The sequence below is a fragment of the Cupriavidus gilardii genome, assembly GCF_013314895.1.
GTDB lineage: Bacteria > Pseudomonadota > Gammaproteobacteria > Burkholderiales > Burkholderiaceae > Cupriavidus > Cupriavidus gilardii_C.
In genome coordinates this window covers 1-50,610 of record NZ_JABTYE010000014.1, presented here as the reverse complement: position 1 = coordinate 50,610, position 50,610 = coordinate 1, and the positions used below count along the sequence as shown (strand labels likewise).

General features: G+C 64.6%; 72 protein-coding genes and 1 pseudogene (1 of these 73 only partly in view). 18 read left to right on the top strand and 55 right to left on the bottom strand.

Annotation, left to right across the window (positions count from 1 at the left end):
- Positions 1–129, bottom strand: partial view of a DNA topoisomerase IV subunit B gene (locus tag HTY53_RS15070; protein WP_174107417.1) — the 5' end (the start) only. Its footprint begins 1,875 nt before the window's first position; the window shows 129 of its 2,004 coding nt (coding positions 1–129); it begins with the start codon at positions 127–129; its stop codon lies beyond the left edge, outside the window.
- A 358-nt stretch (positions 130–487) separates the two neighbouring features.
- On the opposite strand from HTY53_RS15070, the gene HTY53_RS15065 reads away from it, so the two are divergent.
- The gene (locus HTY53_RS15065) at positions 488–1,699 is read left to right on the top strand and encodes an MFS transporter (RefSeq protein WP_174107416.1); all 1,212 of its coding nucleotides are present in this window, start codon (positions 488–490) and stop codon (positions 1,697–1,699) included.
- Positions 1,700–1,701: 2 nt separating this feature from the next.
- The gene (locus HTY53_RS24935) at positions 1,702–1,833 is read left to right on the top strand and encodes a hypothetical protein (RefSeq protein WP_302480484.1); all 132 of its coding nucleotides are present in this window, start codon (positions 1,702–1,704) and stop codon (positions 1,831–1,833) included.
- 157 nt (positions 1,834–1,990) lie between these two features.
- Here HTY53_RS24935 and HTY53_RS15060 read toward each other — a convergent pair whose 3' ends face one another.
- The 4 genes and pseudogenes from HTY53_RS15060 to HTY53_RS15045 all read right to left on the bottom strand — a co-directional run bounded on the left by HTY53_RS15060 (position 1,991) and on the right by HTY53_RS15045 (position 7,609).
- Positions 1,991–3,958 (bottom strand): ATP-binding cassette domain-containing protein, encoded by a 1,968-nt coding sequence (locus HTY53_RS15060; protein ID WP_174107415.1) that lies wholly within the window; start codon positions 3,956–3,958, stop codon positions 1,991–1,993.
- 171 nt (positions 3,959–4,129) lie between these two features.
- Positions 4,130–5,583: pseudogene (gene creC / locus HTY53_RS15055) on the bottom strand (two-component system sensor histidine kinase CreC).
- A gap of 15 nt (positions 5,584–5,598) precedes the next feature.
- Entirely contained in the window at positions 5,599–6,318 is a 720-nt protein-coding gene (gene creB / locus HTY53_RS15050) for a two-component system response regulator CreB (protein WP_174107414.1), read from the bottom strand.
- A gap of 58 nt (positions 6,319–6,376) precedes the next feature.
- The gene (locus HTY53_RS15045) at positions 6,377–7,609 is read right to left on the bottom strand and encodes an NAD(P)/FAD-dependent oxidoreductase (protein ID WP_254599967.1); all 1,233 of its coding nucleotides are present in this window, start codon (positions 7,607–7,609) and stop codon (positions 6,377–6,379) included.
- Positions 7,610–8,064: 455 nt separating this feature from the next.
- Here HTY53_RS15045 and HTY53_RS15040 point away from each other — a divergent pair, with 455 nt between their 5' ends.
- Together HTY53_RS15040 and HTY53_RS15030 are read left to right on the top strand one after the other, a co-directional pair.
- A complete protein-coding gene (locus tag HTY53_RS15040; RefSeq protein WP_174107413.1) occupies positions 8,065–9,246 on the top strand; it encodes a benzoate/H(+) symporter BenE family transporter in 1,182 nt (393 codons plus the stop codon).
- 381 nt (positions 9,247–9,627) lie between these two features.
- Positions 9,628–10,488 (top strand): aminoglycoside 6-adenylyltransferase, encoded by an 861-nt coding sequence (locus HTY53_RS15030; RefSeq protein ID WP_174107412.1) that lies wholly within the window; start codon positions 9,628–9,630, stop codon positions 10,486–10,488.
- A 48-nt stretch (positions 10,489–10,536) separates the two neighbouring features.
- Here the strand turns inward: HTY53_RS15030 and HTY53_RS15025 are convergent, their stop codons facing one another.
- Genes HTY53_RS15025 through HTY53_RS15015 form a run of 3 tightly spaced genes read right to left on the bottom strand, consistent with a single transcriptional unit; the run spans position 10,537 to position 13,184 of the window.
- Positions 10,537–11,148: an NUDIX hydrolase gene (locus tag HTY53_RS15025; protein ID WP_174107411.1), complete on the bottom strand. Its 612-nt coding sequence runs from the start codon at positions 11,146–11,148 to the stop codon at positions 10,537–10,539.
- Positions 11,149–11,167: 19 nt separating this feature from the next.
- Positions 11,168–11,863 carry a potassium channel family protein gene (locus HTY53_RS15020; protein ID WP_217435630.1) on the bottom strand — a complete coding sequence of 232 codons (696 nt, stop codon included), beginning with the start codon at positions 11,861–11,863 and terminating at the stop codon, positions 11,168–11,170.
- The gene (locus HTY53_RS15015) at positions 11,856–13,184 is read right to left on the bottom strand and encodes a TrkH family potassium uptake protein (RefSeq protein ID WP_174107409.1); all 1,329 of its coding nucleotides are present in this window, start codon (positions 13,182–13,184) and stop codon (positions 11,856–11,858) included. The genes HTY53_RS15020 and HTY53_RS15015 overlap by 8 nt, the downstream gene beginning before the upstream one ends.
- A 193-nt stretch (positions 13,185–13,377) precedes the next feature.
- On the opposite strand from HTY53_RS15015, the gene HTY53_RS24930 reads away from it, so the two are divergent.
- Both HTY53_RS24930 and HTY53_RS15010 read left to right on the top strand, forming a co-directional pair.
- Positions 13,378–13,506, top strand: a complete 129-nt coding sequence (locus tag HTY53_RS24930; RefSeq protein WP_302480482.1) for a hypothetical protein — start codon at positions 13,378–13,380, stop codon at positions 13,504–13,506.
- An 89-nt stretch (positions 13,507–13,595) separates the two neighbouring features.
- Entirely contained in the window at positions 13,596–14,018 is a 423-nt protein-coding gene (locus HTY53_RS15010; protein WP_174107408.1) for a hypothetical protein, read from the top strand.
- A gap of 604 nt (positions 14,019–14,622) precedes the next feature.
- On the opposite strand, the gene HTY53_RS15005 is transcribed toward HTY53_RS15010, so the two are convergent.
- Genes HTY53_RS15005 through HTY53_RS14995 form a run of 3 tightly spaced genes read right to left on the bottom strand, consistent with a single transcriptional unit; the run spans position 14,623 to position 15,636 of the window.
- The gene (locus HTY53_RS15005; protein ID WP_174107407.1) at positions 14,623–14,985 is read right to left on the bottom strand and encodes a hypothetical protein; all 363 of its coding nucleotides are present in this window, start codon (positions 14,983–14,985) and stop codon (positions 14,623–14,625) included.
- On the bottom strand, positions 14,973–15,428 hold the full coding sequence (locus HTY53_RS15000; RefSeq protein ID WP_174107406.1) for a lysozyme: 456 nt from the start codon (positions 15,426–15,428) through the stop codon (positions 14,973–14,975). Before HTY53_RS15000 ends, HTY53_RS15005 begins: the two co-directional genes overlap by 13 nt.
- A complete protein-coding gene (locus tag HTY53_RS14995; RefSeq protein WP_174107405.1) occupies positions 15,418–15,636 on the bottom strand; it encodes an HP1 family phage holin in 219 nt (72 codons plus the stop codon). Before HTY53_RS14995 ends, HTY53_RS15000 begins: the two co-directional genes overlap by 11 nt.
- Before the next feature lie 209 nt (positions 15,637–15,845).
- Between HTY53_RS14995 and HTY53_RS14990 the strand changes: the two genes are divergently transcribed.
- Positions 15,846–16,049 (top strand): XRE family transcriptional regulator, encoded by a 204-nt coding sequence (locus HTY53_RS14990; RefSeq protein WP_368041003.1) that lies wholly within the window; start codon positions 15,846–15,848, stop codon positions 16,047–16,049.
- Positions 16,046–16,846 (top strand): sialate O-acetylesterase, encoded by an 801-nt coding sequence (locus HTY53_RS14985; RefSeq protein ID WP_174107404.1) that lies wholly within the window; start codon positions 16,046–16,048, stop codon positions 16,844–16,846. The genes HTY53_RS14990 and HTY53_RS14985 overlap by 4 nt, the downstream gene beginning before the upstream one ends.
- On the opposite strand, the gene HTY53_RS14980 is transcribed toward HTY53_RS14985, so the two are convergent.
- From HTY53_RS14980 to HTY53_RS14955, 6 genes are read right to left on the bottom strand one after another with little or no spacing between them, the layout of a single operon-like run.
- Positions 16,843–17,034, bottom strand: coding sequence for a hypothetical protein (locus HTY53_RS14980; protein ID WP_174107403.1), 192 nt, complete (start codon positions 17,032–17,034; stop codon positions 16,843–16,845). The two genes, HTY53_RS14985 and HTY53_RS14980, sit on opposite strands and share 4 nt — an antisense overlap.
- A complete protein-coding gene (locus tag HTY53_RS14975) occupies positions 17,034–17,939 on the bottom strand; it encodes a hypothetical protein (RefSeq protein WP_174107402.1) in 906 nt (301 codons plus the stop codon). The genes HTY53_RS14980 and HTY53_RS14975 overlap by 1 nt, the downstream gene beginning before the upstream one ends.
- Before the next feature lie 9 nt (positions 17,940–17,948).
- Complete coding sequence (locus tag HTY53_RS14970) at positions 17,949–18,608, bottom strand: DUF2612 domain-containing protein (protein WP_174107401.1); 660 nt, start codon at positions 18,606–18,608, stop codon at positions 17,949–17,951.
- Between the two features lies 1 nt (position 18,609).
- Positions 18,610–19,791, bottom strand: a complete 1,182-nt coding sequence (locus tag HTY53_RS14965; RefSeq protein ID WP_174107400.1) for a baseplate J/gp47 family protein — start codon at positions 19,789–19,791, stop codon at positions 18,610–18,612.
- On the bottom strand, positions 19,791–20,144 hold the full coding sequence (locus HTY53_RS14960; protein WP_174107399.1) for a hypothetical protein: 354 nt from the start codon (positions 20,142–20,144) through the stop codon (positions 19,791–19,793). Before HTY53_RS14960 ends, HTY53_RS14965 begins: the two co-directional genes overlap by 1 nt.
- Position 20,145: 1 nt before the next feature.
- Positions 20,146–20,871: a Gp138 family membrane-puncturing spike protein gene (locus HTY53_RS14955; protein WP_174107398.1), complete on the bottom strand. Its 726-nt coding sequence runs from the start codon at positions 20,869–20,871 to the stop codon at positions 20,146–20,148.
- 10 nt (positions 20,872–20,881) lie between these two features.
- Here HTY53_RS14955 and HTY53_RS14950 point away from each other — a divergent pair, with 10 nt between their 5' ends.
- Positions 20,882–21,247: a hypothetical protein gene (locus HTY53_RS14950; RefSeq protein WP_174107397.1), complete on the top strand. Its 366-nt coding sequence runs from the start codon at positions 20,882–20,884 to the stop codon at positions 21,245–21,247.
- On the opposite strand, the gene HTY53_RS14945 is transcribed toward HTY53_RS14950, so the two are convergent.
- The 36 genes from HTY53_RS14945 to HTY53_RS14775 form a co-directional block, all read right to left on the bottom strand.
- Positions 21,244–22,218 (bottom strand): phage protein, encoded by a 975-nt coding sequence (locus tag HTY53_RS14945; RefSeq protein WP_174107396.1) that lies wholly within the window; start codon positions 22,216–22,218, stop codon positions 21,244–21,246. The genes HTY53_RS14950 and HTY53_RS14945 overlap by 4 nt on opposite strands.
- Positions 22,215–22,529, bottom strand: coding sequence for a phage baseplate plug family protein (locus HTY53_RS14940; protein WP_053824288.1), 315 nt, complete (start codon positions 22,527–22,529; stop codon positions 22,215–22,217). The genes HTY53_RS14945 and HTY53_RS14940 overlap by 4 nt, the downstream gene beginning before the upstream one ends.
- Positions 22,526–23,110 carry a phage baseplate protein gene (locus tag HTY53_RS14935; protein WP_174107395.1) on the bottom strand — a complete coding sequence of 195 codons (585 nt, stop codon included), beginning with the start codon at positions 23,108–23,110 and terminating at the stop codon, positions 22,526–22,528. Before HTY53_RS14935 ends, HTY53_RS14940 begins: the two co-directional genes overlap by 4 nt.
- Entirely contained in the window at positions 23,110–25,026 is a 1,917-nt protein-coding gene (locus HTY53_RS14930) for a mannosyl-glycoprotein endo-beta-N-acetylglucosamidase (protein WP_174107394.1), read from the bottom strand. Before HTY53_RS14930 ends, HTY53_RS14935 begins: the two co-directional genes overlap by 1 nt.
- Positions 25,016–25,171 (bottom strand): DUF6889 family protein, encoded by a 156-nt coding sequence (locus HTY53_RS25135; protein WP_438820966.1) that lies wholly within the window; start codon positions 25,169–25,171, stop codon positions 25,016–25,018. The genes HTY53_RS14930 and HTY53_RS25135 overlap by 11 nt, the downstream gene beginning before the upstream one ends.
- A 29-nt stretch (positions 25,172–25,200) precedes the next feature.
- Complete coding sequence (locus HTY53_RS14925; protein WP_174107393.1) at positions 25,201–25,641, bottom strand: phage tail assembly chaperone; 441 nt, start codon at positions 25,639–25,641, stop codon at positions 25,201–25,203.
- Positions 25,642–25,643: 2 nt separating this feature from the next.
- Positions 25,644–26,087, bottom strand: a complete 444-nt coding sequence (locus HTY53_RS14920; protein ID WP_174107392.1) for a phage structural protein — start codon at positions 26,085–26,087, stop codon at positions 25,644–25,646.
- A gap of 11 nt (positions 26,088–26,098) precedes the next feature.
- A complete protein-coding gene (locus HTY53_RS14915) occupies positions 26,099–27,574 on the bottom strand; it encodes a DUF3383 domain-containing protein (RefSeq protein ID WP_174107493.1) in 1,476 nt (491 codons plus the stop codon).
- Positions 27,575–27,583: 9 nt separating this feature from the next.
- Positions 27,584–28,174 (bottom strand): phage neck terminator protein, encoded by a 591-nt coding sequence (locus HTY53_RS14910; protein WP_174107391.1) that lies wholly within the window; start codon positions 28,172–28,174, stop codon positions 27,584–27,586.
- Between the two features lie 3 nt (positions 28,175–28,177).
- Entirely contained in the window at positions 28,178–28,549 is a 372-nt protein-coding gene (locus tag HTY53_RS14905; RefSeq protein WP_174107390.1) for a hypothetical protein, read from the bottom strand.
- 3 nt (positions 28,550–28,552) lie between these two features.
- The gene (locus HTY53_RS14900) at positions 28,553–29,032 is read right to left on the bottom strand and encodes a hypothetical protein (protein WP_174107389.1); all 480 of its coding nucleotides are present in this window, start codon (positions 29,030–29,032) and stop codon (positions 28,553–28,555) included.
- A gap of 4 nt (positions 29,033–29,036) precedes the next feature.
- Positions 29,037–29,672 (bottom strand): LEM-3-like GIY-YIG domain-containing protein, encoded by a 636-nt coding sequence (locus tag HTY53_RS14895; protein ID WP_174107388.1) that lies wholly within the window; start codon positions 29,670–29,672, stop codon positions 29,037–29,039.
- Positions 29,673–29,686: 14 nt separating this feature from the next.
- Positions 29,687–30,073: a DUF4054 domain-containing protein gene (locus HTY53_RS14890; RefSeq protein WP_174107387.1), complete on the bottom strand. Its 387-nt coding sequence runs from the start codon at positions 30,071–30,073 to the stop codon at positions 29,687–29,689.
- A gap of 8 nt (positions 30,074–30,081) precedes the next feature.
- A complete protein-coding gene (locus HTY53_RS14885; protein ID WP_217435628.1) occupies positions 30,082–30,444 on the bottom strand; it encodes an STY1053 family phage-associated protein in 363 nt (120 codons plus the stop codon).
- A gap of 10 nt (positions 30,445–30,454) precedes the next feature.
- On the bottom strand, positions 30,455–31,492 hold the full coding sequence (locus tag HTY53_RS14880) for a DUF2184 domain-containing protein (RefSeq protein WP_174107386.1): 1,038 nt from the start codon (positions 31,490–31,492) through the stop codon (positions 30,455–30,457).
- 13 nt (positions 31,493–31,505) lie between these two features.
- The gene (locus HTY53_RS14875) at positions 31,506–32,000 is read right to left on the bottom strand and encodes a structural cement protein Gp24 (protein ID WP_174107385.1); all 495 of its coding nucleotides are present in this window, start codon (positions 31,998–32,000) and stop codon (positions 31,506–31,508) included.
- Positions 32,001–32,010: 10 nt separating this feature from the next.
- Positions 32,011–33,321, bottom strand: a complete 1,311-nt coding sequence (locus tag HTY53_RS14870; RefSeq protein WP_174107384.1) for a DUF2213 domain-containing protein — start codon at positions 33,319–33,321, stop codon at positions 32,011–32,013.
- A 58-nt stretch (positions 33,322–33,379) separates the two neighbouring features.
- A complete protein-coding gene (locus HTY53_RS14865; protein WP_174107383.1) occupies positions 33,380–34,054 on the bottom strand; it encodes an HNH endonuclease in 675 nt (224 codons plus the stop codon).
- A gap of 106 nt (positions 34,055–34,160) precedes the next feature.
- Positions 34,161–34,802, bottom strand: coding sequence for a phage head morphogenesis protein (locus HTY53_RS14860; RefSeq protein ID WP_174107382.1), 642 nt, complete (start codon positions 34,800–34,802; stop codon positions 34,161–34,163).
- Positions 34,744–36,315, bottom strand: a complete 1,572-nt coding sequence (locus HTY53_RS14855; RefSeq protein WP_174107381.1) for a DUF1073 domain-containing protein — start codon at positions 36,313–36,315, stop codon at positions 34,744–34,746. Before HTY53_RS14855 ends, HTY53_RS14860 begins: the two co-directional genes overlap by 59 nt.
- Positions 36,312–37,853 (bottom strand): phage terminase large subunit, encoded by a 1,542-nt coding sequence (gene terL, locus HTY53_RS14850; RefSeq protein WP_174107380.1) that lies wholly within the window; start codon positions 37,851–37,853, stop codon positions 36,312–36,314. The genes HTY53_RS14855 and terL overlap by 4 nt, the downstream gene beginning before the upstream one ends.
- On the bottom strand, positions 37,804–38,253 hold the full coding sequence (locus HTY53_RS14845; protein WP_174107379.1) for a hypothetical protein: 450 nt from the start codon (positions 38,251–38,253) through the stop codon (positions 37,804–37,806). Before HTY53_RS14845 ends, terL begins: the two co-directional genes overlap by 50 nt.
- A 225-nt stretch (positions 38,254–38,478) precedes the next feature.
- Positions 38,479–38,907, bottom strand: a complete 429-nt coding sequence (locus tag HTY53_RS14840) for a hypothetical protein (protein ID WP_174107378.1) — start codon at positions 38,905–38,907, stop codon at positions 38,479–38,481.
- A 31-nt stretch (positions 38,908–38,938) separates the two neighbouring features.
- Entirely contained in the window at positions 38,939–39,262 is a 324-nt protein-coding gene (locus HTY53_RS14835) for a hypothetical protein (RefSeq protein WP_174107377.1), read from the bottom strand.
- The gene (locus HTY53_RS14830) at positions 39,255–39,539 is read right to left on the bottom strand and encodes a hypothetical protein (protein WP_174107376.1); all 285 of its coding nucleotides are present in this window, start codon (positions 39,537–39,539) and stop codon (positions 39,255–39,257) included. The genes HTY53_RS14835 and HTY53_RS14830 overlap by 8 nt, the downstream gene beginning before the upstream one ends.
- The gene (locus HTY53_RS14825; RefSeq protein WP_174107375.1) at positions 39,529–39,741 is read right to left on the bottom strand and encodes a hypothetical protein; all 213 of its coding nucleotides are present in this window, start codon (positions 39,739–39,741) and stop codon (positions 39,529–39,531) included. Before HTY53_RS14825 ends, HTY53_RS14830 begins: the two co-directional genes overlap by 11 nt.
- Complete coding sequence (locus tag HTY53_RS14820; protein WP_174107374.1) at positions 39,738–40,700, bottom strand: phage Gp37/Gp68 family protein; 963 nt, start codon at positions 40,698–40,700, stop codon at positions 39,738–39,740. Before HTY53_RS14820 ends, HTY53_RS14825 begins: the two co-directional genes overlap by 4 nt.
- A complete protein-coding gene (locus HTY53_RS14815; RefSeq protein ID WP_174107373.1) occupies positions 40,693–41,097 on the bottom strand; it encodes a hypothetical protein in 405 nt (134 codons plus the stop codon). Before HTY53_RS14815 ends, HTY53_RS14820 begins: the two co-directional genes overlap by 8 nt.
- A gap of 41 nt (positions 41,098–41,138) precedes the next feature.
- Positions 41,139–42,368, bottom strand: a complete 1,230-nt coding sequence (locus HTY53_RS14810; RefSeq protein ID WP_174107372.1) for a hypothetical protein — start codon at positions 42,366–42,368, stop codon at positions 41,139–41,141.
- Positions 42,365–42,904 carry an HNH endonuclease signature motif containing protein gene (locus HTY53_RS14805; protein ID WP_174107371.1) on the bottom strand — a complete coding sequence of 180 codons (540 nt, stop codon included), beginning with the start codon at positions 42,902–42,904 and terminating at the stop codon, positions 42,365–42,367. Before HTY53_RS14805 ends, HTY53_RS14810 begins: the two co-directional genes overlap by 4 nt.
- Positions 42,897–43,508 carry a hypothetical protein gene (locus HTY53_RS14800; protein WP_174107370.1) on the bottom strand — a complete coding sequence of 204 codons (612 nt, stop codon included), beginning with the start codon at positions 43,506–43,508 and terminating at the stop codon, positions 42,897–42,899. Before HTY53_RS14800 ends, HTY53_RS14805 begins: the two co-directional genes overlap by 8 nt.
- Positions 43,509–43,519: 11 nt before the next feature.
- Positions 43,520–43,987, bottom strand: coding sequence for a RusA family crossover junction endodeoxyribonuclease (locus HTY53_RS14795; RefSeq protein WP_174107492.1), 468 nt, complete (start codon positions 43,985–43,987; stop codon positions 43,520–43,522).
- A gap of 53 nt (positions 43,988–44,040) precedes the next feature.
- Positions 44,041–44,613: an endonuclease domain-containing protein gene (locus HTY53_RS14790; RefSeq protein WP_174107369.1), complete on the bottom strand. Its 573-nt coding sequence runs from the start codon at positions 44,611–44,613 to the stop codon at positions 44,041–44,043.
- Complete coding sequence (locus tag HTY53_RS14785; RefSeq protein WP_174107368.1) at positions 44,610–45,329, bottom strand: hypothetical protein; 720 nt, start codon at positions 45,327–45,329, stop codon at positions 44,610–44,612. Before HTY53_RS14785 ends, HTY53_RS14790 begins: the two co-directional genes overlap by 4 nt.
- A complete protein-coding gene (locus HTY53_RS14780) occupies positions 45,277–46,158 on the bottom strand; it encodes a DNA-binding protein (protein WP_174107367.1) in 882 nt (293 codons plus the stop codon). The genes HTY53_RS14785 and HTY53_RS14780 overlap by 53 nt, the downstream gene beginning before the upstream one ends.
- A 2-nt stretch (positions 46,159–46,160) precedes the next feature.
- The gene (locus tag HTY53_RS14775; RefSeq protein WP_174107366.1) at positions 46,161–46,364 is read right to left on the bottom strand and encodes a hypothetical protein; all 204 of its coding nucleotides are present in this window, start codon (positions 46,362–46,364) and stop codon (positions 46,161–46,163) included.
- A 20-nt stretch (positions 46,365–46,384) separates the two neighbouring features.
- Between HTY53_RS14775 and HTY53_RS14770 the strand changes: the two genes are divergently transcribed.
- Positions 46,385–46,909, top strand: a complete 525-nt coding sequence (locus HTY53_RS14770; RefSeq protein ID WP_174107365.1) for a hypothetical protein — start codon at positions 46,385–46,387, stop codon at positions 46,907–46,909.
- On the opposite strand, the gene HTY53_RS24925 is transcribed toward HTY53_RS14770, so the two are convergent.
- Positions 46,890–47,021 carry a hypothetical protein gene (locus tag HTY53_RS24925; protein ID WP_257720539.1) on the bottom strand — a complete coding sequence of 44 codons (132 nt, stop codon included), beginning with the start codon at positions 47,019–47,021 and terminating at the stop codon, positions 46,890–46,892. The two genes, HTY53_RS14770 and HTY53_RS24925, sit on opposite strands and share 20 nt — an antisense overlap.
- Positions 47,022–47,078: 57 nt before the next feature.
- Complete coding sequence (locus HTY53_RS14765) at positions 47,079–47,309, bottom strand: hypothetical protein (RefSeq protein ID WP_174107364.1); 231 nt, start codon at positions 47,307–47,309, stop codon at positions 47,079–47,081.
- 95 nt (positions 47,310–47,404) lie between these two features.
- Here HTY53_RS14765 and HTY53_RS14760 point away from each other — a divergent pair, with 95 nt between their 5' ends.
- From HTY53_RS14760 to HTY53_RS14725, 8 genes are all read left to right on the top strand, one after another.
- The gene (locus HTY53_RS14760; RefSeq protein ID WP_174107363.1) at positions 47,405–47,830 is read left to right on the top strand and encodes a helix-turn-helix domain-containing protein; all 426 of its coding nucleotides are present in this window, start codon (positions 47,405–47,407) and stop codon (positions 47,828–47,830) included.
- A 33-nt stretch (positions 47,831–47,863) separates the two neighbouring features.
- Complete coding sequence (locus HTY53_RS14755; RefSeq protein ID WP_174107362.1) at positions 47,864–48,178, top strand: hypothetical protein; 315 nt, start codon at positions 47,864–47,866, stop codon at positions 48,176–48,178.
- A gap of 84 nt (positions 48,179–48,262) precedes the next feature.
- Positions 48,263–48,538 (top strand): hypothetical protein, encoded by a 276-nt coding sequence (locus HTY53_RS14750; RefSeq protein ID WP_174107361.1) that lies wholly within the window; start codon positions 48,263–48,265, stop codon positions 48,536–48,538.
- Positions 48,535–48,720 (top strand): hypothetical protein, encoded by a 186-nt coding sequence (locus HTY53_RS14745; protein WP_174107360.1) that lies wholly within the window; start codon positions 48,535–48,537, stop codon positions 48,718–48,720. The genes HTY53_RS14750 and HTY53_RS14745 overlap by 4 nt, the downstream gene beginning before the upstream one ends.
- Before the next feature lie 270 nt (positions 48,721–48,990).
- Entirely contained in the window at positions 48,991–49,212 is a 222-nt protein-coding gene (locus tag HTY53_RS14740) for a hypothetical protein (protein ID WP_174107359.1), read from the top strand.
- An 82-nt stretch (positions 49,213–49,294) separates the two neighbouring features.
- Entirely contained in the window at positions 49,295–49,489 is a 195-nt protein-coding gene (locus HTY53_RS14735; protein WP_174107358.1) for a hypothetical protein, read from the top strand.
- A 34-nt stretch (positions 49,490–49,523) separates the two neighbouring features.
- On the top strand, positions 49,524–50,048 hold the full coding sequence (locus HTY53_RS14730) for a hypothetical protein (RefSeq protein WP_174107357.1): 525 nt from the start codon (positions 49,524–49,526) through the stop codon (positions 50,046–50,048).
- 37 nt (positions 50,049–50,085) lie between these two features.
- Positions 50,086–50,610, top strand: a 525-nt coding sequence (locus tag HTY53_RS14725; protein WP_438820964.1) for a DUF7666 domain-containing protein, incomplete at its 3' end; no start/stop codon positions are given.

Genomic DNA, 50,610 nt, shown 5'->3' with positions numbered 1-50,610 from the left:
GATGACCTCCTGCACGATGTGCAGCGGGTTATCGGTGCGGGTGTACATGCCGGGTCGTTGTTTGACCGGCTCCAGTCCTTTCAGGACGCGGATGGAAGATTCGCTGTACTGACTGGGTTTGCTCGCCATGGAGTCGTTACGAAAGTGGGAATCGCGGCCGCCGGACATCCGCTTCGGAGGGCCGGCCAGGCCGGGCAGCCTGCATTGTAATGGAACGCCGGGGCCGCCAATCCCGTATCAAGCGCGGAATTCTGCCCGTTCCGGCGCGGCCGGCGTGCCTGGTTACGGCCGCGCCGCAGGCTCGCCGGCGCGGCCCCCGGGCCACCCCGCCGGCATAAAACCCTGGCCGCGCGGGTGAATTCGGCGGCGGCCGACGCGCCTTTTCGATGCGGAGTACACTCGCCAGCACGATTGCCCGGCAGGGCAACGCGACGGCAACGAACAAGACAACAACGACAACGGCAACACCCTCCGAACCGAGCCACACATGCCAAGAAAAGAACTCTCCCTGACCACCGTGCTGATCTGCGGCGGCCTGCTCGTCACGCTGTCGATGGGCATCCGCCACGGCTTCGGCCTGTTCAACCTGCCGATCACGCAGGCGCACGGCTGGAGCCGCGAGACCTTCGCCTTCGCGCTGGCGCTGCAGAACCTGATGTGGGGCGTGGCGCAGCCCTTTGCCGGCGCGCTGGCCGACAAGTTCGGCTCGGTCAGGGTGATGCTGGTCGGCGTGGCGCTCTATGTCGCCGGCCTGGTGGTGATGGCGCTGGCCTCTAGCGGCACCGCGTTCGCCTCGGGCGCCGGCATCATGATCGGCATCGCGCAGGCCGGCACCACCTACAGCGTGGTCTACGGCGTGATCGGCCGCGTCGCCAGCCCCGAGAAGCGGGTCTGGGCGATGGGCATCGCCGCCGCGGCCGGCTCGTTCGGCCAGTTCCTGATGATCCCCGTCGAGCAGGGCCTGATCTCGGCGATCGGCTGGCAGAACGCGCTGTTCGTGCTGGCGGTGATGGCCTGCATGATGCTGCCGCTGGTCGTCGCGCTGCGCGAGCCGAAACAGGGCAGCGCCGCGCCGGGCTTCCAGCAGACCATCGGCCAGGCGGTCAAGGAAGCGTTCGGCAACCGCAATTTCCAGCTGCTGACGCTGGGCTACTTCGTCTGCGGCTTCCAGGTCGTCTTTATCGGCGTGCACCTGGCGCCGTACCTGAAGGACCGCGGCTTCACCGATCCCAAGGTCGCCACGGTGGCGCTGGCGCTGATCGGTCTGTTCAATGTGTTCGGCACCTATACCGCCGGCGCGCTGGGGCAGCGCATGCCCAAGCGCTATCTGCTGTCGTTCATCTACCTGAGCCGCTCGATCGTGATCGCCGCCTATCTGCTGCTGCCGCTGTCGGCGTTCAGCACCTGGGTGTTCGCCGCGATCATGGGCGCGCTGTGGCTGTCGACGGTGCCGCTGACCAACGGCATCATCGCGCAGGTGTTCGGGGTGCAGTATCTGTCGATGCTGTCGGGCGTGGTGTTCTTCTCGCACCAGATCGGCAGCTTCCTCGGCGCGTGGCTGGGCGGCTATCTGTACGACCGCACCGGCGCCTACGACATCGTCTGGGGCATCGCCATCGCGCTCGGCGTGGTGGCGGCGCTGGTCAATCTGCCGATCCGCGAGCAGGCGCTGGTGCGCCCGCAGGCGGCGGCCGCCTGATCATGACGACCCGCGCGCTGCGGATCATGGGCGCCGCCACGCTGGCGGCGGCGCTGGTGCTCGGCTTTATCGGCTATCTGCAGCCGGGGTTCATGGTCGATCTGACCAATATGGTGCTGGCCTGGTGTGGGTGAGGGCATTGGGCGCCCAATGCCCTCACCCCCCTCTCCCGCGCGCGGGAGAGGGGAGAAAACCGGCGGGACTCGGTCCGACAGCAGCCGATGAACCGACGCGCCCCTCTCCCGCTCGCGGGAGAGCGGCCGGGGGAGAGGGCAGCGTACCGACGCCGCCCTAGCCTTCCCCGCGGCTCTTCGCCTCCAGCACTTCCCAGCGCTCCAGCGCTTCCAGCAGTTCCATCTCGATCTCGTCGAAGCGCGCCGCCAGCTGTGCGGCGCGCGGCGGATCGCTGACGTACAGCGAGCCGTCCTCGAGCTGGCCGCCGATCGTCTTCTGCTCGGCCTCCAGCGCGGCGATGCGCTCCGGCAGCGCTTCCAGTTCGCGCTGCTCCTTGTACGACAGCTTGACAGTGCGATTGGCGCCGCGCGCGTCGCGGCCGGCCGTCCTGGCGACCTCGTCCGTGCCGGCGGGCTTGCCGGCATCGGCGCCCTTGCGTTCGGCGCCCTTCTGACCGGCCTGGCCCTGCTGACCCTGCGCAGCCGTGCTGCGCGCCGATTGCTGGACCCAGTCCGAATAGCCGCCGACATACTCGCGCCAGCGCGCCTCGCCTTCCCAGGCGATGGTCGAGGTCACCACGTTGTCGAGGAAGGCGCGGTCGTGCGACACCAGGAACACGGTACCGCCGTAGTCCTGCAGCAGCTCTTCCAGCAGTTCCAGCGTTTCGATATCGAGGTCGTTGGTCGGCTCGTCGAGCACCAGCACATTGGCCGGCCGCGCGAACAGCCGAGCGAGCAGCAGGCGGTTGCGCTCGCCGCCTGACAGCGACTTGACCGGCGAACGCGCGCGCTCGGGCGCGAACAGGAAATCGCCCAGATAGCTCATCACGTGCTTGCGCTGGCCGTTGACCTCGACCCAGTCGCTGCCCGGGCTGATGGTGTCGGCCAGCGACGTCTCCAGATCCAGCTGCGTGCGCATCTGGTCGAAGTACGCAACCTGCAGGTTGCTGCCGTTCTTGACCGTGCCGGCGTCGGGCGCCAGGTCGCCGAGGATCAGCCGCAGCAGCGTGGTCTTGCCCGCGCCGTTCGGGCCGATCACGCCGACCTTGTCGCCGCGCATGATGGTCGCGGTGAAGTCTCGCACCACGGTGCGGTCGCCGAAGGACTTGGTCACGTCGATCAGCTCGGCCACGATCTTGCCCGAGCGGTCGGCCTGCGAGACTTCGAGTTTGACGTTGCCCTGCACCTCGCGTCGGGCGGCGCGCTCGTTACGCATCGCCACCAGCCGCTGGATGCGCGCGACGCTGCGCGTGCGGCGCGCCTCGACGCCCTTGCGGATCCAGACCTCTTCCTGCGCCAGCAGCTTGTCGAACTTGGCCTGTTCGACCTGTTCGGCGGCCAGCATCTCGGCCTTGCGCGTCTGGTAGGCCGCGAAGTTGCCCGGGAAGGACACCAGCTTGCCCCGATCGAGCTCGACGATGCGCGTGGCGACGCGATCGAGGAAGGCGCGATCGTGGGTGATCAGCAGCACGCTGCCGCGAAAACCCAGCAGCAGATCCTCCAGCCAGCGGATCGCTTCGACGTCGAGGTGGTTGGTCGGCTCGTCCAGCAGCAGGATGTCCGGCTCGGCCACCAGCGCCTGCGCCAGCGCCACGCGCTTGCGCGTGCCGCCGGACAGCGCTTCGACCCGTGCGACCGGATCGAGCCCCAGGCGTGCCAGCGTCGTCTCGACGCGCGTGCGCAGCTGCCAGGCGTCGGCCGCGTCGAGCTCCGACTGCAGCCGATGCAGTTCGGCCAGCGTAGCCTCGTCGTGATGTTCGGCGAGCCGGTTGGCGGCATGCTCGTACGCGACCAGCAGATCGTGCGCGGCACCCATGCCCTGCGCGACCGCATCGAACACGGTCAGCTCGGGCGCGAATTCCGGTTCCTGCGGCACATAGGCGGTCGTGATGCCCTGCTGCCGTGCGATCAGCCCGTCATCGGGCGCAGCGAGTCCGGCCACGATCTTCAGCAGCGAGGACTTGCCCGAGCCGTTGCGGCCGATCAGGCCGACCCGTTCGCCGGCCTCCAGCGAAAAGTCGGCATGGTCGAGCAGTGCCACATGGCCAAAGGCCAGCTGGGCGTCGGAAATGGAGAACAGGGCCATGACAGCGAGGGAAGGAGGCGCAGGATGAAGGGTCGCGAGCGCCGAGGCGGACCAGACGGACGCGGCGTGATGGTGGCATGAGCGTCGCACGGCGCGCGCACGGCCGGATCGGCGGCGAGCCGGCATTGTAGAGCATGGCGCCGCGGCGGCGCACCGGGCGCCGACGAACGGCTAGCGCGGCATTGCCGGCAGGCGCAAGCTAGCCTGCGCACCGCCCTCCGGCCGGTTGCCCAGCGTCAGCTCCCCGCGATGCAGCAGCGCCACCTCGCGCGCGAAGCATAGACCCAGGCCGGTGCCTTTGTCGCGGCCGCCCGGCCGCGGCAGGGAATAGAAGCGTTCGAACACCCGCGGCAGCGCGTAGTCCGGGATGCCGGGGCCCGCGTCGGCGACCGTCACGGCGAGCGCCTCCCCGTGGTCGCCGCGCTCGCGCCGCAAACCCAGCGCGACGGTGGTGCCGGCCGGCGCGAAGTCGATCGCGTTCTCGACCAGGTTGGCTAGCGCCTGCCGCAGCAGGAACGGGTCGCCCAGCACCTCGGCATGGCCGGCATCGATCTCCACGCGCGGCGACAGCACGACGCCACGCTGCCGCGCCCGCGGCTCGAGCTCGGTCGCCAGTTCCGCCAGCAGCGGTGCCAGCGCGACAGGCCGCGGTGCCTCCAGCCGCTGGCGCTGCTCGACCTCGGCCAGCGCCAGCAGCTTGGCGACCATCTCGGCCAGCCGCCGCGCCTGGCTGTCGATATTGCCGACGAAGCGGGCGCGGTCGGCGGCCGGCATGTCCTCGCGCAGCAATTCCGCCGCGCCCCGGATCGCCGCCAGCGGGCTCTTCATCTCGTGGGTCAGCGTGTGGATGTAGTGCTCGACGTACTGCTTGTCCTCGAGCCGCAGGCGCATGGTCTCCATCGCCCGGCCCAGCTCGGCCAGTTCGCCGCGGCCCGAGAGCGGCATCGCGGCGCGCTCGCCGGCCGCCACCGCACGCGCATAACGCCGCAGCCGGCGCAGTCCGTTGGCCAGCCACAGCGTGCAGGCCAGGCCGATCGCCGCGGCCACGCCCATCAGCAGCAGCCCGTGCAGCAGGATGCGGTGCTGGCTGCGCGCAATCACCGGCGCCATCACCGCGTTGGGCTTGGCCACCGTCAGCACGCCGAGCAAGCGCTCGCCGTCGCGGATCGGCGCGGCGACATACATCACGGTGCTGCCCTCGTCGTTCGGATCGCTGCGCGTGCTGCGCGCCCCGTACTTGCCGCGCAGCGTCAGGTAGACGTCGTTCCAGCGCGAATAGTCCTGGCCTACCGCGGTGCCGGCCGTATCGAAACGCACGATGCCGGCCGTGTCGGTGACATAGACGCGATAACCGATTTCGCGCTTGCGCAGGCCCCACAGTTCGGCGTCCAGCGGCGCGTCGCGCAGACCGGTCAGCTGGCGCGCGAACGCGCCGTCGGCGATGCGGCCCTCGCGCATGTCGTCGGCCGCCAGCGCGGCGAGCGCGTGCGCGGTGTCGATCAGCGTGTCCTCCATCGCCTGACGCACGCCCGGCTTGACCTCCTGTACGAACACGCGCAGCGTCAGCCAGGCCGCAGCCCGACGATCAGGAAGAAACCCAGGAAAATGCGCAGACCGATCCGCATGCGTACCGGTCCCGCTCAGATCGCGAGCGAATAACCCATGCCGCGATGGGTGCGGATCGGGTCGTCGTCGCCGGCCGCGCGCAGCTTGGCGCGCAGCGTCTTGACGTGGGTGTCCACGGTGCGGTCGCTGGTGTCGAGCGCGTCGTCCCAGACCAGGTCCATCAATTGCGCGCGCGAATAGATGCGGCCGGGATGGTCGGCCAGCAGCGCGAGCAGGCGGTATTCGTAGCGGGTCAGGTCGAGCCACTGGCCGCGGTAGGCCAGCCGGGCGCCGTCGCGATCGTGCAGGAACGGCGGCGCGGCCTCCTGCGCGGCCTTTTGCGCGGGGACTGGCGCCGCGCCCTCGCCCCGGCCGCGCATGCGACGCAGGATCACGCGCACGCGCGCGGCCAGTTCGCGGGGCGAGAACGGCTTGACCACATAGTCGTCCGCGCCGATCTCCAGCCCCACGACACGATCGATCTCCTCGTGGCGCGCGGTCAGGAAGATCACCGGCACATCGGAGAAGGTGCGCAGCGTGCGGCAGACCTCGAAGCCGTTCAGGTCAGGCAAGCCCACGTCGAGGATGACGAGGTCGACCGGCCGCGCGCGCAGACGTGCGATGGCATCGCCGCCCAGCGCACAGTGCTCGACCTGCATGCCTTCGGTGCGCAACGCATAGAGGATCGTATCGGCAATGGCGGACTCGTCGTCGACCACCAGGATCGACGGGACATGCGTGGCGTTGGCTTGCATGGAAGGGCTTGCAGGCGGCTGCGGCGGAAAATGGGAGGCAGGAAGCGGGTCCGTCATTCTAGTCGAGCGCGCCGAGGGCGGCCCCGCCCTGCCGCTGGCGCCGTCGATGGAAGTAGAGCCGCTGCGCGGCCCAGCGCAGCGGCGGGGAATACAGCATCCACTCGAACAGGCGATCGGACTGGCAGCGGTCGAACAGCCAGCGCAGCACGCGCTTGGCGCGAAAGCGCGGCGTGGCGCGCGGCACGGCACGCTCGGGTGCCGGCCCGCCCTCGCGCAGATGCGCGGCGATCGCGGTGCCGATCGTCTCGCCGTGCTCCCACGCCGAATGGATGCCGCCCGCGGTGACCGGGGACACCACGCCGGCCGCATCGCCCGCCAGCAGCACGCCGTCGCGGCCCAGCGGCAGCACCGGTCCGCCGCAGGGAATCAGCCCGGCGCGCGTCGATGCCGGCACCGCATCGTCGGGCACGCCGAGCAGATGCCGCACGCGGGCGAGAAAGCCGTCGATATCGGGCGTGCGCGGGCCGCGGCGGCGGCGCCGCAGCGCCAGGCCCATCTGCACGCCGGTGGGCGTTTGCGCGGCCCAGCCGAGATAGCCGGGCGCAAAACGCTTGCCGACGAAGCAGTGCAAGGCCCCCGGCTCGGGCAGGGTCAGGCCGTCGAACTCGTACTCGATGCCGTAGAGGAAGTCGCGTGGGCCAGGAAGGCCCAGCCACGCCGCCACGCGCGACTTGGCGCCGTCGGCGCCGACCAGGTAGCGGGTGCGGCCGATGCCCGGAATGCGCCAGCGATCGCCATCGCGCATTGCCTGCACGAAAGGGGTGCCCAGGTGCACCACCACGCCATGCCGCGCCAGCTCGTCGACCAGCCAGCGCATCAACGCCGGCGTATCGGTGGTCAGGAAGTAGTAGCCGGGCGCGTCAAGCCGCAGGCTGCGCAGCGCCGGCGAATAGAGCCGGACCTGCTCGACGCGGCGGAAGCAGTGCGCCGGCGCACGGCCCAGCCACGTGCGCTCGGCCGCCTCCTTGACGACGATGCCGGTGGTATGGAGCTTCGCGCCCGGATCGCGCTTGCGCTCGAGCACCGCTACGCGCAAGCCGGCACGGGCTGCCGCCAGCGCGCAGGCGGCGCCGGCAAAGCTGGCGCCGACGACGATCACGTCGTAGTCGGCCGTGGCGGCGGACTGCGGAAAGACGGTCGTTGCGGAATCGAAAGCGGAATCGGAAGCAGAAGCGGATTCGGAAGCGGGAGCGGAGTTCGGGACGGACACTGCGGGACGGAATGGCATCATGCCGGGCTCCTGTTGCGTCGGTGACAGGCAGCGCAGTGTCGCGGTCGATTGTGAAGACGGCGTGGAGTCCATGTGTGGCGGGGTGCCACCCTACGCACCATCGATGCCGATCAACGGTCCACAAAAAAGAACAGCCCGCGACATAGGCGGGCTGAAGAGTCTCTCCTCGGTGCCCTGCTCCCAAGGCACGGCCTCACTGTATCGGGACGGCGGCGGGCGCTCCAGTCGGACAAATCCGTAAGGGAAAACGCCTGTAGGCCGCCGGCGGTCTCCCGGCCGCGTCGACGATGCCGCTCGCTCGTGCGAAGATGTCGCCCTCAACGCACTGCAGCTCCCGCTCGCCAGCGCATTCGCGCGTTCCGACTGCCGTTGCCGATCGCCGCCGTGTCGATCGCCGCAACGCCGGCTCGTCAACCGCGATATGCGATCGACCGCACCGACCGAACCCAATCGCCATGCCCTCCGCCACGCTCAAAGTCTCCGATCTTTCCGTTTCGGCCGTCGTCGCCGGACTGGTCGCCATGCTGACCGGCTACACCAGTTCGCTGGTGTTGATGATCCAGGCCGGACAGGCCGCGCATCTGAGCGATGCCCAGATCGCCTCGTGGATCTGGGCGCTGTCGATCGGCATGGGGGTGACCACCATCGGGCTGTCGCTGCTCACACGCGTGCCCATCGTGATCGCGTGGTCCACGCCGGGCGCGGCTCTGCTGATTGCAAGCCTGCCGGGCGTGCCGTACGCCGAAGCGATCGGCGCCTTCCTGCTGGCGGCGCTGCTGATGACCGCCGCCGGCCTGACCGGCTGGTTCGACCGGCTGATGCGCGCGTTGCCGGCCAGCATCGCCGCCGCGCTGCTCGCCGGCATCCTGTTCCGCATCAGCATCGACGTCTTCGTGCAGGCGCAACACCAGACGCTGCTGCTGTTGCCCATGTTCGCGGCGTACTTGCTCGGCAAGCGCTGGTGGCCACGCTATGCGGTGCCGGGCGTGCTGGTGATCGGCGTGGCGCTGGCCGGCGTACTGGGGCAGCTGCATTTCGAGCAGTTCCATTTCGCGGTGGCCGCGCCTGTGTGGACCACGCCGTCCTTCTCGCTGCAAGCCTTCGTCAGCATCGCGATTCCGCTGTTCATCGTCGCGCTGGCATCGCAGAACATCCCTGGCCTGGCCGTGCTGCGTGCCGACGGCTACCACGTCAAGGCTTCGCCGCTGATCACGGTGGCCGGCATCGCGTCTGCGGTGCTGGCGCCGTTCGGCTCGCACGGCATCAATCTGGCCGCGATCACGGCAGCCATCTGCACCGGTGCCGAGGCGCATCCGGACCCGGCGCGGCGCTATACCGCGGCGGTGGTCTGCGGCATCGGCTACCTGGTCGCCGGCACGCTGGCCGCCAGCATCGCGGCGCTGTTCGCCGCCTTCCCGCAGGCGCTGGTGATCGCCGTGGCGGCGTTCGCGCTGCTCGGCTCCATCGCCAGCGGCCTGACCACGGCGATGCAGAACCCCGGCGAGCGCGAGGCCGCGCTGCTGACCTTCATGATCACCGCCTCGGGCATGACGCTGGCCGGCATCGGCTCGGCGTTCTGGGGCGTGGTGGGCGGGATCGTCGCGCTGTGGGTGCTGCGGCCGCGGGAAGGGCGTTGAACGTCAAGCGCGACGGGGCACCTCAGCGCTGACAGGAGGCGTGAGACAACGACGCATGCGATCCCACTACGCCCTGTTCTTGATGCTTTCGTCGACTCGGTACAAGCGCAGCATCCCCAGGCGATTTAGCGTAGTAGCAAAATACGGCAAGACGCGCTACATCGCCTACGCCCCGATCGGCACTCGCCTGCACTGCCTGGTCTTCACCCTACGAGGCGACACGCTGCGGGCCATCAGTCTACGCAAGGCCAATTTCCGAGAGGTGCGAGACTATGAACAGGAAATCTAAGCTGACCCTGCCGAGCGCCGACGAGGACGCGGCGATCGCGCGGGGCATCGCGAAGTCTCACCGAATGCTGCCGCAAGGCTGCTGAGCCCCGGATGACACTACGAGACGAATATCTGCAATCGGTACTGGAGTGGGCAAGCGCCGCGGACGCGGTGCTGGCGCTGATCCAGACCGGTTCGCTGGCACGCCGGGACACTTCCGCTGACGAGTATTCCGACCTCGATATCGAGATCATCTCGTCCGATTCCGATGCCTTGGCCAGGGACGATGATTGGCTGCACCGGATTGGCTCTCTGATCACGGTGTTGCGTCTCGAAGCCGGCAGCGATCAGCCATGGCCGACGCGGCTCGCGATATACCGGGGCGGCGTCAAGGTCGACTTCACCGTCGCCGGTATCGAACGCCTGCGTCGAATGGCCGCGCCAGAAGGTCTGGACAACCTCTATGCGCGCGGCTATCGCGTCCTGCTGGACAAGGCGGGAGTTGCCGCATCGCTGCCGCCTCCGCCGTACCGCTTCCCCGTTGAACCACTGCCTTCACAGCAGGAATTCCAGACGAGTGTCGAAGAGTTCTGGTTCGAAGCCTTTCATGTCCCCCGGTATCTGGCACGCGGCGAGCTGTGGCTGGTCAAGCAGCGCGACTGGACGATGAAGACGCTGCTGCTGCGCATGGCGCAATGGCACGCGCTGGCGCTGCACGGCGGCAATGTCGATATCTGGCACAACGGTCTGCGCATGGAACAGTGGGCCGAGCGGGATTCCTGGCATGCAATGCAGCAGGTATTCGGACGCTTCGACACCGCCGATGCACGACACGCTTTCGAGGCCACGGTCCGGCTCTATGGGCGCCTGGGACGAGAGGTGGCAGAGCGCGCGGGACTGGAATATCCGCAAGCCTGCGAAGATCAGATCCAGGACCTGAATCGGGCGGTGCTGTCGCGCCTTGGCGGCTGAACGACGAACGGCCATGCACGGCCATCCGCACGGCCACCTGCCGGCGGCCTAATCGAACTCCATGCCCCCGTCGCGATGCAGCTGTCCCAGCCGCCGAAGCTGCTCGGGCAGGATGCGGGCCACCGACAACGGCGGCAGCGCATCGAGATCGAAGAAGCCGACCTGATCGGTCTCGCCATCGGTAGGCGCACCCGCCGCGACGATCTCGCCCTCGAACACCAGCTTCCAGATATGGAACGGCGAGGCGGGATGCCGGTGCTTGCGCATGTCCCACAGCGCCAGCAGGCGGCCGATGCGGACCGTATAGCCGCTCTCCTCCCTGACCTCGCGCGCCGCGTTCTCCGCCGGCGTCGCGCCGACATCGGCCCAGCCGCCTGGCAGCGACCACAGGCCCTCGGCCGCTTCGCGCACCAGCAGCACGCGGCCGGCCTCGTCGAACACGGCGCAGCGTACGTCGAGCTTCGGATTGGCGTAGCCCACTTCAGGCATGAACAGCCGCGCGACGTCCTGCGCATCGCCCTCGGCCAGCGCGGCAATCTGAGCGTGCGCGATGGCCGCGATCTCGCGGTAGCGCTCGGCATCGAAGGGATCGCGGCTGAAGTGCAGGCCCGTCTGCGCGAGGGCCAGCAGGCGGCGGGCTTGATCGAGTCGGTTCGGCATGTGTGCCTGGGGCCGTGAACTAGCGCTTCGTCACGTCGCCGGCGAACGACTGGATCTTGCGCGTCGGGCCCGACACGATCAGCAGATCGCCCGGCAGCACGCGCGTGCTCGGTGTGGCGTGCTGGAAGTCCTCGTTGGCGCGCTTGACGCCGACCACCGTGACGCCGGACTTCTCCCGCACGCCCGATTGCGCCAGCGTCTGGTTGTGGGTCGACGTCGGCGCATGGACCTTGGCGATCGCGAATCCATCGTCGAACTCGATGAAATCCATCATGCGACCGGTGATCAGATGCGCGACGCGCTCGCCCATATCCGCTTCCGGATAGACGACGTGATGCGCGCCGATGCGCTGCGCGATCTGCCCGTGCTCGGCCGACATCGCCTTGACCCAGATGTCCTTGATGTCCAGTTCGGTGAGCGTCATGATCGTCATCAGGCTGGCCGCAAGGTCCGAGCCGATGCCGACGATGGCATGGGCGAAGTCGGCCACGCCCAGCTGGCGCATCACGTTGACGTTGGTCGAATCGGCCTGCACCGCATGCGTCAGGTAATTGCCCCAGACCTGCACGGGCTCCGCTTCCTTGTCCAGGCCCATCACGTCGTGGCCCAGGCGCATCAGCGATTGCGCGACCGAGCTGCCGAAGCGGCCCAGCCCGATCACGACGACGCTGTCGCCCTTCGAGAAGGAAAACTGCTCGGTAAATAATCTAGCCAACAATTGGGTGCTCCTCTGGATAGCGGAACGGCATGCGGCGCTCGCCCAATACCAGCGATGCCGCCAGCGTGATGGTGCCCACCCGGCCGGCATACATCAGCAGGATCAGCGTCAATTGGGCCGGCACCGGCAGATCGCCGGTGATCCCCGTCGACAGCCCCGTCGTTCCGAAGGCGGCGATGACCTCGAAGATGATCTGATCGGTCGGCACGTCGGTCGTGCGCAGCAACACCAGTGTACCGAGGGTGACCATCGCGCTGCCAAGCACCAGCACCGTGATGGCCTGGCGCTGCGCCGACGCGCCGAGCCGGCGGCCGTATGCCTCGCAGTCGCTTTGCCCGCGAATCTCGGCGATCACCAGCAGGACCAGGATGGCGATCGTGCCCACCTTGACGCCGCCGGCGGTACTCGCGCTGCCGCCGCCGACGAACATCAGGAAGTAGTGCAGCGCCCACGTTTCGGGCGTGAGCAAGCCGATGTCCAGGGTATTGAAGCCCGCTGTCCGTGCCGCTACCGATGCGAACGCCGCGGACAGCAACTTGTCGGCGGCGGACATTGGGCCCAGCGTATTCGGATTGGTCCATTCGAACAGCAGCACCCCAATGAAGCCCATCGCCAGCAGTACCGCCGTGCCGGCGAGGGTCAGCTTGGTATGCAGCGACCAATGATGGGGGCTGCGCGCCTTGCGCCGGACATCGTGCAGCACGGGGAAACCGATACCGCCGACCACGGTCGCCAGCATCACCGGAATCAGGATCAGCGCATCGGCGGCATAGCGCGTCAGGCTGTCCGCATGGATCGAAATGCCGGCATTGTTGAAGGCGGACACCGCATGGAACAGTCCGCTCCACACGGCCTCGCCCCATGGCAGGTCATGGGCATAGCGAAGCCGCAGCGTCAGAAACATCGCGACGAGGGCCTCGGACGCCAGCGTCACCGCCAGCACCAGCCGCGCCACGCTGGTCACGTCCCCCATGCCCAGCGAGCGCGTCTCGACCTGCGTGATCAGCTTGGTGCGCAGCCGCAGCGAGCGGTTGACCATCAGGCCCAGCAGGGTCGCCGCGGTCATCATGCCGAAGCCGCCGATCTGGAACAGCACGAGAATCACGGCCTGGCCAAAGCCGGACCAGTAGGTGCCGGTGTCGACGACCACGAGCCCCGTCACACAGACCGCGGATACCGCGGTGAACACGGCCGTCAGCCAGGGCACGGGCTGCCCGTCCGCCTGGGAGATCGGCAGGACCAATAGCAGCGTGCCGAGCGCGATCGCCAGCAGGAAGGCCAGCGCGACAACGCGTGGCGGATGCGCGATGGATTTCATCGGTCGGCCATTGGCGAATCGACGTTGCGGGTCTCGTGCATGCAGGAGATCGCTGGTTGTTGTCCTTCCATCTTGTCGACTCCGTGAAGGCCCTTCACCACGGCGCCGGAGCCTGTCCCGGCGCTACGGCAGGAGGCCGCCGATTCTACACTGGCCCTTTCGCATCGAACCTCCATGGTCGTGCTGCCGCGCCATGCGCGCAAGCACCTCGCTCGCCATTGCCACCGTTGCTGCGGTCGTCACGGTGATCATGGTTGCCACCGTTGCCACCGTTGCGCGCGTGGTTGTAAGCCGCATTGGCGCCGATGACAAGGCTCGTTAATCACCGTTGCAAAATCGAACAGAATGTCAGACGCCTCGCCGCTACAGTGAGCCTTCCCTTGCCTGTAGGCGTTTTACGGAGGTACACGAATGAAGCAACATCTGGCGAAATCCCTGTTGATGGCTGGCGCGATGATCGCGTCGTACCCGGTGCTCGCGCAGCAGTCCCAGCCCATCCAGTCGATGCAGCCAATGCCGGCCGCTCAATCGACGCAGCCGACGCAGCCGATGCAGCCGATGCAATCCACCACATCCGCCCAGTCCACGCCATCGATCCAGTCCGCGCCCTCCGCACAGGCGATGCCGCCCGGTCAGCCGATGCAGACCATGCCCGCGGCAACGACCTCGGCGCAAGCAGGCGCACCGGTCGCCGGCGATCCGTACGCGCAGGCTGCGGCCCCGGTCGCGCAGCCGGGCATGGCGCCCGCCATCGATCCGGCCAGCATGAGCCTGCCGCCCGATGCGCTCGGCACGCGCCTGGGCCAGCGCAGTCCTTTCCTCGACGGCGCCTGATCGTCGACGGTAATTTCAATCCTGCCGGATGCCGACGCTCGGCCATTGAGAGCACGAGCGGCGTCCGGCGTCGCGGACCGCGAACTGCAGAGAATGCGGATTCGATTGTGGGGAGTGGTCCCGCCGACAGGAATCTCCTGTCCTTTCAAATCAATGGGTTATATCGACTTGGCGTGATGATGGCGTGAAGACTGAGAGGGTCAATCGACACCCGGCTCCCGGCTGAAGTGCTCGCACCCCAGCTTCATCGGGCACAACTCATTGATCGGACAGTCGTATTTCAGGTACCAGACTCGGTAGGCGTACTCGGTATAGATGCGCGGCTTCGAGCACCGATAGCACGGGTTCTTCCCAATCTTGTAAATCGGCTGCTCAGGGAACTGGAAGTCATGGTCGTACGGCATACAGATACTGTACAAAATAACAGTGCCCGTGGCTTCTACCTATTGGTGGCGGCGCTCACCTTGGCCAGGCCTCCACGGTCTTGCGATGTCGCGCGGCGCAGTCGCCAAGCGAAGCCAGCACCACGGTTATCCACTCCTGCCACACGTCATAGCTCGCCACCGTCGGCGCGTCCGGCACCACGCAGTCTGCGGCGAGTGCGCTATCGAGCGGCAGCGGCTCGCTTGGCAGCGTCGACGGCGTCGGACAGCTTGCGCACCCGGAAATCGTCAGGGCGGCAATCAGCAGGCAAAGGCTTCGCATTCTTCAGTTCCTTCCGGATGGCGCTGGCCGCGGCGCCCAGCTCGGTGGTGATGCCGCGGTACTCGTCGGCCCGGGCACGGATGTCAGCGCCGGCGGCCCTCAGATCGCCGAGCGCCTGATTCGCCGTCGCTAGGTCGGCCTGCGCGCGAGCCGCAGTCAGCTCGGCCAGCTCCGCATCCTTGCGCCAGCCGTTCACCGTCCAGCCGGCTAGGAATGCGATCGCAAGCGCGCCGGCCCCAATTGCGATCCTCACCCAAGGCATAGCGCCCTCTCCTGCTCCCGACGGTTCACCAGCCCCGGCAGCTTCACGCCCTTCGCATAGACCCAACGCGGCAATTCATTGCACGCGCCCACGTAGTCGCCGGCATTGAGCTTGCGCACCAGCGTAGAGCCACAGAAGTTGCCGCGACCGACGTTGTAGGTGAACGACACAAGCGCGGTGCGCTGGCCATCCGTCAGCGGCACGCGCACGCATGCATCGACATCAACGTTCGCCGTCAGCAGATCGCGCGCGAGAAGGTTGTCGCATTGCTCGCTTGTGTAGACCTGGCCGAGGCGAACGCCCTTCGTGGTCCCAAAGCAGGCGGTCGGGATGCCCACCGGATCGAGGTAGGCGCGCTGGCGCAGACCCTCGAATGCAGCTACCAGTGGAACCGCCGCCGCGATGCCGGCAGCAATCAGGCGTGTACGCAGGTCAGAGTTCATGGCTGCCCCCAAGCGCCCGCATGCGTGCCGCGTGCTCCTCCACTTCTCTCCTGTCCTTGCGCCGGATGTACCAGGCGTTAAAGCCAAAGGTGAGAAGCGCCGTAATGATGCCGACGATGATTCCGATGTCGGTCAGCGTCAGAGATGCGCCGATCGAAACGACCGATCCGGCGTAGCCGGTTGCTTCAACGGGAGTAGGCAGCCGCATGTAGACCCCGAAAAGAAAAAGCCCGCTCTTTGGCGGGCGTTGAATGAATCGTATTGACACATAGGGCCAATGGCCCTAGCATGGAGTCATAGGGAAGCGCATTTCGCGCGGCCCGCACCTCCGAAAGGAATGAACCATGCTCCGCTATGCCTATCTCCTATTCCCCTCCCTCACCGGCGCAACTGGCAGCTCTCAAGCAGGAACTCGGCATGTCCAGCGCCCAGATGGCCGATCTATTCGGCGTGTCGGACGGGCGGCAATGGCGAAAGTATTCTGGTGGCGAGCGGGAGATCAGTATGCAGATGCTGTTTTTCGGCATAGCCAGGCTCGAGCTGGACGAACAAACGATCGCGCGACTCTTCAATCGGATGCGGGCTCTCGGCGCATCGCTGTCCGAGGAAACCAAGTCGTGAAGGGTGCAATTGCGAGCCTTGCTGGTGCGTTCGTTGTCGCGTGTAGCGGATGCGGAGGTGGCGGCGGTGATGAGGCGCCAGCGCAGCCTGTGGCGACCGCGCCTGTAGAAGCCCCTCTCTCGGTCTACTTGCTGCTCGGCCAGAGCAACATGGTCGGTATGCGGTCAAAGGTGGAGGAATTGCCCGCGCACTTGACAGTCCCTCAGACCGATGCGCTCTATTTCAAGGGGGGCGCATGGGTAACGCTGCAGCCTGGCGTCGCCGAGCCACCGGGCATCGGGCCGGAACTGTCCTTCGCCAATCGCATGACGAGCCACGGCAAGATTGGCATCATCAAGGTCGCGGAAGGCAACACGACGCTCTATACGCAGTGGAATCCAGCGATACCTGGCGCCCTGTATTCCAAGACCATTGCCGCCGTTGCTGACGCGGCAAAGACCAGGCCTATCAAGGTCGCAGGCGTCCTCTGGATGCAGGGAGAGAGCGACGGAGCAACGCAGGTGATGGCCGACTCTTACGCCGCAAACTTCGTCGCGCTCGTCGCAGCACTGCGTCGCGACCTGAATACGCCTGATCTGCCCGTCACGGCATGCCGTGAAACGGCCCCGGCTGACCAGTTCCCATACACCGATGTTGTCCGTGCCGCCCAGGCATCTGCGCCGATCGTCAAGTACCGATGGTTCGACTGTGATGGCCTGAGCAAGGGCGCGGACAATCTGCACTACGATACGGCCGGGCAGGTAAAGCTGGGGGAACTGTTCGCCGACGCCATAACGTCGCTCACCGCGGCGCCTTAGACCGTATCCTCGGTGGGCCCCTCGGGCGGCACGAATTGACCGTCTACGTAGAGATAGCCGATATCGAAAAACGTACCGTCCTCCACGTGGACAATCGTTGTACCGTCCGGGGGCGTCCAAGCGTTCGGGTCGTCGATCACGACGATATTCTCAACGACCCCATCTCTTATCACCGCGTAGTTGGCCATTATGCGTACTCCCAGACGATCGCGATGCCGGCCGTGCCGGCACCGCCGGCTGAACCAGCACCCGAGTTGACGGTGTAACCGCCGGAGCCACCCGTTCCAAATCCGGACCCCGCAGTGCCGGACCCTTGCCCGAATACGCCGACGCCACCGGACCCAAAGGGCGATGCGGCGCCATATCCGGAGAGGCCATTCGTCCCCGTTCCGAACAGGACACCGCTTGTCCCCGGTTGGCCGGCATATCCGGCGATCAGGGTACCCGTCGGAGGATTGCTGCCCGCAGTGGAACTCTGCGCAATTGCTGGCGGCGTTACGGCTGCGCCGCTCTTTCCACCGTTTCCGCCCGGGGCGGTGGCCAGCGCACCGAAACTCGTTGTGCCCCCGTTTCCGCCGGAATTTGCCGCCGTACCCGCTGCGCCGGCAGCGCCGATGGTGACTGACGCACCGGCAAAGCCGCTGGTCAATCTTGCCTTTGCATATGCGCCCGCACCGCCGCCCTGTCCAGCACTTGCTTGCGTCGCGCTACACGTCGACGACCCACCACCACCTCCCCCCCCCCCAACCAACTCTACGACTATCGATGTCGTGCCAGGTGTGGGCGTGTACGTGCCACTCGAGGTGAAACGCTGAACGTTGAGAAGGCGACCGGCGGTAGCTTCCTTAAGATTCGCCAGAAGCGTGTCAGTGGTGCCGTCATCGATAGCATCCTGCCCGGACTGGTCGACGATAAACTGCGCAAGCACTGCGGCCATGATGCTCGACTGACGCCAAGCTTTGTTCAGTTGGGCTGACTGCGCGACGCCAGACTGGAATCCGGACAAGCGCTGCGCCAGCGCAGCCCAATCCGCCTGTGACATGACGTTCGCGGCAGCGCCGGTTGCGAAAGGAAGAAAGTCGCTCGTTGCCATTGATGGTTCCTACAGTGGTTTTCCCCAGACTCCGGTATCGAAGCCTGAAATCAGATCGTTCTGGACGTCGAAGCCGAACAGCGGCCCGTCGGTGGTTGACACGATTACGAGGTCGACGCGCACGCCCTCTGGCTTGAGCGGGATGTAGCCACCGGCGAGCAGCGCCAGAAAAACTGCAGACGGCGGCCGGCCAGACACACCGATCGTCATCGTCATGTTCTGGTTGTCTTGGATGAAGACGTGCGTGTCACCGTTGAAGATGGTGTTCAGGATGGCAACAGTCGACTCCATCGTCCCGTCCCAATGGTTCGCGCCGATCTTGGCGCGGATCACGAGCCGGTACGTGTCGTCGTCGAGGTCCGTCAGGCCGTTGTCCGGATCAAATGGCCCTTTCCACGCGCCCTGGTCGAAGCCGAGCCCGTCGATGTCGAAAGAGAAGTAGACGTCGGTCAGCGGCACGCTGACGTGCCGCGAGATGCCAACCCATAGCCCGATCGCATCGAGCTGCACGCCAACCGCTTGGTCAAGATCGAACTTGTTCGGCATGCTCCCGAGCACGTTCATCAGGTCGACCATCGGTTGCGCTAGAGCCGTGACCACCGCCATGAACTTCGGCCGATGGTTGTGCTCCGACGTGATGAGCCCCGTGTAGTCAGTCAGCTGCGCCATGTCAGGTCACGTTCAGAGTCACGCTGGCCGGCGTGCAGGACGCCGCCTCGTTGAACAGAAGCGCCACATCGGGGTTGCCGTCGCCACGCGGGCCGGTCATCGTCAGTCCGGTCAGCTTGAAGGTCATGCCTCCACCAACACCGTTTGCCGCGGTGATGGCGTCGCCCCACTCCACACTGCCCGACGTGCCGCCTCCGATCCGCACTGAGTTGATGTAGTCGGACACCGCCTTCTGGATTGCCGCGCCGGTCTGGCTGGAATACCCGGGCAACGCCTTCAGGCTCACCGTGACCGTGATCGGCGCATCAGTCGGCCGGAAGAACTTGATTGTGATCGGACGCCCGTAGACATCCGTGACCGGGATCGCCGTCGTGCCGTAGGTGCCTGAGCCTGGCGTCTTCTTGACCGCGATGGCATTGGCGATCGCCGTGGCGTCGCCTCCCTCAACCACCAGCGAGATCGAATGCGACGGGATGCCGTTGGTGTCCGTGGCGCTGGTGTCGTTCTCGTAGGCGACCAGGCGGGTAACCGCCGGAATGTTGGCCACCGCGCCGATGATTCCGTCCAGCACAGTCCGAGACGGCAGCGCCGTCGAAACGGTTTGCCGCTGGCGCAGCGCTGCATCCGACTCGACGGGAGCCCCCTCGGCAGCCGGCGCTGGGTTCGTCACCGTCTGCCAGCCGCGCGTCGGCGTGCCGATCTGGTTGATCGCCCCGGCGGCCGCCGACACTGCGCCAATGGTGGTGCAGGTCGCCGTAACCGTGATCTCGCCAGATGGAGGGATGACGACGCTTGCAGGCAATGCCCACTGGTTGCCGTCCGCATCCTTGGCGATGCCGTTGGTGATCGTCGTGCCTGCCTGTCCCACGATCAGCAGATCGGCAGTCGAGAACGACGGCGCTTTACGGGCGATCCCGTTGATCTTGACGTTGTTCGACAGGGCAGCACCCTGCGCCGTCGCCGGGCTGAACGAGTTGTAGATGGCAATCGCCACCGAGTTGGCGTCGCTGATCGCCTTGGCGAATACCCCCAACAGCTGGCCATCCTGGCTATCGGCCTCCAGGTACACGTCGGGCCCATAGATGGCCCGGTACTGATCCTTCAGGTATTCCAGCACTTCGGCATAGGTCGGCGCCGTGATGCCGTTCGCGTCGATGGTCGGTGCGGTCGTCGTGATTGCCATTACAGCGTCGCCTGCACCGTGGTGGTGCCGTAGATGGTGTTGATCGTTGCTGACACGCTCAGGTGCCGTGTCTCGGCGTCAAACGAGCTTGAGTAGTCGGCCAACTCCCGCACCCCTTGCGTCCCGAGGATCCGTTGCCGAATCGCGGCGTCATAGGAAGCGGCGGTGTATTTGCCGAGCACCTCAGTTGCCCACGGCGTGCCCTCGGTCGTGTCGAGAAACCACTCGCCACGAAGCAGCCGCAGTCGCGTCATCACCGCTTGGCCTACGGCGTCCGGGCTGTCCTTGTAGAAGTCGGCCTGCCCCCCGTCGAAGACGTAATCGCCGTCGGCGTCCAATTTGCGATACCGCATGTCATCCGCCCTTTACCGTGCTCGTCAGGTGAGTGTCCCCCATCTGCTGATTCGGGGCTCCGGTCACGCTGCCGGTTTCGTTGTGCGTGTGCTGGTTGAACAGGGATTGAAATGCGGAAGTCACGAAGGACAACAGAGATTGCCCCGACGCGCCGAGACTGATGCTCGGAGCGGTCACGCGCGCCGAAGCGCTGGAGGTGACGTTCACCGGCGCCGTCGTCTTGATGTTGATCGCATGGGTGGCGCCATTCACTTCGACAAAAGCACTGCCATCGTCGGTTCGCAGTTGAGCCGCTGTAGTGCTCACGCCTTGCAGCGCCCGCGGCTTCGACCGGAAGCCCAGGAACACGAAACCGTCCGATAGGTCGTGCATCCGAATCTCGGCCTGCTCCTGGACGCCGCCCGATTGCCACCATGCGTCGATACAACGGCTGGCGAACACAACCAGGCATTCGTCGCCCGGCTTGACCGGGAAAGTCAACGTACAATTCCCGCCAGACGGAAACTGCACCGGGCAATCGACCAGCAGAGGCAGCGCTACGCTTTCGATCGTGCCGTCGAGCTTGCGCACCGGGATCTTGATCGTCGGCTGGACCTCGCACGTCAGAGCGACGGCATCGAACGACTGGATAATCCCCGGCAGCGCCGTCCAAATGCCCGCGCGCAGTCCGTCGAACGCCTCCCGAAGCGCAACCTCGGGATCGTCAACCCGCTCTCGTCTATCCATGGTGTTCGCTATGAAGAAGCTGGTACTAATCGCAGCCCTGGCAGCCACCTCCGCCGCGTACGCGGAGGACGCTCTGGTCTATCCCTTCAACGGGATGAAAGTTGGCGAGACGGTCGACAACCCGTTCCCGACGGTCCTGTACCTGAAGAAGAAGTGCGACCTGCCCTTGGTCAATGCCAAGGACATGCGCGCGTACGCTTCCTACCGCGGCGTATGGGACGTTGGATGCTGGGGACAAACCATTGACGGTCAGGCGCTCATCATCGTGCCCAACCTCCCGCCAAACTCCATGCCGCTGTCCGTTCTTGCAAAGGCCGACGTCCAGAGGGACGGCAGGACCATGACCATCAAGGCCCTCCCGACGTACGGGCGCTAGCCGTACTTCTTGATGACGGCGACATTCTCCGGCGGCACCGTCGCACGGTCCTTGAAGCTGTCCGGCAAGACGGTCACATCCGCCGCCAGGCAGATCACCTCCGTGTAGAAGTCGTTCCCTCGAGTGTCGCCGTAGTGCTCCGCGATCATGACGTAGTAGTACCCGTCGTCCTGTAGCTTCGCCTGTTCTTCGATCCGCTGGTTCTGCGCCTGCTGGCTGACGGACAGGCTGTACTCGTATCGCTGGACGCTGGCATTGTCGATCTGGATCAGACGCCCGATCTTGACGCTGGGGTTCAGCAGCATCTTGATCGTGATGCCGTTCTGGGTCTGCTCGGGCAGGCCGACCATCCCGGTCTCCGACGTGATCACCGGGATTTCCCCTGGCATGTAGGCCGTCTCTGGGACCAGGATGACCTTGCCATCCTGGATGCTCCACACAGTCTGCGTCGTCTTCGCCGTCCACCGCATGAAGTCCCGCGCCATGCCGAACATGACCTTCCCGCGCGGCAGCGGGTTCTTCGGGAGCTCCGGCAGATAGCCCTGTGTCACCCCGTACGGGTTCATGGCGGTGCAGGCCGCAGCAACATGATCCGCTGGCGTCGAACCAGCAGCCAGCGTCGTGTTGACCACGGCGAAGTTGTAGGCCGAGTCGCCATCCGCCGCAGTGATATCCAGATAGGTGTCGGTCTGGCTTTCCCGGCCTCGCCGCACCTGCTTGACGGTGCCATCGAAGATGATCCCGTAGTTACCCTGATAGCCAGCCTGCAGCACTACTCGGGAAAACTCCCGCTCGACTCGCTGGGCTGTCTGCTGCGATACGTTGTAGACGCGGATGCGAGCCGAGTTCGGCGTCTGCAGGTCGCCGCGGCGGACGTCGAAGCGAAAGCGCAGCTCCGACAGGTCGAGCGCGGCGCCGCTGTCCTGTCCGATGATCAGCGAGACCTTGCGGCCGAATTGCGGCGTGCTCATTCGTCCGTCACCCAGAAGAGATGCGACCCGATCCCAAGATCCTCATACGTCGGCACGTTGTCCGGGTCGTCAGCGCCCTGAACCCATAGCCGGCCGGCGAACCCAAGGTGCCGGTACTGACCAAGCAGGTCAATGCCGGTCACCAGTGGGATGCCGGTGACCAGCGGAGCGTTGTTGGCATCCGCGATGTCGAGAATCCAACCCGCGCCGCCCGCCTTGCGATACTGCACCGTCAGCCGGTAATCCACGCCACTGAGCGTGATCGTGAACCGCTGCGGCTCCGGCGAAAGCGGGATCTCAAAGTAGTTCATGGATTGCCCCACTGCACCGGCGGTACAGACCCGCCCGGCGCAGGTGTTGCCGGCGCAGCCGCCTTGACGCCGGTGTTCTGCGTCTCAGCGGTGGCGGCCGGGTCTGCCTGGTTATCCCGAGGCGGCAACGTGGTCGCCTGCGTATTGACGATGCGTAGCTGCTTCAGTGTCGCCGTGACCGATAGCGCCGCTCCGGTCTTCTGGTCCTTCAGCACCGACAGCGACTTGAACAGCATGCTGTCGTACTTGCGCAGCGACGTCACGACGTCGAACGGCTCCCGAAGCTCTTGCAGGGCAAGAAGCTGGGAGTAGACCGTGCTGATGTAGTCAGCAGTCGGCAGGCTGCCACCGAGGAAAATCGCCTCCAGCGTGCCAGCCAGCGCCATCAGGTCCGAATTGCTCCAGCCGCACTTGATCACGACCTCAGGCTGCCGTTTGAAGGCGTGATCCGTGATCTCCGCCCCCTTCTCCACCGGGTGCTCGGTGATCTGGAGGTCGTCTTGGTAGGCTTCCTCGATCGTGACCGGCACCCGGATGTCGCCGATCATCTTTGGCGACAGGAAGGAGATGATGTCCAGCATTACGAGACTGCTCCTTGCAGATTGCGCACCAGGTCGCCGTTAAGCCGGCCCTGTTCGCGCGAAACTTCTCGACCTGCCGCAGCAGCATCGTTGACGCCGTACACGTTGATCTCGGTTCGCTGCTCGAGCTGCACGCTGTTGCCGCCTGGCGCGCGTTGCGCGTACACCGTCGGCGTCGCCGTCATAGCTGCCCGGGTATTGCGCAGCGCCTGCTCCAGTTGCTCAACCGAGATAGACGCGCGGTTGTTGCCGACGCCATCGTAGAAGCTCTTGCCGGTCGTCGGATCGGCCACGCTCGCCCATTCCCGGGCAGCGGCCTGCATGGCCGCCACGATGTTGTCGCTGGCGCCGGTCAGGTAGTCTTTGATGGCCGATCGCTTCGTGCCGACCAGGTACTCACTGAAGATTCGGTCTTGCAGGCCTCGATCGAACTTCTCGGTACCGGTGAGACCCAGCTTCTTGACCGCATCGGCCAGGGTCGTCTTGATGATCTGGTAGCGGCCCGCAGCGTTGAACTGGCCTTCCTGCTGGGCCCGCATGACCTCGGAGACAGTCATGCCCTCGAGGTTTTCGGTCCCTGCCTTGTAGCCACCCTTCGCGCCGCGATTGACGCTGTTGTAATCGCCCTCGCCCCTCGCAATCAGCTTGCCGAATGGGGTATCGGCGAGGGTGCCCGGGCGACGAGAGGGATCGCTGCTGCCGCCTTCTTGGCCAGCCGCCGCTCGGCGCCGGGCAAGTTCTTCTTCCTCGCCCTTGTTCAGGCCGCCGCTGTAGAACAGCAGCGCTGCAGCGCGACCGGCCTTGGCCAGCCACGGCAGGAACCGCGACAGAATGCCGGCCGTCGCACCAGCGCCCGCGGCGCCCCCCGCTCCAGCGGCAGCTCCACCAGCGGCCGCAGCGGCGCCCCCCGCTCCAGCGGCAGCTCCACCAGCGGCCGCAGCGGCGGCCGCTGCGTTCGCAGCACCGAGCGCTCGCACGGCCGCGACCATCTTCCAGATGCCGGAGATGATCTGGAAGCCGCCCAGCACCTTAAACGCGCCGATCAGCAGCAGGATCTGCGTCGACCAGCCGTTGGTTGCCTTGTCGAGCTCGATAAACTTGTCGATCACCCAAGCCAGCGGCGGCCCCATGGCCTCGGCCGCGCGCAGCACGGCGCTTGCGATAGTGGCCACCCGGTCTGCGATCAAGGGCGAGTTCTGGTCGAACCACCGCTTGAACCGCTCCAGTTGTGGCCCGACCTTGCCCAGCAGCGACGCCTGGACCTTGATGGCGAAGTTCTCGAACGTCGTGCCGAGATCGCGCAGAGCGATCATGAAGGCATGCGAGTCCTTCGTGGCCTTGTCAAGGCCGTTGTTCCGGGACATGTCCCGGTACTGCTGCATGAACTTGGCGAACTCGCCATCGCGCATCGCCAACAGCAGGTTCTCGTCGATGCCGAGGATGCTGCCGTACTGGTTGGCGAGCCAGAAGTCCTTCTTCCCCAACTCCTTGCCGAGGTCGGCCAGGATGTCAACGGTATCGCGCAGCTCGCCGTTGGCGTTGCGCGTCTGGACGCCGATCGTGCCCAGATACCCCTCGCCGGCGGGGTTGTTGCGCAAGAACTTCGCCAGGTTCTCGACGGTTCCAAAGGCCGCTTCGGACGAGACGCCGAGGTTCCGCGCGGCGTACTCGAACGCCTTGAGGCTCGTCGCCGCGGCGCCGGTCCGCTTGGAGACGAAGTACAGGCCCTCCAGCTTCGACGCGAAGGCCGAGACGCCTGCGCCGATCGACAGAGCAGCGCCCTGGATGGTGCTAACCAAGCGGACGACGCCCTTCGTGGCCTGCTCGACGCCGGCATTGAAGTTCTTCAGCCCCTTCTCGTCGACCTTGAACCCGAGAGCCACCAAAAATTCTCGGATGACAGCGCTATCGGCCATTGTTCTGTTCCAGCATGCGGCGCGCAGCCGCGAGGTTGTCGCCCCGAACCGCGATGGCGTCGTTCATCAGGGCGACGTCCTCCAGGCCCAGCGTGCCGTCGATCAGCGATTCGTACTTGCACCAGCCCTCGGCAACCGGCGCCAGAAGCCAATCCTCGCCGCCCGGGAGAGTCCTCAGCCAGCTTGTGTCGCCTCCGGCCCGCTCTGCTGGCTGGTAAGCAGGCCTTGAATAAAAGGCCCGAGGTTGGCCGTGATGACCTGCACCGCCAAGGGAAGGATGGTCGCCAGGTCCATGTCATCGAACATGAGCGCGCCATTCCAGACCCGAGCCCAGCCGGTCGGCTGCCTGCGCTGCACGACCGACAGGCACGCTCCGATGACGTACTCGGCGTCCTCGTCCTTGAGGGCGGCCAGGCCGTCGGCCAGCGGCTGCAGCGCCACGGCCATCCCTTCCAGATCCTCGGTCGGTGCCTTCCCGCTTTCGCGGAACCGCACGAACACCGGGATCAGGGCCGGAATGATCGGCGCGATGCGGCGCGATACGTGGAACTGCTGCATCGCGCTCATCCGGCCGAGCGAGTACCGATTCCCGCCGAGTTCGATTTCGGTCGACATGGTCAGTAGGTCCCGAGCATTTCTTCGATACGGCCGGCGTCGAACACCCATTCGACGATGCCGCCTTCGGTGGCGTAGTTCAGGTCCGGCACCTTCTTGAAGGCGCATTGGATGCCGGTGGCGATGTCGCCTGCGACCGACTGCGTGACCGTGATGACGTTCTTGCCCCACAGTCGGCTGTCGATCTTCTGGGCGTTGTACAGCGCCATCAGCGTCCGGTTGACCGGGGAGGTCTTCAGATACCGAAGCGTGATCTGGCCCGAGTTATCAGCGCGCAGGCTATGCATCACGCTGCCGTCCGATCCCACCGTCATGGTGTTCTTGTCGTTCGCGGTAGCGATGGTGATGCCTTCCTCGGCAGTGGCCTCGCCATAGCCGAGCTGGAAGGCCCCGCCCGGGCCAACGAGCGACGCCTGTACGTCGATGAACGAATACGTTCCGGACATGATTTCCCCTATCAGCGGTTCACGTTGACCAGGATGTCAACGGTGTGAATGGCGCCGGCCTCCTTGGCCGCGACCTGGAACGACACCGACTTGCGCGCCTCGCGGTCGGCCTGCGACTGCAGCGCGATCGGCGGCGCGTAGACGTAGTAGCCCTTGGCCAGCGTGTCGCCTTGGCGCAGCGCACCGAAGCCGCCGGAGTTCCAGACGCCCGGAGCCAGATAGCCGTTGTTCACCGCCGCATCGCATGCCGCCTCGATCGTTGCCGCGATCAGGGCATTACCCGCGTCCGTCTGCGGGATCTTGGTCGGCGACTGGTACAGCAGGTTGTACACATCGGTCTGAATTCGGTTCTGGAACCAGATCGAGTTGTAGACCGAGTCGATGAAGATGCCGCTCGGCGTGACGCCGTACTGGATGATCGCCGTGTCGTTGCTGTACTCGACGAATACGTTGCCGTTCTTCGCCTGGATGGCGTCGGCCTGGCTGCTGGTCAGGGTCTCCGGAACGATGCCGGGCTCCTGCTTGTACATCAGCGTGATCGTCGAGTTGTTCGCGTTGAAGTCCGTCGTCAGCAGCCGGCCGAGCATCGACGCCGCGGCATACGGATTGCTGCTCGAGTACTGCGAGAACGAGTACTTGTAGCCCTTGGCCTTGAAGCGGGACAGCAGATCAGTGGTGCTGGTCGGATCAAGCGCCAGCGGCTCCTGGCTCGTCGCACCGTACAGATGGCGCTGATCGGCCTCGACGAGGTCTGCCACCGCCTCGTGCTGGTCGTTCGTCAGACCCGTATCCGCGAACATCAGGCCAAGGAACTTGTTGGAGAAGCGGTTCAGGAACAGCGCCACCGCGGCGTCCGGCGTCTCCGGACCGATGCCAGCGACCGGGACCGAAGCCACGCCGCTCGTCAGGCCAAGCATGGCCGAGATGTCGGTGCCGGTGCCCGGAGCCGTCGCGTAGCTCAGCGTCGAGGTAGTGCCAGTCGTGTCGGAGGTGACGACGAACTGCTGGCCAGTCCATACGATCGTGGCGCCGGTCAGAGCGGCCTGAATGGCGCTTGCGACGCCGTTCAGGTTGGTTTCGGCGGAGAAGTCCAGCGCGGTGAGCGACTTCTCGACGCCGTCCACACTGATCTTGAAGCCGCCATTGGTCACGGCATTCCAGGCCGCCATGTCCTGTTGCGCGGCGGACAGAACGCCACCACGGATCGAGCCCGAGGTTGCGCTCTTGGCCCAGCGGCCGAGATACAGCTGCGAAGGCTGCGGCGTCTGCTGGAAGTAGAGCACGGCCGCCTTGTACTCAGGCGCCGACGTGCCGAAATCCGAGGCAACCGCGTCGATCGTGCCGTAGGAGCGCATGCGCTCGTTGGTGTCGATCACGGCCGAGGCGCCCAGGAACAGCGCCGTGTTCAGGTTCGCACCCTGCGCCGCCAGCGGCGACATGTTGATGGTGACGTCGATCAGCCGCGACACCGGCAATCCGTTGGGCATGGTCATCCTCTACTGGTCGATATTGATGGTGCCGCTCATCGGCGGTACCGAGTCGGTCTCGGTCTTCACCTGGGCGGACATGAGGTTGAGGACCGGATAGGTCCGGGTGATCTTGCGGCGCAAAGCGACGGTGACGTCGTAGCGGCGGATCCACTGCTGATTGACAAAGTCGGGCGCTGCGCGAATTGTCCCGACCGACACAAACTTCATGTCGTTCAGGCCAAGCTGTTCGCTGTTCTGTGGGATGGCGAGGCCATCCACCAGGCGTTGGGCATATCCCTTCGCGCCGGGCCCGTAGAACGTGCAGAGCAATTCGATTTCCTGGTGGCGCTGGTAGACGTCGCTACCGTCTCCCGTCGGGTCGTGCTGGATCGCGGGGCCCGCGTCGTTTTCCTGCGCTGTGATACCCAGCGCGCACCAGTTCACCGACGGCTCGGGCTGTTTTGGCACAGTTGGCTGCCACCGCGGGCGCACCATCGTGGGTGGCAAGCCGGTGATGCCGGCCACCATTTCCTGCAGCAGGTCGTCGAGTGCATCGTCCTCGAGCGGCGGCGATGCGGCGACTGGCGCCAGGTAGCCACCGGTCGAGCTGTCGTTCATGGCTTACCCCGAGAGAGGCTTGATGTCACAGGTGGCGCAGACAAAGCCGCGCCCGAAGTGGCTGTAGTCGTTGACCTTCGCCACCGTGTACGTCCGGCCGCGCCAGACGATCTCGTCGGCGTCAGCGCCATCGCCGCCATCGCGCAGGCGAAACGGGGTATGGACGAGGATCGAGCCGACGATGCGACTTCCCTCGGCGATCCGCTCCAGGATGTCGCCCTGGTCGCTGGTCACCACGGCTGCGAACGGCGTGGCCGTGACGGTGTTGACGGCGCGCCCATGGCTGTCCACCGTCTGCGTCATCCGGTTGCACACCAGGCCGGTGTCCATGAAATCCGGGTCGAGCAGCACGTCGACGACGTCTAGTAGCGCCATGGTCTATTTCTTCCGTCTGATCACATAGGTGATCGAGTTCCTCAACTGACCTGTGTCGACCAGCGGCACCGTGCCAGTCCTTCCGCGGCGGAGACGATCAGCGATCGTGCTCGGCTTCAGGTCAGGCTTGATGCCGCTGTTGATCTTTGCCCGGACGCTGTTCTGTGCCTCCAGGCCAGCAGACGACAAGCGCCGCTCAACCGCTGCCGGGTCGCCTTCCAGCGCCGCCGTGGCCGCCTTCTCGAGTTGAGCGGTGGCCTTTGGAAGGGAATCAGATACACCGGGTACCAGAAACGGCCGGGCCGGCAGGTTGTTTGCCGGAGAGCCTGTCTCTTGGATGTAGCCGATAGCAGCGTTGCCGATCGGCGCGTCGTCCTTCCGCTCTGGCGCGCTGTCGGGGATGCCGACTAGCACCTGCTTTTGGACTAGTCCGTTGATCGACTGCAGGACATCCTTCAGCCGATCCACCTTGATGACGCCCATGGGGTTACCCCTTCTTGGCCGCCCTCAAAGCCATTTGCTTCGCCCGCTCTTCGGCTGACCACTTGCGTCCAGCGCGACGCTTGTTCGACTCGATTAGCGCTAAGCGCGTGCCTTCCGGGCACGGCCTGCCTTTGAGTGCCTCACTTATGGCGGCTCGATTCTCGGCAGAGAGGCTCCTTCCTCGGAGCGATGCTGCGTGAGCAGCGACATGCTCCGCGCTCTTTTTCCTGCCCTTCAGTGCCGCCGAGATGGCTGCCTTCGTTGCCTCGGAGCGCTTCCTGCCCGTGTGCAAGGCAATCAGCCGCTCGCGTTCACTGACACTTCGTGGGCCGCTTACACCTTCACCGCCTGGCGTCTTGTTAACCAGTGGGCCAATGGGATACCTACCCATCCAAGCTATCCACGCCATTTCCTCGGCAAATGCCTCTGCCTCAGTCAGATCCGTCTCGATCTTGATGCCGACGACCCGGCCGCCTTCGGCCTTGATCTTCCTGATTATGTTGGCCTTGTGGCTATTCCCGCGCTCATCATGCATATGGCTATGCATGCGGCGTCCACGGCCTTTGCCAACATAGAACGGCACGCTGGTTCCGGGGCGCAAGAGCATGTAGACATAGAAGTCCCGGCGCTCGTCGCGCATCGCAGATTCCGATGTCAAAGCTGAATACCTCCAGCACCAAATAGGCGCGCCAGCGTGAGATAACGGATCCCATAACTGGAGAGAGCCCAGAACCCAGCATCATCCAAGGTCGCCGCGCCCGTGTCGTAACTGGCGCTGACCTTGTCGACGGCTTTTGAAGAGAGCGGGCCGGTCATCTGGCCCGGAATGCCGCCTACCGCGGCGGCCTGCTCATCCCGAGCAGCCAAGACGAGGTGGTGAGCCGTACAGAGCTCGATGCCCTGATCGGTCAGGACGCCCCAGCGGCACGGATTGACGAGCGAGGCCGAGACCGTGAGCCAGAACTGGACGACGGAATCGGGGTACTTCGTTGTATCCGAGAACTCGGGGAAGTCCTCTCTGAACTGGGCAACGTCAACCACGGCTCACCTTACTTGGAGGTCTTCGCGGCCGGCTTGGCCTCGGCTTCCGCCTTGGCTTTCGCTTCCGCCTCTTCCTTGGCTTTCGCCTCGATAGCCTGCTCGCGCTCGGCGACGGCCTTCTCACGCTCTGCCACCTTGGCTTCGCGCTCGTCGATGGCCTTGGCTTTCGCCTCGAGTTCCGCCAGCAGCTCGTCGGCCGCCGCTTCGGTGTCGGCGCTTTGAGCGGACTCGCCGTCCAAATGCGCCTTCACGAACCAGTGCTCGGCGACGTCCTGGTCGACGGTGTGGTTGCCGACCGGGAAATCGTGCTGCTTGCCGTCCTTGCCCAGGAGCTTGAACGCCTTGGCCACGTGGATTTTAACCTTTGCCATGGCGTTCCCCTTAGATGCCGTCACGATAGCCGATCGTCTCGGGGTAGACCACTTCGACGACGCCCAGGCGACCGAAGTACGTGGTCAGCTGGCGGATGTCGCGATACTCGAGCGGCGTGCGCTGCAGCGGCACCAGCGGGAAGCGGACCTTGTCCTGCTCCTTGGTGTACGCGACCATGCGGTCGGCATTCGCTGCACCGCGCTGATACAGCCACTTCAGCGGCTGGATGTTCAGCGGGCGGCCGTTGATCGAGTTCGAGATGGTGTTCTGCTTCAGGTATTCCAGCACGCTGATGTTGCCGGCGTCGCTGACCTTCTTGCTCACCAGGATGCCGAACTTGGCCGGCGGCACTCGCAGCTCGCTCGGGCAGATGGCGAACGCCGACTCCTGCCAGACGCTCGTCAGCAGCTCGTTGACGTCTTCCAGGATCTGGTCCGGCGTGGCCGTCGCCCAGTTGCCGACCTTGGCATTGGCGAGGTTGCCGACTGCGGCATTGTTGACCAGGCCGGTCACGCCGAGAACCGGGTCGCCGATGTAGACCTGCTCGTCGACGTCCATGTTGTGCTTGAGCACCATGCCCTGGTACTTCTGCTGGTCGACCGGGCGGCCGAGCTTCTGGGCCGATTCCAGCTCGGGGATGGTCCAGCCGATCTGCATGCCCCACAGGGTCAGCGGGCTGGCCGTCTTGCCGATGTCGAGCGCGATACCGGCGATGGCCGAAGCGTCCTTGCCGATCCACGACTTGCCGTTGGGCGACGCGCCACCCGCGGCGGCGAAGCTGGAATTGGTGAACGACGAGGTTTCGTCAGCGATCGAGACGTCTTCGCGCAGGTCGATGTCACGCGACCAGGTGACCGACGCCAGCGGCATGTGCAGCGTCTGGTCCAGACGCTCGAGCTCGCCGATCAGGAACGCGCCGGTGCTGTCGATGGTCCGGCTGTCGAACGTCAGCATGCTGTCGCGGGTACGGGCGCGGATGATCGCCGGGGCATTGACCATGGCGATCGCGGCGGCCGCGGTCATGCGCGGAACGATGATTTTGCTCATTCTGGGTAGCCCCTTAGATGTTGAAGGAGATTTCGACGTTGCCGTTGGCATCGCCGCCGTCCATGAAGATGGCGCCGGTCACCGCGACGGTGTTGGTGCCATCGGCAGCGGCCTCGATGCCACCGATCGGCTTGCCATCCGCAGCGGCAGCGACGCGCACGTACACGGTGCCGCCCAGCGCCGGGGTGCCGGCGTTGTTCTTGACGGTCATGTAGCCACGGCGCAGCACGTCGCACACTCCCTTGGTCGGCGGCGTTGCGGTGCCCAGCGGCTCCGAGCCAGCGCCACCCGTGGTCGGGTACGGACGGACCAGCAGGCCATAGATGACGGCAGCGGTGTCACCGCTGGCGACGGGCACGAACTTGCCCGCAGCCAGCTTGCCGAACAGGCCGTAGCCGGGGAACGGCAGCGCCGGGTCGAAAATCTGCGGTTCGACGGTGGCTTGCGACTGGCGCGAGATGTCGCCCGGAATGCCCGAAGGCATGCGATACAGGATTGCGTTGCCCATGTGGGACTCCTCAGTTGGCGGACCGATCGGCCCAGAATTTGCGGTTGGCGGCGTTGATGTCCGCCACGGTCTTGGCCTTGCCGAAGTCGCGCGTCGGCGCTGCGCTGCGGGTCGTGCCGGCGTTGTTCTGCGCCTTCACCAGTTCGCTCGCGCCCATGAAGGCGGCGTGCACCAGTGCGGGCGGCAGCTTCTCGAAGTCGGCCGTCTTGTTGCCCAGGAACGGGGCGATCGCCTTCTTGCCGGCCTCGGTCTGGTACGCCAGGTCGAGCGCCTTGCGCTGGCACTTGCACAGGGCCGCGGCGCGGTCCTTGGTGTTCATCTTGGCGTCGAGGGTCGGCAGCTTGATGCCGGGCGCCAGAATTTCGGCGCGCGACGGGATGCTGGCCGCGGCGTCGCCGGTGTAGAGGTCGACGTCGGACTCGTCCAGCTTGGCGGCCGTCTCGGGGTCGGTGAGGTCGCCTTCGTCGCCGGTCTTGGCCTTCTCGTCGTCGTCCTCGTCCTCGTCGTCGGTTTCTTCGCGCTCCGAGTCCCGGGATTCGAGCTTGGACATGCGCGAGTCCAGCGCCTTCACCGTCTTCAGGATCTGGCTCAGGGTGTCGCCGGTCTTGGCTTCGCGCTCCTGGGCTTCGCGGGCCTCGCGCTCTTCCTCGGATTCCTCGTCGAGGGCCGTCTGGCCTTCTTCGATGGCCTCCTCGATGGCCGCTTCGTCCTTGGCCTTCATCGCCGTCATGAGGCGATCCAGCCAGGTTCGCTTGCCCTTCGGCTTGCTGTCTTTGGTCTTCATGTCTTCGGGTTCCTTATCGCCGATCGCGCAGCGCGGACCGCACCGGCCGCGCTCGACGAGGGCTACGTGGTTTCCAATGATTTCGCGCTGCACCCCGCGCCCAGGTCCTACCTGCTCATACCCTGCGTCGTATCCGCAGGACACCTCTCGAAGCCCAGCTCGCACCTCGTCGATGGCCCCTTGATTGGTGATCATCAGATCGGCAAGAAGAAGGTCGTCTTCAATGCCGGTTCCTCGCCGGACGTTCATCACAGTTCCGACGGCGAGGTCGTTCCAGTTTGATGGCCCAACAAAGTCGTCCGGGTGGTCCATCGTGACGGCCGCACCTTCAAAGCTGGCAATCGTTTCCGGCCGGAATACTTCGTCGGGCGTTCGGCTGATGCGCACGATCCCGTCGGGCCCAGGCTCCACCGGAACTTCGCCGGCCCCATAGAGCATTTCCCCGGTTCTGGCAATCGGCACGTCGTGGCAAACGAGGAATCCGGACGGCGTCAACGATTGCTTTGGCCCAAGGATTTCGGGTGTGAAAAATCGCATGGCGTATGGACGAAAAAAAGGCCGCTCTTGGCGGCCTGTCGTGTTCCAATGCTTTCCGCTACAGCAGCAGTCCGTTCTCGGCTGCCCACGCCAGCGGGTCTTTCGCTGCTTTGCGCTTGTTGCACTTGGCACAAAGCAACTGGATGTTCGTAATCCAATCCGATCCGCCCTTGGCGAGCGGAGTAATGTGGTCTGCGTGATATCCGCGTCGAATAGAAACGCCGCAACACGCGCAGCGATAGTTCTGCTTTTGAGCCAGCGCTAGAATCTCGGCCGCCGTATGCGACCCCTCCGCGCCCCGCAGCTTTGCGCGCCGCCGCCTTGACGATGCAGCACCAACATGCGGATTGTTCTTTCTGTATGCCCGTCTTCGGGCATTGAGGCGCTCAGCGTTCCTAGCGTGATACGCAGCAGACAAGGCAGACACTTTGTCAGGATTGGCCCGCCTCCACCGCGCCACATTCGCCCGGTTCTTCTCGGGATTCCGCTTCATCCATTCCCTGTGGTATGCGTTGCGCTTCTCCCTCGTGCGCTCGCGTGTCTCCGCATTTTGCCGGCGCGTGCGCTCAGTATTCTTCGCTCGCAAGGCTTGCGTCGCCGCATGCTGGCAGATGACGCAGGTCGTGGATGACGTATATCGAGGGGCGAGATGCCCGTGTTTGCATGGCTTGCCGGTGAAATATCTCGGCAACCCGGCAGCCTTTGCCGCATCGCGGGTGATGATGGGTTGCATTTTCGCCTTGACTAGGGGCTGACCGTTTGGAGGCACGGCAAGCTGGCGGTCAAACCAGCCTTTCGGGAGCTACCCTAGCCGTGCGGAAACCATTCTATCGGTTCAATCAATCCTCTGGTACCACCACTTCGCACCAGCACCGGCAGTTCGGAAACTGCCCGGCGTGCCCGGTCATTCCGTCCAGCGTCGGCGGGTCGTCCCAGCGCACGAACTGGCCGTTCATCTTTCGGTGCGAGTCGCGGACGTCCGAGTCGCCGGAGGTCTTCCAGATGTATCCCGGCGAGCCAACATGCAGCGCCCGCGCCTCGGTCAGTGCCGAAGCGGTGCGAGCTACCTCAGTCCGGGCGATCAGGTCAGCGCGGCTCTTGGCGACCTCGCCCGATGCCTGGATGGCCTTCGATATCTCCGAGGCCCGGGAGCTGTTCTCCAGCCCCTCGATCGTCAGCTTGTGGACACGCTCCGCGGCCTCGATCGGAATGGACCTGATGAGTCCGACCTGCTCGGCCATCAAGGCGCGCATCGTCGCGCCAGTCGGAGCGGAGCGAATCTCCTGCTGCAGTGCCCGAGACATCTCCTTGGCCTGCGCCATCCACGCCTGCTCATCGCGGCGGTTGACCTCGGCCAGCATCCGAGCGGCGGTCGCTTCAGCCCATGGAGTCAGCGCCTCGGCGTACCGCCGCAGCAGCTGCTCAATCGTCGGCGCGGCGCTTGGATCGCCAGGCGGAAAGCCATTGACGAGCGCGCCCACCTGCTGCGCGACCTGCCGTAGCTGCGTCCTGTACAGCCTTTCCGGACCGCTCGTCCTGACCGGATTCTTCCGGCCCCGCTTGCGGTCGGTCGTTCGGGTCGTCAGCATTGGGCAGTTCCAGTTCAGGCGCGGGCGGCGGATCGTTCTCCGCTTTCTCGATCGCTTCGTCCGAGATGCTGGTGAACACGCCGTGGCTATGGCTGGCCTGGCGCAGCTCCTTCATCGCCGTCGGTCGGTCGATCAGGTCGGCGTCGTAGGCCGTCACGATGGCCTCGGTCGTCGTCTTGGCGTTGGTCGCCTTCTCGGTGTCCGAGAGTTGCCATAGCGACGTGAAGCTATAGGCGAAGCCTTCCGGCGGCTTGTGCCCAAGCTCCGAGCGCACGAGCACGTCAAACAGCCGCGTCAACGGTGCGCGTAGGCGCCGCTCCTGCTGCTGCTTGATGTTGTCGTAGTAGGTCCGCAGGTCCGACTCCCCACTGGAGTTCAGGCCAGCCGGCGATTGACCGAACAGCCGCACCAGCGGGATCTGCAACGCGCCGGACAACTGCTGCCCGAACTGCATCAGCACGTTGTCCAGCCCGGAGAACTGGTATTGGTGAGTCTCGAAGGTGTCCGCCGCGTCGATCAGGGTCATGCCCTCGTTCGACTGGAACCGGCGGATCATGTCGACGTTCTTGAGCAGCCCTTCCATGGCCGGGCCACCGGCCGCGATGATCTCGCGCAGCTTGTCGACGCTCAGCGTGCGAAGGTGGGCCTTGTAGACCAACTGCGCCGCGCCGATCGTCGTGCTGTCGAACGCCACCAGGCGGTCTATCAACCGCTCGATGACCGACTGACCCCACAGGTTCTCAGCGATCTTCTGCCAGTACGGCAGCTCAACGCCGTCGATCCGCAGCACCCGGCTGTAGTGGATGCGCTGCCGCGACAGGGCCATGCTGTCGGCCACCACGTCGTAGTAGCGCGGCATGCCCATGTCCGGGCCCATTTCCTTGACCAGGTCCGTCAGGGTCGGCTGCACCAGCCACCGATCCATGACAAACAGGCCCTTGAACTGCCCAGGCCCGATGCTTTCGGGGTTCAGCGGTGTCGACGGGTTCTGACCGTCGATCAGCATCACCGCGAGCGCCCCGCCGTAGAGGCGCGCCCATTTGATGGTGTCGTTGATCCGGTCCCAGAGCGCCATGCGCTCGAATCCGGCCGTCAGCTTGTTCCGGTCGCCCGGGTCCAGATCGGCGTCCAAATCGACCCCGGCGCGGGTCATGTCGTCCGCGACCACGTCCACGGCCTGGCCGACCACCCACGACGACCTGTACATCGCCTCCATCTGCACGCGATTGCGGCTGATGAAGTCGAACCCGTAGGTGTACTGCGATGCCTGATTGGCGGTGCCCAGGCCGACGCGCGCCTCGAAGTTCTGGAAGCTGTCACCGCTGGCCCAGCGCTTCGCATTGGCGGAAGCCGCGACATTGGCCTTGTGCGCCATCGCCGCGTCTTTTCGTTGTTTGCGATTCATTGTGCGAGCCTTGCCCAGGTGTCGATGACTCGGCCGGAGGCCAGCAGGTCATTGATGGCGTCGACGAGCGGATCAATCTGGTCGTCGTGCGCGTGCGTATCGTCAGGGGTGAACGCGTCGCATTCCTGGACGAAATCGCTCACCCACGGCGCCGACTCGGGGATGTTGACGTACCCCGAGTCGATGTAGCTGACCACGTCCATCACGCGGGTCAGCTTGTCCTTATCCCGCTCGATTCCCTCGATGGGGATGCCGCCGCTTTCCCGGATGTCCTGAATCAGCCCCGTGCCGCTGGCCTTGTCCTCAACGCGCATCTTCACCAGCGCGGCGCCGTGCGGCATGCCGAGCGGCAGATGCTTGTTCCAGAAGTCGATCGCCTGACGGCGCAGCTGAGGCGCCTCCCACTTGCCGCGGATCTGGTCGAGCAGGTAAATCCGCCCGTTCTTGCCCAGCCCCCAGCACTGGAAGACGCTGTAGTCGTTCCGCTCTGCGGTCTTCTGCGCCGTGTCGGCATAGATGACGCGCTTGACGAGCTCCGGCACCACCGAGTAGCGGCCAAAGTTGGCGCTCTTGATGATCCCGCCGCCCAATGGGCTCGGTCGCTGCATGTACTGGCCGCTGAAGACGTAGCGGTCGGCCCGCTCCATCTCCAGCATGTCAGCCAGAGGCTCCTTGTAGGGCCAGTAGCTGAACCGTCCATCGGCGTCGGTATCGACACGCTCCACCATGGCGCGGACGCGCTCAGGCAGATTGGCGACGTAGGCGTCGGTGATCAGGGCCGGGATCTCGATGAACTCCCAGTTCCCCGGCACCTTGCCGGCCTTGATGAAGCCCGTCGGGTCTTCCTCGGCCAGCCGCTGCATGATCACGATGATCGGCGTGTCAGGGTTGGCCTTCCGGCTTTTGACCGTGGACAGCAGCTTGCGATTCGCCTTGTCGCGGTTCGTCTTGCTGTAGGCGTCCTCGACCTTGAGCGGATCGTCGATGATGATCGCGCCCTGCCATCCTTCCGCCATGTGGCCGGCCCGGAAGCCGGTGATCTGCCCACCCAGCGACACCGCGTAGACGCCGCCGGCCTTCTTGCCGTCGACGACCACGTTCCAACGCTTCTTCGACTTGGCGTCGTCAGCGATGGCCAGCGGCCACAGCGCCTGGTACTCGTCCGATCCAACGATCTCGCGGGCGGTCTCGCTGTTGAGCAGCGCGAGGTCGTCCGAATACGAGATGTGCAGGAAGCGGGCGCGCGGGTTCAGCGCCAGGCCGCGGGCAATCAGGTTGATCGCAACGAGCTCGGTTTTCGACGAGCCCGGCGGCACGTTGATGACGACGTTCTTGAGCTCGCCGTCGATAACCCGTTGGACCGTATCGGCGATCAGGACGTGGTGCCAATTGACTCGGAACTTGATGCCCTGGCGGTGCTTGAAGAAGTAGCGGCTGAAGAACAGATGGTCCCGCTCGCACTTCGCCTTGATGACCGCCAGTTCGAGATCAGTATTCGGCCTCGACTCGGTCGACGATAGCTTTGACTTCGCGTTCATCGACCACCGTCGTCTTCTGTTCGATCGGACCGCCGTCCTTGCCGACGTGCTCCTGCGTCACCTTCTCGCCGAAATCGACGCGGTTGAACTTGGCGCAGTGCCAGCGTCGGGCGTCCATTCGGACCCGGGCGACGGCTGGATCAGGTTCGGTATCCGCGATCTCGATGACTTCCTCAGCGTGGAAGTACGTTCTCGCGTGGCACGCCTCCAGATACAGCTTGCGCAGTCCCTCGTCGGAGGCGATCCAACGATTGATCTGCTTCCTGTCGGGCAGGTCCGACCCTTCGCATATCTGCCTAACGCTCTCGCCACCAGCGATGCGCTCGCAGACAACCTCCATGACGGCAGCCCTATCCCACGACCCATCTTCGGCGCGGAGGTTGGGTGCTTCGTTCGACATGGGTCAGATCAGAATAAGAAAAGCCCCGCCGAGACCGGACGGGGCGAACTCGCGGTGGGCGCGAGAGGAGACGAGTTGAGGGGCATTCCCTCAGTGCTTGAGCCGGCTGGGAGCTAACCCTGCCGCCATGGTTCGGCACACCAGCACAAGCTCTGAAGCAACGCCGTAAACGCAAAAAGCCCGCTCACTGGCGGGCTTCTCTTTCTCCGGGGCGAGCGCCGCCCCTTAGGCGGCGGTCTCGGCAATGGCCGGAATCAAGTTGTCCGGCGCAGTATAGGGCATCTTTTTTCGGTTTACAACACCCTCGTCGTCGATCCGCACCAGATGCTGTTTCAGCAGATGCTTGGCCCTCGCCATCTCCAGGTCGAAGACGCTGTGCGGGCGCTGCCGGATGCCGAGCTTGCGGCAGACGAGCCACGGCGGCAGGTTGGTGATGTACGACAGCTTGAGCAACTGCTGCTGGTACGGCACCAGCCGCCGCCATGCCTTCGTGACGCGATCGGCGTCCTTGTGGTCGATCTCGACGATCTCGGGAACGTGGGGCCCGTTCGCCAAGATGTCGGCCAGCTTCGCCCATGGCGCGCAGTAGCCCGGCCGCGGCCCTCCAACTCTGTTGGCCTTGGCCCAATTCTCCAACCGCTTTTCCAGATCCATTCCGGTCCCCGTACGCATGAAATCCTGATTCCTATCTCTTCCCGCCAACCGCCCCGACGAGCATCCCTGCACCAGACTCGTCCCGACTGGCCGCCACCTCAGCAATCTCCTGCTCCGTCGCCCCAGCCTGGCGCAGCGAGTCATGGAACGCCTGCCAGTCGGCGAAGGTGGGCGCGGGCTCAGCCTTCGCGGGCCCCACGCCCACCCGCATGTTCCAGTTCGCCTCCGGGCAGCTCGCGCCGCAGGTGTAGCACTTGATGACCTTGTACTGGTTGCGCGACGGGAACTCGGTCATTTCGATCTCGCCCTTTTCGCCGTCGTCGCCGCAGAAGGGGCAATGCAGGTGGTCAGCCATTTCGGTCTCCTGGTATCTCCGCGCGGATGGCGTCGGCGCAGCGCTCGGAGCCGTAGGCCGGCGATCCCACAACCTCATGCAGCGCGGAAACCTCGCGGTCGCAAATCCCCGCCGCCCGCTCCATGCCAGCGGCGTAGGCGTTGCCCCATCCGAAAATGAAGCCCTCCCAATACCCTTGAGTCAGTTTGTCCAGGTAGAACCCGTGCTCAGGGTCGCGGCGAAGGTCAAGGCAGTCGTGCTCGCGCTCAAAGATGGCGCGCATCTGCTTATCGTCCATCGTCGCTCCCCTTCGTCAGCCCGCGCCATTTGCACCACTCGCCACGGTCGAAGCGCAGCCAACGAATCGCGTCATTCATCCACGTATGGCCGTTCCAGTAAGCCCGGAAGACCTTCCTGTGCGGGAAGTAGGATTGCAGTTCGTAGGTGCCTTTGCGGACCGGCTTCGATCCGACCGGGAACCACGGTGTGCGCTCGCTCATGCCTTCTCTCCCTTGCTGGCCGGGAAGCTATCGTGCTGAACGCCGTCGAGCAGGCGACCGGAGGCCTTCTTGCCCACGCGGTACAGGTCCGGTTCATCGTCTATGTGGCCGTCGGCGCTTGCGAGGTTCTCTCGGCCAAAGCGCCACGAGCCGGCAAAGAGTGAGGCAGTGTCGACGATTCCAGTCATGCGACCGACATTCACCCCTGGAGTCCACTCTCCCCACTGCTTGAACAGGAACGGGACGCCGGCGGCAGCGCACTGGTCGCGCAGGCTTCGCGCCCAATCCGGATGCATCGGGCGCGCGCCGGGGCCGCTCTCGCCGCCGACGATCACCCAGTCGAGCGACGCTGATGCCTCGGCCTGGTTGTGCTCACGTGCCAAGGCGTTCCACTGCGTGATGCGATCGAAAGGAAGCGTTACCGGACCGAGCAAAGGCTCCATGGATAGGAAGCGAACCCGCGCGCGCACGGCCAACAGTTTCGGGATGTCGCGGTCGGCCTCTGCCTGGTTGACGATGGTGGCGCCGAGCCAGACGTTGTCGGGCAACCAGCCCGGAATAGTGGACACCATTGCTTGCACGTTACCGATGCGCTTGGTCAGAAGCAGCCAGTCGAGGTTCGGCGTACTCCGGATGAGCGCGAACAGGTCTTCTCGCCACTGCGGGTCGACAGCGTTGTCGAACACATCCGCTAGGCTGGCGCAAAACACCCGCTGCCGCCGTCCGTGCTCGGCCATGAACGCGTCATGGTTGGCGTTCCAAACCACTGGTTTGCGCCAGTTGGCGGCCGAAGTGCGGCGGCGCGGCGCGCCCGGTCCCCAGTTGATGGCCGTGCCGCCGGCAAAGCGCGCATTGCGCGTCTCGGCGTAGCAGTGGTCACAGCCAGGCCCGACCTTCTGGCAGCCCTCCCACGGATTGAAGGTGTGGTCGGTCCATTCGATTGCGCTGTGCTCAGCCATGTTCCTTCCCTCCGCGAGCCGCGTCGATGGCGGCGCGCCATGTATCCCCTTGGATTATTTCGCCATCATCCGCACGGATCACCCGCTTGACCGGCTCGCCTTCAACCCAATCAGCGCAGTGCGCGGCTTGATCTAGCCAGTCCAGCCGCGCCGCGTCCTGCTCCAGCTCGCGGACCTTGGCGATCAGGGCAAGCACTGCATCTGGGCAAACGGCGGCGATGAATTCGCCCACCGCATCCTCATCGACCGGATCGGGCCATGCGCCGATGTTGGTTAAAGGCAACACCAACCGGACGGTATTGGGGCTTCGGCTTCGAGTATCCAGCCTCGAAAACGGAATCGCCGTCAGGGAACCAGACAACGCAGCCGGTGGCATCCCATGTGCCGAGGCCAGCATCGGCTCCTGCCGCCTTCGCCAGCCGCTCCAGCGCATCCAGATCAATCTGCATTGCCGCCTCCGGTCGGGTGGTGGGCGGCGCGTTCTTGCCGCATATTCCTATAGCGCTCTTTACGCTCTGCCGGGATTGGCTCGCCCATGAAAGTCGGCGGCGATGGATACAGTTTTTCCACGTCGGCCTTGTAAGCACCCAGTGCGGCACACGCCTGATCGAAAAAGCGTTGATTGTCGAACAGACAGCATTCCAGTTCGAATGCCAACCGGCTGGCATGATTGGCTAGAATTTCGTCTGCACTACTCTCCGACAGTGCCCCCTCCACGCGCGGCTCCGATGCGGCGCGGGCGAGGGCGGCGCGGAATGCGTCGCAAATAGCGGCCTTGTCAGCCGGGAAAGCCACCCCGGCATCCATACCGTGAGCGATGCACTCCGTGATGATTTCCTCATCCGTCAGCGCCGCGCCTTCCGGCTGGCGGGATTGGGCGGCTTGGGCATATTGGCGCATCTGCGCCGCCGTGAACCACGGTCCTTCACCGGGCTTCGCCGTGTAGCCTTGGAATCCAGCGCCGTGACGCCATAGGTCGGGATACGGCAGAGGAGGCAGCGCATCGCGCCCCTCATCCGGTACCGGCCGGCTTTGCTCTTGCCGGGAATGTCCGACAGGTGGATGCACCTTAAGCATGTCGGCCAGCGCGCGCTGCAACAGTTCTTCGGTGATCGTGTCGCCTTCGTGGTGGTCGATCAGCCAGGCGGGAAACTTGTCCCACTTGACGCGATCTGGCTGCGCCCCGGTAGCGGCTTGCGGGCCGTAGGCGCGCTCGTGCGCAGCCCAGCCAGCAGACCAGCCAAGGTTGTATGTCGTGTCCGGCCCCGCCACCCCGGTAGCGGCTTGTTTCGTCCCTGCGGCGGGCGCGGCGAGTAGGGCGCGATGCTCGACGGCCAGTTTCAACAGGATTTCAGCGGCGCATCGTTCGTTGTCCGTGCGGTAGCCGTCCTCTTTGATGCTGCGCAGCCATGTACCGACCGAATCCACGAGACAGCCAGCGCAGTACGCATCGCCAAGCTCTCCACCGCAGCCGTCGCACTGCTCATCCACCCCGCGCGCTTCCTCGGCGGGCTGCTCGGGCTTCGCGAGCATCGCTTGCGCATCCTTGAACCCGTCGCGGTATCCGTCTTGATGCGCCTGCTCTAGTTCCGTTTTCCGGCGCAGCGCATCGGCCGCCGCCTTCATCGGGCTTTCTGGCTCGGCCTGCGGCTTGTTCTTCGTGTTCATGCTGCCTCCCGCGATAAATTGATCGGCTTTCTGCCGTGGTTCTGATGGAATCCGTAGATCTTCTCAGCGGCCTTCCTGGCTGCGATTGCTTCAGCCATCGTCTTGTAGGTGCCGAGATTCATGCGTCTTTGGTTCACCGTTATCGATGCCTCCCATGTCCCGTAGCGCGCGCAGTGGTAGACCCCAACGGTGCCCGTCGTGTTGTGACGCGGCATGCTGGTATTGCGGTTGTTCTCCAGCTTCGTAACCGCACGGAGATTCGCTATCCGGTTGTCCGATTTATCGCCGTTGATATGGTCGATCTGCTTGTCGCCAATGTCGCCATGCATCCAAATCCACACGAGGCGATGCACCGGATGCTTGCGGTTGTTGATGGTCGTCAGGCGGTACCCTCGGCAGTTCACGGAACCGGCCTCTTTGCCCGCATACCGCTTCGTCCATCGTTCATCATGAGGGCGTGGAAGCCATGTCATGGCTCCGGTCTGTGGGTCATACCCGAACATGGCGCGCAGTGCCTCTTGGGTGGGCTCATTCATGCTTGCCTCCGCTCGGCTGCGGGGTGATGACGCCGAGCGCCGTCCATGCGCCGGACTTCCGGCGCACATCGTCCATACGAGGGTCTGTGTCCAGTATCGGCCCCTCGATGCCGCCGTCGCTGCGGAAGCGCACCCACGCCACCGGCTCCCCGCTCGGCGCTGCGCGGGATAGCAGGGCCGCTTTGATACGCGCGTCACGGTCAGCGATGTCCCACCATTTCTTGATGCCCAACAGCGCTGCTAGACGCTCACCATGCGTCGCGATGAACTGCTCATCCGCCAGCCCCGGCGCCTGCGCTGGCAGCGCCGCGTAGAGCGGCACGCGCGAAACGTAGTCCATGTCCTTCCCGTGGCGCTCCATGTAGGCGGCATACACCAGCTCGGATTCACCGTCGGCACACGTCACGTCATAAGCGTAGGGCGCCGCCTGCGCTGCCGGCTGCTGCGCGAGGGCGTGCATCGCCTCGTAGCACCAGAGTGCCTCGTCAGCCCACGACGATCCGGGCCGGTTCTCTTGGCCGTCGATGAGAGAACGCGCTCCCGCTGCCATCATTTCCTCGGTCACGACTGCACGCTGCTCCATCCCCACCGCTTCCTTGTCCATGTCAGTTCTCCTTACGCCTTTTCGAGTTCGAGTTCTTGCGCCACGACCACCACCTTCGGCGTCGCTGCGTACCGCTTCACCACGTTGATTTCCACTGCCTGCGAGTCGTCGACGTAGACCACGCCGTTCATCCCGTCCTTGATCGCCTTGAGCACGTTGTCTGCGTCCGGCTTCTTCGTCGCGGCCACAAGCCCTTCCACGGCCAGCGCCTGCTTGCGCTTGCTCCAGCTTGTCGGGATCGGCAGCAGGATCGTCACGCCCAGGCGCATCGGGCCTTGCATCGGGTCAGCGCCGGCCATCGCTTCGGCTGCGGCCATAGCAACCAGGCCCTCGTATGCCGCGGTCTTGGCCGGCGTGTAGGCGCGCACGAAGCCGCCCCGCTTGGCGAACCGCGCCCTGCCCTTTGCCACCGGTGCGCCCGGGACCGTGAACGTGCAAACGCGCGCGCGCACGCGCGTCGTGGCGGCATCCGTACCCATTTCTTCCGGCTTCGGATCGCAGCAGCAGGCGATTTCGAGCATTTCGTCGATGGTCATGCGCGCCCTTCCATTCGTTGCTTGATCTTCTTGATGGCGCCGACTACGGTTTCGCTGTCGTAGCGCTGGATGTACGCGCTGTCTACATCCTCTCCGTAGTCCCTCTTTTGTTCGGGAGAGAGCATGAACCGCGTTTTCGCACACTGCTTTCCCGTAACGCGATAGACCGACCACCCCAACTCCAGAAGGTCGGCGTCTCGCTTGGCGTCCCTCTCCGCGTCATGCCACTCCTTCCCATCGCATTCCAGGGCGATCTTCACAACCGGATTGCCGAAGTCGACGAAGTACTTACCAACCGGAAGCTGGGGCCAAAGCGGTACACCCAGGCCACGAATCTCGCACCAAGCGTCATATTCGATCGGCGAGAAGATGCTGACCCAATCAGCGATCTCATACGGGTCCCCATAACTCCATGTGTCGAGCCCATCCTCGACGCGGCGCGCTTTGGACCTATAGTTCGACCGGATCGCGTCAAACCGTTTGCCGATCGGCAGCGACGCGTCCACCGTTCCCATGGGGTATCGGCTATGGCGCCGAATGATGTCCTCAATCTCTTGGGCCGTCGTCATGCGGCAACTCCGATCGGCATCCCCAGCGCGCGCTTGGCCATGTCCACAACGGCGAGCGTGAACTTCTCGCCCCGCTTCTGCCGCTCCAAGATCCGCTTGGCCCAGTCCTTGTTGCCCACGTCCTTGCGCATCGCCTTGACCTCGGCTACGGCAGCCTGCACCCGCTCCGGTTGCGCACGGGTCTTGCCAGTCGCCGGCAGGGCGACAGCACGCGGCGGCACAGGGTTGACCTCGCCTCGCAGCACCTCATCCAGCGCTGCGCTGTAGCGCTTGATGAGCGCGCTGTGCGACAGGTTCAGCATGTCGAACTCCCCAACCTTGACTGCGGCCCAGTAGAACGCCGGATTGGTCCATTGATCCTTGCCTTCGCCCCGCAGGCGAAGCTGCTGCGTGGCCTCGTACAGCGCCGCGTCGTAGTTGACCGGAGGGCGGCACAGAGCGATGAACTCGGGCAGCGTCGGAGGCCATGCCAGCGTGCGCAGCGCCTTGACACCGAAGGCCAGCTCATCGCGACCAAGCGTCGCCAGTTCGATCGCCCACAGACGCCGCATCGCGGCTCGGCTCGTGCCTGCCCAAGCGTTGGCGAACTTGGCGCCGTAGAAGCCTTCCAGCCGCTCGAACAGCGAATCGATCCAATGCTCGGGAAGCGCTGCGGCCGGCCAGTCAGCCGACGAGGCGCGCTGTGGCTTCGATGGTGAAAGGGTCGTCGGGGTCATAGCTTCTGTCCCTGCTGCGTCCGGTCAATTCGTCGAGGATTTGCTTCTGCTGGTCCAGCCTGCTCTGCTGCGCGGGCCCGGCGCGCGGTACGGCCTTCTCGTTTCGCACCCAGTTGCGCCACGTCGCAGGCCAGTCGGACTTGCGGCCCTTGGCGCCAGGCTGCGCGATCCAGTAATCGCGGAATCGCTCGGCAACAGCGCGAGGGTCCAGGTCAGGCCGAGTGCTGCGACAGAACGCGATTTGCTCGTCGTCCGGCTCCCAGTCCTTGGGCAACGCAGACCCGCGGCTAGCAGGCGACGGCTTTGCCGGCGCATCTACTCTTTTCTGTTCCTTCTCTTGCTCTTGCTCTTGTTCCTGCTCTTGGCTTGCAAGGGGCTTGGAAGGGGCTTCCAAGGGGCTTCCGTTTTCGCGCTTTCTCGTGAGGTTGAAATCAGCCTCGTATTTCTCGAAAAACCGCGCCAGATAAGGGTTTTCGGGAAGCGCGTTGTACTCGTTCTGCACCCCTGCACAGCGCTTATCGCTCGGGCTCAGACGCTCTCCGATCTGGTAGTGGGCCATTTCGACCACCCAGACCACTTCGGAGTCCTCGTCGTACTCGCAGAACCCAGCTTCGATGGCCCATGCAAGCCCCTTCGATGCCCCTTCCATGCCCAAGCCAGTCTCGTGCGCGATGTACATCAGCGGCACGTAGTAGAGGCCGAGCATATTGGCGTGAGGACAGGTCATCAGGTACAGCGCGACAAGCTGCGCCTCGGGGCCACGCTTGCGCAACTCCTTTCCCGTTCGCCCCATCCAAAACTGAGGGCTGACCTTGCCGTAGTCGCGCATTGCTACCCCTGCGTCCCAACTTGTCCCTGCTTGGCCCGCTTATGGAAGGCGATGACCTCGGGGTGTAACGACCCATAGGCGGCTTCCAGGATCAGCATCCCGAGCAAATCGGGCGTGTTGCATCCCATCGCAGCGGCTTTCATCACCAAGTCCCTCGCCTCGTCCGGCGGAATCAGCGCGACCACTTCCGTCTTGACCTGGCTCATGCCGCCACCAGCGGGCCGGAATGGCCCAAACCGTCACTGACGCCGCTGATCGCGACGGGCAAAGTTCCGACAGCGCCGAACAAAGCAATCTCGGCGATGCGGGCGAGAGCCGCGGAATCCGAATCGATCCCGTGGACCTCCTTGTAGAGCTGGAGGGCTTCGTAGGCGCGGTCACGAAGACGCGTCTTCACCTCGTTCCGAAACTCAGCACGGCGGGACATCGGGTACCTCAACAATCAGGTAAAGGGGTGCATTCCCCATGGATATGGAAAAATCGAGCCATCTCACTTTCTCAACCACCCAAACCAGGGGAACGCATGGAAACGATGACTTTGGAGAAGTTGGACGCTCACCTTCGCGCGTTGGAGGCGGCCTTCATCGCGCTCGCGAAAGTCCAGCCCCAGGACGCACGGGAGCGGTTTTTCACCGAGTTCGACCGGAACCTGGACTCCATCGCTGCAGCCTTCGCCACAATCGGCAGAAGCGACGACTGGAAGGAAAGCCTGTACAAGCATCGCGACGCGCTCAAAGACCTAATCTCTTGAACGCTTCCGCGTCGTTGGCGGAAGGCGCCGCGCTTTCCGCTGAGGCGCGGACGTGCAGGCTCAATGCTGGGCGAATGATCCAGAGCATCAAACGGGCATACAGTCGTTTCATCTCTTCTCCTTCGGCAAAATGGACGACCACGAGAGGAACGGGAAGGCATAGCCACGGTCACGCGGCCTGAGCAGACGATTCCTTGCTGGTGCAAGCGCTCATCGGCTCGACAAGGCCATCAAAGGCATCCGGACGCGCCAGCTTGAGGTACTGCAAGCGCGACCTGGGGATGCCAGTGCGCTTCCACTCAGACACCGACGCTGGAGCGATCTCGCAGAGTCGAGCGACGGCGGACGTGCCGCCCATTCGCTCGATTGCTGTTACGGCGTAGTGGTCGTACTCGTTCATGACGTTCCCTGTGCATTGGTCTTCCGGTCCTATTTTAGGTCTTCCTAAAAGAATATGCAAGGGCATCCTAAAACGCAATCGGTTAGGCTTACCTAATGGAAACGTGGAATGACCGGCTTGCCGCCGCCTGCGAGGAAAGCGGCCAGTCCAACAACTCTCTCGCCAAGAAGGCAGGCGTGTCTGCGCCCACGTTCTCCGCATGGGTGGGCGCCGCCAGCATCAAGCCAGCTGAGACCATAGGCGCTCATCGCCTGTTTGCAATCTGTCGCGAGCTCGGCATTCGGCCAGAGTGGGTGTTGTTTGGTGAGTTGCCGAAGTTCCAGCGCGACGTGTGGCCATTCTCGGTTGACGTCAACGCGGTAATGCAGCTCCCAGCAGACGAGATCGAGCGGGTCGACGACTTCATTTCGCAGACCATCGATCGATGGGAGCGCAAAGGAAAGAATGCTGACCGCCCTGCGGAGGTCACCGGCGTAGCCGGCTCGCGCCGCCTGCCTGGGCAGCACAAAAAAACCGGCTGAGCCGCAAAAGAAAAGTCAGGGAACGAGATCGGAATGCCGACCTTCACAGAGCACGACCTTGAGCACCAAAGGCTCAGGCATCAGGTCCTGGTCCTTGAGCATCTGGTGCTTGTGCTGATAACTGCGCTTGCCAAACAGAAATGCGTCGAGAAAGGCGCCGACGAAGAGCCAGGAGCCATTGGATCGCTTGCTCGCGTTCTTCTGGAGAAGGGTCTCCGAAGCTTAAGAGATCTTCCGCCCAGCGGTGAATTTCATCCTGCTGAACGCGCGATGTTGATGGATGAGTCATCTGAGGTCTTCCAGGACATTGAGAAACACCTCGAATTTATATTGAAAGGCGGCTTCTAGGGGAGCCGTGTGCAGGCCGACCAGAAGAAGACCGGCTGAGCCAAGCCGGCAGATCCGCCCGGTCGCAACAAAACCAAAAAGAGAATGTCGAATAACAAGAACCGGGGACACCAGTCCCCATGGAAAGCCGTGTGGGCGTTTGCGGGACACGCGCTGGCGGGAGCGGCGATCTTCGTAATCCTTGCGTTGCTCGCCTTTGGGCTAGGGAAGTTCGTTTCGTTCCTTGAGGCAAATGGCGCATCCTATGCCTTGGTGATCGGCCTGACCGGCTTGGAGTACTTGATCTTCGCGGCAGACGCGGTCTGCATGCTATTCTTCCTTTGGAACGCAGTTCAAGCAGCCTTTGAGGAGATGAAATGAGCACATGGACGATTTTTTGGGAAGCAGCCAAAGAGACGCCGCGGCTCTATTTCGCGCCCATTCAAGCGATGCTGGCAGCGACACGTGATGTGCAGCAGGAGATGGTGAAGACGCAGTCGAGGGTCATCAGGGCCAAAACGATCGACCGCGCCTCGAAGAAGCAACTCACACGCACCAAGTAGACGCCTCGCGTAGGTAAAAAGCCCGCCACTCCGGCGGGCTTTTTTACGCCTATCGCTTGCCCTACCCCGGCAAGTCTCTCTGCCTACCTGGAGCGCCTAATGCGCCCCACGCGCTCAGTGCGCCTCGACCTCCCCATCGGTACATTGGGCCTCACCCTACCCTGTAGCGCATGCACCTCGGCAGGGCATTTTGTATGTGCTAACTACACAAATCCCTTAACTTGATCCCTCAAAGAGCCGGCACAAGGACCGGCAGCATGAGAGGGGTCCATGTCAAATGTTATTGAGCTGGCGCGCTACCGGGGATCGGCGCAGCGCGAGCAGCACCAGCCGAAGCCGCCGGACGGGACGATTACGATCCAGTGGCAGCCGGACGGTACACATGCCTATTCAATTTCGGGTGCGTACGCCATTTCGCGACAGCTCGCGGTCCAGGCACTTGTCGAGGTAAGCGCGGAACTGCTGGCGGACATCGGTCGAGCGAAATTTTAGTCCTTCCTAAAATAATTCTTGACGCATGTTTTAGGCTGTCCTAAGATACATCCATCGACGCACTACACCGATGGAGCCGCAGATGAACAACACCCGCACGAAAGGAAAACGAGCCGCGTTCTGGCGGCTCGTGTACTGGCTCGTCGAGCCCATGCTCGACCTGCTCGATGCGCGCAAGGCGCGACAGCACGAAGCTGTCCATCACTACGCGCGTCGAGCGACGGACGCCAATACGGTCAACCGCCGATGCGATACGACGACGGATTCACGACCTTAGCGAAGGTTCCGTACACGTGCCCGCAGGCGATGCAGTGAGCGATTTCGAACCACGGATCACCGGCGCCGTTCTTCTGACGGCTTGGCGTGCATCCGATCGTATCGACACCGACAAGACCACAGTCCGGGCACTTCGGCTGAGCAATTTCTTGAGTCATTGGGAAGGTCGCCTCGCTAGAGGCGAGGTTGTTGTAGGGACAACGATTTTCGCATGGGGCGCCCTTCCCACCCATCTGATGGAGCAAGCGATGGCAGCCACCCTCATCCAAGACCTGATCCGAGTCCCGGGCCAGCCCGAGGTGGCGGACGACTTGGAACACCTCTGCTCGTCCTTCTTCGGCGACCTGCGCGTCGAGGTGTACGGCAACGTCGTTGGCAACGGCATGAGCGCTCGGATCTATGTGGCCGACGTCGCCATCGCCGGCACGACGATCAGCCTGCGCGACTCGCTCGAGGGCACCCACTGGGAGCGATTCGAACGCGATGCCCGCGAGGCATACGAGCGGTCGCTACGCCCGGTCAGTGACTGGCGCGGCAATACCCACTGGCAAGCCGCCTGAACAACGACAACGCAACAACCTCAACGGAGAACAATCGATGTCGGACACCACGCCCATCGTGACCTACAAGGGTTTCGACAAGGACATGCAGTGCCGCGGCTTTCAGTACGAACTCGGCAAGACCTATGAACACGAGGGCGACGTCGAGGCCTGCGCCGGCGGTTTTCATGCCTGCGAGTACCCGCTTGACGTGTTCGGCTATTACCCGCCCGCCGGTAGCCGCTTCGCCGTGGTCGAGCAGTCGGGCGACCTGAGCCGAGACAGCGGCGACACGAAGGTCGCAAGCCGCAAGATCTCCATCAAGGCTGAGCTCGACATCGTCGGCATGGTCAAGGCGGCGATCGAGTACACCACGAGCCGGTGCAAGCCGATCGACCCGGATTCGCCCGCCAGCAGCACCGGCTACCAAGGCGCGGCCAGCAGCACCGGCGACTACGGCGCGGCCAGCAGCACCGGCACCCGCGGCGCGGCCAGCAGCACCGGCTACCAAGGCGCGGCCAGCAGCACCGGCGACTACGGCGCGGCCAGCAGCACCGGCTACCAAGGCGCGGCCAGCAGCACC

What these genes read in the sequence shown, in the direction of transcription:
- HTY53_RS15065 (WP_174107416.1), top strand. Translation starts at nt 488, where the DNA reads ATGCCAAGAAAAGAACTCTCCCTGACCACCGTGCTGATCTGCGGCGGC.
- HTY53_RS24935 (WP_302480484.1), top strand. Translation starts at nt 1,702, where the DNA reads ATGACGACCCGCGCGCTGCGGATCATGGGCGCCGCCACGCTGGCGGCG.
- HTY53_RS15060 (WP_174107415.1), bottom strand. Translation starts at nt 3,958, where the DNA reads ATGGCCCTGTTCTCCATTTCCGACGCCCAGCTGGCCTTTGGCCATGTG.
- creB (WP_174107414.1), bottom strand. Translation starts at nt 6,318, where the DNA reads ATGCAAGCCAACGCCACGCATGTCCCGTCGATCCTGGTGGTCGACGAC.
- HTY53_RS15045 (WP_254599967.1), bottom strand. Translation starts at nt 7,609, where the DNA reads ATGATGCCATTCCGTCCCGCAGTGTCCGTCCCGAACTCCGCTCCCGCT.
- HTY53_RS15040 (WP_174107413.1), top strand. Translation starts at nt 8,065, where the DNA reads ATGCCCTCCGCCACGCTCAAAGTCTCCGATCTTTCCGTTTCGGCCGTC.
- HTY53_RS15030 (WP_174107412.1), top strand. Translation starts at nt 9,628, where the DNA reads ATGACACTACGAGACGAATATCTGCAATCGGTACTGGAGTGGGCAAGC.
- HTY53_RS15025 (WP_174107411.1), bottom strand. Translation starts at nt 11,148, where the DNA reads ATGCCGAACCGACTCGATCAAGCCCGCCGCCTGCTGGCCCTCGCGCAG.
- HTY53_RS15015 (WP_174107409.1), bottom strand. Translation starts at nt 13,184, where the DNA reads ATGAAATCCATCGCGCATCCGCCACGCGTTGTCGCGCTGGCCTTCCTG.
- HTY53_RS24930 (WP_302480482.1), top strand. Translation starts at nt 13,378, where the DNA reads ATGCGCGCAAGCACCTCGCTCGCCATTGCCACCGTTGCTGCGGTCGTC.
- HTY53_RS15010 (WP_174107408.1), top strand. Translation starts at nt 13,596, where the DNA reads ATGAAGCAACATCTGGCGAAATCCCTGTTGATGGCTGGCGCGATGATC.
- HTY53_RS15005 (WP_174107407.1), bottom strand. Translation starts at nt 14,985, where the DNA reads ATGCCTTGGGTGAGGATCGCAATTGGGGCCGGCGCGCTTGCGATCGCA.
- HTY53_RS15000 (WP_174107406.1), bottom strand. Translation starts at nt 15,428, where the DNA reads ATGAACTCTGACCTGCGTACACGCCTGATTGCTGCCGGCATCGCGGCG.
- HTY53_RS14995 (WP_174107405.1), bottom strand. Translation starts at nt 15,636, where the DNA reads ATGCGGCTGCCTACTCCCGTTGAAGCAACCGGCTACGCCGGATCGGTC.
- HTY53_RS14990 (WP_368041003.1), top strand. Translation starts at nt 15,846, where the DNA reads ATGTCCAGCGCCCAGATGGCCGATCTATTCGGCGTGTCGGACGGGCGG.
- HTY53_RS14980 (WP_174107403.1), bottom strand. Translation starts at nt 17,034, where the DNA reads ATGGCCAACTACGCGGTGATAAGAGATGGGGTCGTTGAGAATATCGTC.
- HTY53_RS14975 (WP_174107402.1), bottom strand. Translation starts at nt 17,939, where the DNA reads ATGGCAACGAGCGACTTTCTTCCTTTCGCAACCGGCGCTGCCGCGAAC.
- HTY53_RS14970 (WP_174107401.1), bottom strand. Translation starts at nt 18,608, where the DNA reads ATGGCGCAGCTGACTGACTACACGGGGCTCATCACGTCGGAGCACAAC.
- HTY53_RS14965 (WP_174107400.1), bottom strand. Translation starts at nt 19,791, where the DNA reads ATGGCAATCACGACGACCGCACCGACCATCGACGCGAACGGCATCACG.
- HTY53_RS14960 (WP_174107399.1), bottom strand. Translation starts at nt 20,144, where the DNA reads ATGCGGTATCGCAAATTGGACGCCGACGGCGATTACGTCTTCGACGGG.
- HTY53_RS14955 (WP_174107398.1), bottom strand. Translation starts at nt 20,871, where the DNA reads ATGGATAGACGAGAGCGGGTTGACGATCCCGAGGTTGCGCTTCGGGAG.
- HTY53_RS14950 (WP_174107397.1), top strand. Translation starts at nt 20,882, where the DNA reads ATGAAGAAGCTGGTACTAATCGCAGCCCTGGCAGCCACCTCCGCCGCG.
- HTY53_RS14945 (WP_174107396.1), bottom strand. Translation starts at nt 22,218, where the DNA reads ATGAGCACGCCGCAATTCGGCCGCAAGGTCTCGCTGATCATCGGACAG.
- HTY53_RS14940 (WP_053824288.1), bottom strand. Translation starts at nt 22,529, where the DNA reads ATGAACTACTTTGAGATCCCGCTTTCGCCGGAGCCGCAGCGGTTCACG.
- HTY53_RS14935 (WP_174107395.1), bottom strand. Translation starts at nt 23,110, where the DNA reads ATGCTGGACATCATCTCCTTCCTGTCGCCAAAGATGATCGGCGACATC.
- HTY53_RS14930 (WP_174107394.1), bottom strand. Translation starts at nt 25,026, where the DNA reads ATGGCCGATAGCGCTGTCATCCGAGAATTTTTGGTGGCTCTCGGGTTC.
- HTY53_RS14925 (WP_174107393.1), bottom strand. Translation starts at nt 25,641, where the DNA reads ATGTCGACCGAAATCGAACTCGGCGGGAATCGGTACTCGCTCGGCCGG.
- HTY53_RS14920 (WP_174107392.1), bottom strand. Translation starts at nt 26,087, where the DNA reads ATGTCCGGAACGTATTCGTTCATCGACGTACAGGCGTCGCTCGTTGGC.
- HTY53_RS14915 (WP_174107493.1), bottom strand. Translation starts at nt 27,574, where the DNA reads ATGCCCAACGGATTGCCGGTGTCGCGGCTGATCGACGTCACCATCAAC.
- HTY53_RS14910 (WP_174107391.1), bottom strand. Translation starts at nt 28,174, where the DNA reads ATGAACGACAGCTCGACCGGTGGCTACCTGGCGCCAGTCGCCGCATCG.
- HTY53_RS14905 (WP_174107390.1), bottom strand. Translation starts at nt 28,549, where the DNA reads ATGGCGCTACTAGACGTCGTCGACGTGCTGCTCGACCCGGATTTCATG.
- HTY53_RS14900 (WP_174107389.1), bottom strand. Translation starts at nt 29,032, where the DNA reads ATGGGCGTCATCAAGGTGGATCGGCTGAAGGATGTCCTGCAGTCGATC.
- HTY53_RS14895 (WP_174107388.1), bottom strand. Translation starts at nt 29,672, where the DNA reads ATGCGCGACGAGCGCCGGGACTTCTATGTCTACATGCTCTTGCGCCCC.
- HTY53_RS14885 (WP_217435628.1), bottom strand. Translation starts at nt 30,444, where the DNA reads ATGGCAAAGGTTAAAATCCACGTGGCCAAGGCGTTCAAGCTCCTGGGC.
- HTY53_RS14880 (WP_174107386.1), bottom strand. Translation starts at nt 31,492, where the DNA reads ATGAGCAAAATCATCGTTCCGCGCATGACCGCGGCCGCCGCGATCGCC.
- HTY53_RS14875 (WP_174107385.1), bottom strand. Translation starts at nt 32,000, where the DNA reads ATGGGCAACGCAATCCTGTATCGCATGCCTTCGGGCATTCCGGGCGAC.
- HTY53_RS14870 (WP_174107384.1), bottom strand. Translation starts at nt 33,321, where the DNA reads ATGCGATTTTTCACACCCGAAATCCTTGGGCCAAAGCAATCGTTGACG.
- HTY53_RS14865 (WP_174107383.1), bottom strand. Translation starts at nt 34,054, where the DNA reads ATGCAACCCATCATCACCCGCGATGCGGCAAAGGCTGCCGGGTTGCCG.
- HTY53_RS14855 (WP_174107381.1), bottom strand. Translation starts at nt 36,315, where the DNA reads ATGAATCGCAAACAACGAAAAGACGCGGCGATGGCGCACAAGGCCAAT.
- terL (WP_174107380.1), bottom strand. Translation starts at nt 37,853, where the DNA reads ATGAACGCGAAGTCAAAGCTATCGTCGACCGAGTCGAGGCCGAATACT.
- HTY53_RS14845 (WP_174107379.1), bottom strand. Translation starts at nt 38,253, where the DNA reads ATGTCGAACGAAGCACCCAACCTCCGCGCCGAAGATGGGTCGTGGGAT.
- HTY53_RS14840 (WP_174107378.1), bottom strand. Translation starts at nt 38,907, where the DNA reads ATGGATCTGGAAAAGCGGTTGGAGAATTGGGCCAAGGCCAACAGAGTT.
- HTY53_RS14835 (WP_174107377.1), bottom strand. Translation starts at nt 39,262, where the DNA reads ATGGCTGACCACCTGCATTGCCCCTTCTGCGGCGACGACGGCGAAAAG.
- HTY53_RS14830 (WP_174107376.1), bottom strand. Translation starts at nt 39,539, where the DNA reads ATGGACGATAAGCAGATGCGCGCCATCTTTGAGCGCGAGCACGACTGC.
- HTY53_RS14825 (WP_174107375.1), bottom strand. Translation starts at nt 39,741, where the DNA reads ATGAGCGAGCGCACACCGTGGTTCCCGGTCGGATCGAAGCCGGTCCGC.
- HTY53_RS14820 (WP_174107374.1), bottom strand. Translation starts at nt 40,700, where the DNA reads ATGGCTGAGCACAGCGCAATCGAATGGACCGACCACACCTTCAATCCG.
- HTY53_RS14815 (WP_174107373.1), bottom strand. Translation starts at nt 41,097, where the DNA reads ATGCTGGCCTCGGCACATGGGATGCCACCGGCTGCGTTGTCTGGTTCC.
- HTY53_RS14810 (WP_174107372.1), bottom strand. Translation starts at nt 42,368, where the DNA reads ATGAACACGAAGAACAAGCCGCAGGCCGAGCCAGAAAGCCCGATGAAG.
- HTY53_RS14805 (WP_174107371.1), bottom strand. Translation starts at nt 42,904, where the DNA reads ATGAATGAGCCCACCCAAGAGGCACTGCGCGCCATGTTCGGGTATGAC.
- HTY53_RS14800 (WP_174107370.1), bottom strand. Translation starts at nt 43,508, where the DNA reads ATGGACAAGGAAGCGGTGGGGATGGAGCAGCGTGCAGTCGTGACCGAG.
- HTY53_RS14795 (WP_174107492.1), bottom strand. Translation starts at nt 43,987, where the DNA reads ATGGGTACGGATGCCGCCACGACGCGCGTGCGCGCGCGCGTTTGCACG.
- HTY53_RS14790 (WP_174107369.1), bottom strand. Translation starts at nt 44,613, where the DNA reads ATGACGACGGCCCAAGAGATTGAGGACATCATTCGGCGCCATAGCCGA.
- HTY53_RS14785 (WP_174107368.1), bottom strand. Translation starts at nt 45,329, where the DNA reads ATGACCCCGACGACCCTTTCACCATCGAAGCCACAGCGCGCCTCGTCG.
- HTY53_RS14780 (WP_174107367.1), bottom strand. Translation starts at nt 46,158, where the DNA reads ATGCGCGACTACGGCAAGGTCAGCCCTCAGTTTTGGATGGGGCGAACG.
- HTY53_RS14775 (WP_174107366.1), bottom strand. Translation starts at nt 46,364, where the DNA reads ATGAGCCAGGTCAAGACGGAAGTGGTCGCGCTGATTCCGCCGGACGAG.
- HTY53_RS14770 (WP_174107365.1), top strand. Translation starts at nt 46,385, where the DNA reads ATGGCCCAAACCGTCACTGACGCCGCTGATCGCGACGGGCAAAGTTCC.
- HTY53_RS24925 (WP_257720539.1), bottom strand. Translation starts at nt 47,021, where the DNA reads ATGAAACGACTGTATGCCCGTTTGATGCTCTGGATCATTCGCCCAGCA.
- HTY53_RS14765 (WP_174107364.1), bottom strand. Translation starts at nt 47,309, where the DNA reads ATGAACGAGTACGACCACTACGCCGTAACAGCAATCGAGCGAATGGGC.
- HTY53_RS14760 (WP_174107363.1), top strand. Translation starts at nt 47,405, where the DNA reads ATGGAAACGTGGAATGACCGGCTTGCCGCCGCCTGCGAGGAAAGCGGC.
- HTY53_RS14755 (WP_174107362.1), top strand. Translation starts at nt 47,864, where the DNA reads ATGCCGACCTTCACAGAGCACGACCTTGAGCACCAAAGGCTCAGGCAT.
- HTY53_RS14750 (WP_174107361.1), top strand. Translation starts at nt 48,263, where the DNA reads ATGTCGAATAACAAGAACCGGGGACACCAGTCCCCATGGAAAGCCGTG.
- HTY53_RS14745 (WP_174107360.1), top strand. Translation starts at nt 48,535, where the DNA reads ATGAGCACATGGACGATTTTTTGGGAAGCAGCCAAAGAGACGCCGCGG.
- HTY53_RS14740 (WP_174107359.1), top strand. Translation starts at nt 48,991, where the DNA reads ATGTCAAATGTTATTGAGCTGGCGCGCTACCGGGGATCGGCGCAGCGC.
- HTY53_RS14735 (WP_174107358.1), top strand. Translation starts at nt 49,295, where the DNA reads ATGAACAACACCCGCACGAAAGGAAAACGAGCCGCGTTCTGGCGGCTC.